We start from the raw sequence: 56,473 nt of genomic DNA, 5'->3' as shown, positions 1-56,473 counted from the left end.
CAGCGCAGGCATCACCGCGCAGGCATCGTCGAGCAGGTCCCTGATCCCGGTGACCGCGGGAGCGGAGTCCCTGCCGTGCTCGTACTGGGTGGCGCCCACCACCACTCCGTCGGCCCGCGGCACCAGGTACACCGGCCGACCGTGTACCCGGGCCCGAACGACCCGCTGCGGCACCGGCATGCAACCTTGCCGCCAGCGCAGCCGGAGTACCTCACCCTTGACGGGGCGCACCGGCAGCCCGGGCCATAAAGTTGGTGCGTCAATTCCGTTGGCCAACACCGTGATATCCGCGTCGCGGGTCTGGTCCAGCGAGTCCACCGGATCAGCCCATTGCACACCCAACCGCTCGCAATGCGCACTCAGTGCCTCAACCAGCAGCCGGTTGTCCACGGCCAGTTCGGTTTCCGCGCGGAAACCGTGCCTGATGCCCTGCGCCAGCAGAGGTTCGATGTCACGGGCAGCGGTCGTCAGTGTCACCGGTTGCCCCTGCGCGGCCAGCCAGTCGGCAACAGTCCGCAGGTCGGCAACGTCAGCCCGGTCGACCGCGACCACAAGTGACTCGCGGGAGGTCACCACCTCATCGGGTAAGCCGTCCAGGAATCCGCTGTGCCATAGAGCCAGCGACTCCAACCCCAGGGCAAGCAGTTCTTCTTCGCCGGGCCAGCCTTCCGAATGTGGTGCCAGCATGCCGCCGGCCACCCAGGAAGCCCCGCGTACGTCGGTCCGGTGGACCCGCACCTGGTGCCCGTCGAGCGCCGCGCGCCGAGCCACCGCCAAACCGATGACACCGCCGCCAATGACAGCAAGGTCCACGGCCACGATCTTTCTCTCTCCCTTCGCCGGCATGACCCGGATCAGGTGTGACGGTAAAGGGTGGTCGACCCCACTCTCAGCCCCCGATCCCGGGACTCCCGTGTCGCGTCGTCCACGGTAGTCGCTACCGTCGCGCTTGTGCATACACCCCTCCAGCGCCTGCAGTCCGCGTCCCTGTATTTGTGCACCGACGCCCGCCGCGAGCGCGGTGACCTGGCCGAATTCGCTGACGCGGCGCTGGCCGGCGGAGTAGACATCATCCAGCTGCGCGACAAGGGCTCGGCCGGTGAAGCCCGGTTCGGGCCTCTGGAGGCCAAACAGGAACTCGATGCGCTGGCTGTGTTGGCCGACGCGGCCCGCCGCCACGGCGCACTGTTCGCCGTCAACGACCGGGCCGATATCGCCCGCGGCGCCGGCGCCGACGTGCTGCACCTGGGGCAGGATGACCTGCCGCTGCCGCTGGCCCGCGACATCATCGGACCGAATCCACTGATCGGCCGGTCGACCCACGACGAGCAGCAGGTGGCGGCCGCGCTCACCGAAGCCGTCGACTACTTCTGCGTCGGCCCGTGCTGGCCGACGCCGACCAAGCCCGGACGCACCGCACCGGGCCTGGACCTGGTGCGGACGGCGGCCGTTTCGGGAACGGACAAACCCTGGTTCGGTATCGGCGGAATCGACGCACTTCGGGTACCCGAGGTGCTTGCCGCCGGGGCCCGGCGCATCGTGGTGGTGCGCGCCATCACCGGCGCCGAAGATCCGGCTGCAGCGGCACGGGAGTTGAAAGCGGCCCTGCGTTCCCGTTGACTTGCGTCCACGGCGCTCGTCACTCGAACTTTTGCGCCGTGGGGGCAGCATCAACGCCTAGCTGTCTACCACTTGAACGGCAGTTTGGCGGTCACGCTGCGCAGCCGCTCCCAGCTGGCCGCGAAACCGGGATGCAATGGCAGCGACGCGACGTCGTCCTCGGCCACCCAGCGCAGCTCGGCACTCTCCAGGTTGGCCACCGTCTCCAGCTGCTCGGCTGCGTCGGCGATCACCGTGGTGTAGGTCCAGACGTCGCCTACCGCAGTGGCCGTGACGACGCTGATACGCACGGTCAGTTGATGGGGCTCGAGTCCCGTCTCCTCGAAGGCCTCGCGGACCGCGGCCTCCTCGACGGTCTCATGGCTGTCGCGGGCACCGCCGGGCAACGCCCACGTCCCGCCCTGATGGCTCCACGGCGCCCGGTATTGCAACAGCACCACCGCGCCGCCACTCGGATGGGGTGCCCGCACCAGCAGGCCCGCCGCGCCGTGCCGGCCCCAGAAATGGGCGCCGTCGGCGCCGAGCACCCATCCGTCACCGTCGCCTCGCACGGGTTCAGAATAGGCAACCGCGTCATCTTGTGGGTGCCTGCCTCAGTTTCTGCCAAGTTCCATGACCGGGCCGACCGGGAATCCACCCCCATCGCTCAAGTTGCTCTTAGACTTCCTTTATAAGGTTCGGACGGGTCGGCAGGGCAGGAGAAAGTTGAGGTCGGCGCACACGTGACGGTGGAGTTGGCGCACCCTTCGACCGAGCCCCTGGCGAGCCGGTCATCCAGAGCTCCCGCGCACTCTCGTTGGTGGTTCATGTGGACCACACCGGGCCGCATCCTGATCATCGGGCTGGTGTTGTCGACGCTGGTGATGGCCTGCGCATTCGCGACGTCCACCACCATCAACAACCGCCAGCAGGCCCTGACCACGGTCCTGGACCACACCGAACCGCTGGCCTTTTCCGCCGGCCAGCTGTACACCACGCTGTCGGTGGCCGACGCCGCCGCAGCCACCGCGTTCATCGCGGGGGCCGAACCACAGGACGTCCGGCAGCGTTACCAGCAGGCGATCAGCGACGCGGCCCAATCGGTGACCCGCGCCTCCAGCGGGCTCACCGACGAACCGATGATTCAGTTGCTCGGCCACATCAATTCCGAGCTCGCCGTGTACACCGGCCTGGTCGAGACCGCTCGGACCAACAACCGGGCCGGCAACCCGGTCGGCTCTGCGTATCTGTCCGAGGCGTCCTCATTGATGCAGACGCAGATCCTGCCCGACGCCCAACGCCTCTACGAGACGACCTCGGCGCAGGTGAACTCCGAGACCAGCGCGTCATCGCAGATCCCCGCCTCGGTGATCCTGGTGATCCTGGCGACCCTGATGTTCGGTGCGTTCTCCAACCGGTGGCTGGCGCGGCACACCCGACGTCGGGTCAACCTGGGCTTCGTGGCCGGTGGTCTGGCAGTGCTCATCATGATCGTGTGGATCGGCACCACCCTGTTCATCTCCACCGCCGACACCCGCAGTGCGCGCAATACCGCAGCGGCATCGCTCAAGACGGTGACCACCATGGCCATCACCGCACAGCAGGCCCGCGCCGACGAGACCCTGGCCTTGGTCCGGCGCGGCGACGAGGGCATACGCAAGCAGTCGTACTACGACCGAATCAGTACCATGGAAAAGCTGTTGACCGAGTACATGAAACGTGATGACGCAGTCGGCAAGGACTACCTTGCCGACGCCGACAAGCTGCTGCAGCGGTGGCGCTCGGCCGACGACCGGATCAACGCATTCATCGCGACGGGCAACTACCAGGCCGCGACCCAGGTTGCGCTGGGCACCAGTGAGGACGACTCCACACCCGCATTCGACAAACTCGACGCAGCCCTGAGCAAGAGCATCGAGGAAAGCCGTAAGCAGCTGCGCAACGACATCCTGACCGCGCGTCGGGCGCTGTCCGGAGCGACGGTCGGCGCGGCGACACTCAGCATCGCGGCAGCGATGATGGTGGCGCTGGGACTGTGGCCAAGGTTGAGTGAATACCGATGAGCGGCACACGGTACACCCGATTGGCCCCGGCACTGATGGCACTGTTGCTTCTGGCCGGCTGCGGTGAGCCACCGCCGGCCGCGACACCGTCCGCCATCACCATCGTGCCACCGACACCGGCCGGCCTGGACATTCAGACTTCGATCCCACCGATGGCGGCGAAAGACGAAACTGATTGCACCGCAAGTCTTCGCCCGTTCCCGAATCCGGCCGATGCGGCGGCCGCGGTGACCAACATCAAGGACCGGGGACGGCTCATCGTCGGCCTCGACATCGGCAGCAATCTATTCTCGTTCCGCGATCCGATAACCGGACAGATCACCGGATTCGACGTCGACATCGCCGGCGAGGTGGCCCGCGACATCTTCGGTACCCCGTCCCAGGTCGAATACCGCATCCTGTCGTCGGCCGACCGGATCTCGGCGCTTCAGCACAATCAGGTCGACATCGTGGTCAAGACCATGAGCATCAACTGCGAACGCCGCAAGCTGGTCAACTTTTCCACCGCATACTTTGTCGCCCACCAACGTATCCTCGCGCCGCGGGACTCTGGGATCACCAAACCGGCGGATCTATCCGGCAAGAGGGTATGCGCGGTCAAGGGCACCACATCGTTGCAGCGACTGACCAGCATCACCCCTCCCCCGATTTTCGTGGAGGCAGTGACCTGGGCCGACTGCCTGGTGGCATTGCAACAGCGCCAAGCCGATGCGGTATCCACCGATGACGCGATCCTGGCCGGTCTGGTCTCCCAGGACCCGTATCTGCACATCACCGGCCCCACCATGGACGAGGAGCCCTACGGCATCGGGATAAATCTGGAGAACACCGGGCTGGTCCGGTTCGTCAATGGGACGCTGGAACGCATTCGCCGGGATGGAACGTGGAACACGTTGTACCGCAAGTGGTTGACGGTGCTGGGTCCGGCGCCGTCACCACCGACGCCGAGGTACTCGGACTGATGGCTGAGCACGAGACCGAGACCGACCCGAGGATCGACGTCGGGGATGAAACCGAGGACATGCCCGTCACCGACGGCGAGGACATGCCCGTCACCGACGGCGAGGACGAGGCCGTCACCGACGGCAGCGCCCGCCCGGGAACCCAACGCGCCGAGCCGGCCTGGGATTCAGTAGCGACAATGCGCCCGATGGGCACCCAGGCGGTGTTCCGGCCCACGCCCGACAGTTCGACCAGCACCCCGATCTCGGGTGAACGGGCCGCCCAGCGCGATAGCGGACGCACCGCCATCAGCACTGCCACGACCCGGGTTTCGCCCGTCCGGCGACTCGGCGGCGGCCTGGTCGAGGTACCTCGGGTGATTGAAAAGGACCCGCTCGCTGCGTTGATGACCAACCCGGTGGTTGCCGAGTCCAAGCGGTTCTGCTGGTGCTGTGGCAAGCCGGTTGGTCGATCCAGCCCTGAGGGGCCGGGCCATTCCGAAGGCTGGTGCCCGCAGTGCGATAGCCCGTATTCTTTTCTGCCGCAACTGAGTCCGGGCGACATGGTGGCCGATCAGTACGAGGTCAAAGGCTGTATCGCCCACGGCGGGCTGGGCTGGATCTACCTGGCACTGGATACCAATGTGAACAACCGCCCGGTGGTGCTCAAGGGTCTGGTGCATTCCGGTGACGCCGAGGCCCAGGCCATCGCCATGGCGGAACGGCAGTTCCTGGCCGAGGTCACCCACCCCGCGATCGTCAAGATCTTCAACTTCGTCGAACATGCGGACAAGCATGGCGATCCGGTCGGCTACATCGTCATGGAGTACGTCGGTGGAACCTCGCTGAAACAGGCCAAAGGCACCAAATTGCCAGTGGCCCAGGCAATTGCGTACATGCTTGAGATCCTGCCTGCGCTCGGCTACCTGCATTCGATCGAGCTGGTGTACAACGACCTCAAACCCGAGAACATCATGCTCACCGAAGAGCAGCTCAAGCTGATCGACCTCGGCGCGGTTTCCCGGGTCAATTCATTCGGATTCCTTTACGGCACACCGGGTTACCAGGCGCCGGAGATCGTCCGTACCGGGCCGACAGTGGCCACCGACATCTACACCGTCGGCCGCACCCTGGCGGCGCTGACGCTACGGCTGCGCACCCGCGGCGGCCGCTACGTCGACGGCCTGCCCGAGGACGACCCGGTGCTTACGAAGTACGACTCGTTCGCGCGCCTGCTACGCCGGGCTATCGACCCCGACCCGCAGCGACGGTTCAGCAGTGCAGAGGAGATGTCCGGCCAGTTGCTCGGCGTGCTGCGCGAGGTCGTTGCCCTCGACACCGGCTCACCCCGACCGGGCCTGTCCACAGTGTTCAGCCCGTCGCGTTCCACATTCGGGGTGAACATGCTGGTGGCGCACACCGATGTGTACATCGACGGGCAGCCGCACACCGAAAGTCTCACGGCCCCAGAGATTGTCACCGCACTGCAGGTGCCATTGGTCGACCCGGCGGACGTCGGCGCCGCGATGTTGTCGGCGACGGTGCTGAGCCAGCCGGTACAGACGCTGGACTCGCTACGGGCAGCCCGAGAGGGCTCGCTGGACGCCGAAGGCGTGGATCTGTCGGACTCAATCGAACTACCGCTGATGGAAGTGCGCGCGCTGCTGGACCTCGGTGACGTCGCGAAGGCCAACCGCAAGCTGGAGAACCTGGCCGAGCGGGTCGGCTGGCGATGGCGCCTGATCTGGTTCCGCGCCGTCGGCGAACTCTTGTCGGGCAACTACAGTGCAGCCACCGTGCATTTCACCGAAGTGCTGAATACCCTCCCCGGTGAACTGGCACCCAAAGTGGCGCTGGCCGCCACCGCCGAACTGTGCGGGGTACCCGCCGAGCGGGCGTTTTATCGGACCGTCTGGAAAACCGACAACGGCGTCATCGCAGCAGGATTCGGGCTGGCGCGCGCCCAGTCCGGCGCCGGTGACCGGGAAGCCGCGGTGCGCACGCTGGACCAGGTTCCTTCTACCTCACGGCATTTCACCACTGCGCGGCTGACCAGTGCGGTGACTTTGCTGTCCGCACCGAACACCGCAGACCTGACCGAACAACAGATTCGCGACGCTGCCCGACGGGTCGAGGCGCTGCCCAACACCGAACCTCGGGTGCTGCAGATACGCGCGCTGGTGCTCGGCACGGCGTTGGACTGGCTGGCCGACAATACCGCCAGCACCAACCACATCCTGGGCTTCCCGTTCACCGAGCACGGCCTGCGTCTTGGCGTCGAGGCCTCTCTGCGGGGCCTGGCCCGGGTGGCGCCGACCAAGGTGCACCGCTACGCACTGGTCGATCTGGCCAACAACGTACGGCCGATGAGCACTTTTTAACGGTGGGTGGCGTGGGCACCCGCGCCGAGATCGACATTTTGGCCACTTCTTCTCGCAACTTGCGGCCCGCTTGTCCGTTTGGGCGGGGTCAGCGATAGCGGTCGCGGAGCTGCGGGTCGTTCTGCCACCACAGGCCGCTCGTCGGTGCCTCCGGCTCGGGCTCTGACTCGGTCTCTGCAGCGGTTTCCCGCGGCGCCAGCGCCTGTGCTGCATCGGCTGCGTCGAGTTCGGCGTCCACCTCGGCGGCTTTGCGTCGCTCGTCGGAACCGAGCGCGCGCATCAACAGCATGATGAACGGCACCCCGAGCACGTCGCCGAGAATCCACAGCACCCCGGCGCCCCAGGTCTGGTCCTCGCGGATGCTGGGGCCGAAGTCCCGGTGCAGCCCGGCGTAGTAGTCATAGGCGATCACGGGACCCAGCCACAGCACCAGGCCGAGGATGCCGTCGCCGAGTCCCTCCGCCACACTGATGCCGATGGACAACAGCGGCGGATACCGGCGCGGCACCGGATCGGTTTGCAGGCGCGCATAGAAATAGCCAAAACCGATGACCAGCAACACAATCTGAGTCACGGTGGCGAGCGCACCAGTCATCGACGCGACGTACCACGGCGTCAGATACAGCAACCACGGGGTCGCAAGCATCAGCACCGACGTCACCGGTGGCGACAACAGCACCCGGGCTGCCGTCGAGCCCAGTATCGCGTCCACCCGCTGCTGCCCGGCCGGGCCTAGCCCTGCGCGCAGAGTCCCTACCGGTCGGCTCATCGCCAGGAAGAAGGGCACCACGTACAACATCAACAGCACCTGCAGGGCGCGTACCCAGAACAGCAATGGCGCGTACACCGCAATGGCGCTGAAGGCTGCCAGCGCCCACACCCCGATCGCGATGCCGAAGCACCACCACTGCGCGCGCGACACGGGGGTGCGACGACGGGCCCAGAGGAACCCGCCGATGCTGAGCGCGATCAGCATCGCGGCAACGGGATCGAACGTCCACGATCCGGCGATCATCGGAGGCACGGCCGCAAACTACGCCACAAACCTGGCAGGATCCTTTCAGACAGTCACACAGGCTCGTGCGATGGCCAGTTCCTCATTGGTCGGAATTACCAGCACTGCGGTCCGTGAGGCGTTCGTCGAGATGCGGCGCGGACCACGGCCCGCCGCGAAATTACGCTCGTCGTCGACCTCGATCCCCAGTGCGGACAATCCGCACAGCGCATCCCGGCGGACCCGGGCATCGTTCTCGCCCACCCCGGCGGTGAAGGTGATGACGTCGGCCCCACCGAGCAGTGCCAGGTACGCGCCGACATATTTGCGTAACCGGTGGATATACACGTCGTACGCCAATTGCGCTGCACTGTCGCCTGATTCGATGCGCTTGTGCAGCTCCCGGAAATCGATGGCGCCGCCCAGGCCGTACACGCCCGAGCTCCGATTCAGCAGAGTCTCGATGTCCTCCACCGACATTCCGGCCGACCGCCAGAGGTACATGATGATGCCGGGGTCCACGTCACCGGAGCGCGTGCCCATCACCAACCCCTCCATCGGGGTCAGGCCCATGGACGTGTCGATGGGGCGTCCGCCGACAATGGCCGAGGCCGATGCGCCATTGCCCAGGTGCAGCACGATCTGATTCAGCGACTCCAGTGGCGCATCCAAGAAGACTGCGGCCTGCTCACTGACGTACTGGTGTGAGGTGCCGTGGAAGCCGTACCGCCGAATGTGCCACTGCTCGGCCACATCCCGGTCGATCGCATACTCCGCTGCGGCCGGCGGCAGGTTGTGGAAAAACGCAGTGTCGAAGACCGCGACATGCGGCACACCCGGCAGCAGCTTGCGAGCCTCTGCGATGCCGAGTACCGCCGGTGGATTGTGCAGCGGTGCCAGCGGCGCCAACTCGTTGAGCTTGGCAATCAGGTCGTCATCGATCACCGTCGGCCGGTAGAACCGTCGCCCGCCGTGCACCACCCGGTGTCCGACGGCCACCACGTCCCCGGTCGGCACGCCCGCGGCGTCCACGGCGTCGAACACCGCCTTCAACGCCTCGCAGTAATCGACCACCCGCTCGATCACCCCGTCAGCCAGAGATTCACCCGAATCAGGTTGCACCACTCGGTATTTCACCGACGATGAGCCACAATTCAAAACCAGAACCGGTCCGCTCATTTGGCCCCCTGCGCCTGAATCGCGGTAATGGCAACGGTATTGACGATGTCTTCGACGAGCGCGCCGCGGGACAGGTCGTTCACCGGCTTGTTCAGCCCCTGCAACACCGGACCGATCGCGATGGCGCCGGCGCTGCGCTGCACCGCCTTGTAGGTGTTGTTGCCGGTGTTCAGGTCCGGGAAGATCAACACCGTGGCCCGGCCGGCGACCGCAGAGTCCGGCATCTTGGTGGCGGCCACCGTCGGCTCCACCGCGGCGTCGTACTGGATGGGCCCCTCGACCAACAGGGCAGGATCGCGCTTACGAACCAATTCCGTTGCTTCCCTTACCTTGTCGACGTCAGCACCGGTGCCCGAAGTGCCGGTCGAGTAAGACAGCATGGCCACCCGCGGTTCGATCCCGAACTGTGCCGCGGTCCCCGCCGAGCTGATCGCGATGTCGGCCAGCTGCTCGGACGTCGGGTCCGGCACGATGGCGCAGTCGCCGTAAGCCAGCACCTGATCGGCAAGACACATCAGGAAGATGCTCGAAACCGTCGAGATGCCTGGGGCGGTCCGAATGATCTCGAATGCCGGCCGCACAGTGTGCGCGGTGGTGTGCGCTGCACCGGACACCATTCCGTCGACCATCTGGTTGTGCACCAGCATGGTGCCGAAATACGAGACGTCATGGATGATTTCCCGCGCCTGCTCGACGGTGACGCCCCTGTGTTTGCGCATCTCGGCGTACTGCTGAGCGAACTGGTCGCTCAGCTCGCTGGTCTTGGGATCGAGCACGGTGGCCGCGGCGATGTCCACACCCAACTCGGCGGCCCTGGCCCGCACGGCTGACTCGTCACCCAGAATGGTCAGGTCGGCCACTGCACGGGTCAGCAACCGGCCGGCTGCGCGCAGGATTCGATCATCATCGCCCTCGGGCAGCACGATGCGCTTGCGGTCGGCGCGGGCCCGGTCCTGCAGCTGACGGGTAAACATCTGCGGTGTGGTGACCGTAGGAATCGGAACCGCCAGCTGGGCAAGCAGATCCGCGATGTCGACGTGGGTTTCCATCAGCGCCAGAGCGGTGTCCACCTTGCGCTGCGAGGCAGTGGTGACGCGGCCGCGGGTGGTCGATACCACCCGCGCGGCGTCGTAGGTGCCAAGATCGGTGGCGACGATCGGTAGCCGCAAACCCAGGCCGGCCACGAGCTTGGCTATCGCCGGGTGCATCGGCAGACCACCGTTGAGAAGGATGCAAGCCAGCGACGGAAAGCCTTCGGCCGCATGGGCGCTGGCAATGGCCAACACCACGTCCGAGCGATCGCCCGGGGTGATCACGGCCATCGATTCTTCGAGCCGCTCCAGGCAGTGCTCGGCGGTCATACCGGCGACCATCACGCCCATGGCCTCACGGGTCAGCAACTCTTTGTCGCCGCTGACCATCGTTCCGTTCACCGCATCGCGCAACTCGGCGACCGACGGCGCCACCAACAGCGGTTCTTCCGGCAGCACATAGCTTTTCGGTGCGAATCGGCGCAACACCTCGGCCACCTCGGCCATCTCAGCCGGATAGCAGCGGTTGGCCACCACGGCCGCAGTGTGTGCGTGCTGGACCGCCAATTCGGCCAGGCACATCTCCACCACCTGCGCCACCTCGGCCGGGGTGCGATCCCGAGCCCGAACCGAGAGCAGCACCGGCGCACCAAGATTCACCGCAATCCGGGCATTGACCGACAACTCGGTGGGCGAGGTTACATCGGTGTAGTCGCTGCCGACGATCACCACCGCATCGCATTTGTCGGCCACCCGGTGGTAGCGGTCGACGATGTCGGCGATCGCAGCGTCCTGGTCCTTGTGCAGCCGGGTGTAGGTGACGCCCACGCAGTCGTCATAGTCCAGGCCCGCGGTGGTGTGCGTCAGCAGCATTTCCAGGATGTAGTCGCCGACCTCGGAGCCGTTTCCTGGATCGCTGCGGGTGATCGGCCTGAACACCCCGACTCGCGCCACCGTGGCCGCCAGGCGGTGCAGCAATCCCAGCGCAATGGTCGATTTGCCGGTGTCACCCTCCGGTGAGGCGATGTAGATCGCGGTTGCGTCAGGCACGGCCGTCAGCCTACCGGCGTCGACCCTGCGGTATCGGCGTAAAACTGGGAGTGAATGGCGCCGACGCCGCAGGTTCAACGGCGGGAATCCCGCCGGCAATCCTCGATCGCATGTGGCGATGCCCCAGCCGCCCTACGATCGAACCCGATCCAGTAACCCTCGGAGGTAGAGATACACATGGCGCGACAAGCCATCCGCAAGGCAGTCATCCCGGCGGCGGGCATCGGTTCACGCCTATTGCCGCTGACCAAGGCTATCCCCAAGGAGATGCTGCCGGTCGGCGACAAGCCTGTCATCGAGCACACCGTGCGCGAGCTGATCAACTCCGGCATCACCGACATCACCATCGTTGTTTCCGGCGGAAAGACGTTGATAGAGGAACACTTTCGCCCCAACACAGCGCTCGTGGATCAGCTGCGCGCCGACGGCAAATATGCGTACGCGGATGCGGTCGAGGAAGTCGGCGAGTTGTCTGCGCGTGGGCACATCACCTATCTCCATCAGCACGGCCCGTACGGCAACGGCACCCCGGTGCTCAATGCCTCACGCTCATTCGGCGACGAGCCGGTCCTGGTGCTTTGGCCCGATGACGTCTTCGTATCCGAGGTGCCCCGGGCCCAGCAGCTGATCAGGGCCTACGAGCAGACTGCGTCCCCGGTGCTGGCACTGATGCCGATGGCTCCCGAGAACTCACGCCGGTACGGGGTGCCGGTCATCAAGGAAGACCTGGACGGCGGGCTACTGCGGATCACCGGAATCGTCGAGAAGCCTCAGCCCGACGAGGCGCCGTCAGCATACGCGGCGATCGGTGGCTACGTCATCACGCCTGGCGTCATCGACGAGCTGCGCGAACAGACAAAGCACTGGTACGAAGGGGCCCAAAGCGGCGAGATCTACCTGACCGACGCAATCAACGCCTATGCGCGTACCCACGCTGTGTACGGCCAGGTAATCCAGGGGCATTGGTACGACACCGGCAACCCGTCCGACTACCTGGTGGCACAGTTCGCTTTTGCCTTGGCTCATCCCGAATACGGCCCGGTGCTGCGGAACCTGGCGACTCAGCTGGAGGGCCCACTGCTGCACACGCTGATACACGAGATGGACGGAGCGCCGCGCGAGACTCTCCGCTAACCGGGGTTGATCCTGCGGTGGCGGCCCAAATTGCGATTGGCTTGCGCCGCGGCCGCAGGATCAACGGTGAGCAATCAGCCCTTGGTGTGACTGGCGGCCTCAGCCGGGCGCCGCCTTCTCCGCCAGAGAACCGCCGCAGCGGCCCCGATTAACGCGACAACAGCCAGCCCGGCGCCAATACCGATCGATCGGCTCAGCGAGTGCTCGGATACAGCGGTGTTGGCGGCGTTATCCGTGGCGCGGATCGCCATGTTCACCGGGTCACCGCCTACACCGGCGGCGATCACATCTCCGGTGAGCTAAGAACGGCATGTGGTGCTGACGGCCCGCCGCCTCGCGCATCCTCTCATGGCGTCCCGACGTCTGGTGCACCATCGCAGCGGTCTTGCTGACATCGACGACTAGTCCGACATCATCCGCCGAATCTGCCAGCGAGAGTAGAACTCTCACGTACCGCAATTGGGTTCAGTGGGCTCGCCGGCGAAACGCTTCACCACCCAGTTCAGAATTTCTCCGTCGGGAAAGCCCTGGTCATGGTCGGCCTGAGCCAACTCCACATGCTGAATGTCCCCACCGAGTCTGCAGCTGAGCTGCACCGCATACTCCACCCACGCCGGGAACACCACCTGGTCTTTTGTCCCGTTGACCACCGCCAGCGGTGCCGCCAGCGGGCGTTGCGGCATCGCGATCAGTTGCAGCGCGCGTTGTAGCTGGTCGGTGGACTCGACGGTCTGTGGCCGCATGTCATCGATGTTGAGGCCGGACCGCAGCCAGGTGTCGTGCTCCTCGCAACCGAGGAATCCCGGCGCAGTTGGATCAGCGGCGCCGCGCAAGTACGGCGACGTGCTGGGCAGCACCCCAGCTCGTTGCAAGCCGACGATCACCATCGGCCAGACACCCCGCTGATCCATGGTCAGCTGACCGAGGTACGCGCGCTGGGCCAAGTCCGCGACATTGACTGGCGGCGCCACCGCCATGGTGCCTACCAGCTTGAGGCCATCACCGTATGCGGCATCCATTTCATTTGCGGCCCAAGCGGCTTGGCCTCCCTGCGATCCGCCAAGCGCCGCCCAGTTCGACGACACATCGGGAAACAAGTGAGCAGCCGCCCGGGTCGCGTCAATGAGGTTGTAGGCAGCCGAATAAGGCTCTAGATAAGCGTGCGTGCCCTCATCATCGAGTCCCTCATAGTCGCTCATCGCGACCGCCAAACCCTTCTGGAGCAGACCGGTGACCGTGGAGGTGTAACCCATCAGATCAGGCCGCAGCGAAGGCCCGCATCCGTGGTCCAATCCCGTGGTGGCGTGGCCGACCGATACCACGGGCCAACCGCCGTTGGGCGGCGTACCCTTCGGCACCGCAAAAACCCCACCCACGTTTACCGGTTGACCGGTCACACCGGACGTTGAGCGGTAAATGGCTCGCTTTACTTCGCCGGCAGCTTTGATGAGTTCGGGTGTGTACCGTGCCGCCGTGTCGATCGACACGATCTCGCCGCGATGCGCCAAGGCCTCAGGGGTGGGAGCTACCGGGGTCCGTGCGATGGGCGGGTGCAGCCCCGAGAGCTCTTTGTTCTCATGCGAATTCGAGTTTGACCCGCACGAAACAAGACTGACCGCCAGCAACGCCGCGCCAACACACGAAGCCACTCGCTCAGCGCCGCGCCACATCGACATATCCTATCCGCTGGTAACCAAAGCCGTTGACGTGCAAGAGCGGCACCGAGCCGCATAGCCCGGCCACTTCGACTGACGGCGCACTCGACAAAGCATGCAAAATGGGCGACACCATTACCATCCAGCAACAGTCGGCTCGACGGCACTGTCGGCCCCAACGCAGACTCTTCGGAACAGACGGTGGTAAGGCTTTTGGTGGCGACGAAAACGCCTGGGCGGCATTCGATCCCAAGACGGTCATCACTAAACACGCTCCTTACGAACACATGTCGGCCTGGCTGGCCGTCGCTGCTCAGACCCCAACCGTTCAGCACGCGGCCAGTCGCATTCCACCCTCGAACGCTGTCGGAAAACAGTAGTTTCGGTGACATGGCCGTCATCAATGTGAAGAGGCATGGTGCTACCGGGGATGGGATCACTGATGACTACGCGGCGGTGATGGCCGCGATTCACCAGGCGGTCGACGGCGGCGGCACGGTGTTCTTTCCGGCGGGTGTATACGCGCTGTCGGGTTCGATCGGCAATGGGGCGGAAGGATTTGCGCACGTCTGGCTGCTCGGTGACGGCGAACGTGCAGCCCGGCTGAAAGTGACGGCGAATGTCGCACCTATCAGCGGGCGCTGGGTCGAATGCCGCATCGAAAACCTCAAGATCGACGCCAACTTTCAAGGTTCGCCTGCGCTCGATGTCGACCTGGACAAGAGCTACATCAAGCACTGCTGGCTCTACGGCTGGACCGGCTACGGCATGCGGATCAACCCCAACACCGACGGCTTACTGAACTGGATCGACGACAACTTCATCGAGCAGTGCAACGGCTACGGCATCTACACCACCTACCACTTCTACGACTCGTGGATCGTCAACAACAACATCGGTTCCAGCGGACCGAATCTGTCCATTGAGGCGGGGCCGGTGCGCATCATCGCCAACCATCTCGACGGGGAGCCCGTCAACAACATCGAGCTGCGCGGCTGCAAGTCACTCAACATAATTGGCAACATCTGCGAGAACGCCCGGCAGGAGGCCATCGTTTTCACGATGCCGTCCTGGATGGATTCCGACAACGAGCAGGTGGCGATCGTCGGGAACAACATCACCAACGGCGGCAAGCTCGCGCCGAACACCTATCCAGCCATCGGCATCTACTCGGTGGACGCCGATCACCGGACCAAGGGCTTCAACATCAGCGGCAACTTCATCGCCAACGTGGACGAGGGTGCCGGCTGGAGTTACGCGGTCGACGCCCAGTACGTCGACGGCCTCGCGATTTCCGGAAATCAGTGGGATAACAACGGATACAGCGTCGCGCCGGTTCGCGCCGAAGGGCGCAACGTGGGTATCGCGGGCAACACCTCGGGAAATCTCTCGATGCCACCGCGGTCGGTGATCACGTTGACCACCAACCGCACGCTGGATGCGGTCGCCGGGACCGAGTACATCTACCTGGTGGCCGCCGGCGCCACTGCGATCCAGTTGCCCACAGCAGCCGGCAACACCTGCCGCTACATCGTCAGGAACACCTCCGGCGCTGACGCGAAACTGAGCGCGCACCCCGGGGAGACAATCAACGGCAGGTCGGGCCTGACACTTGTGGACGGCGATGCGGTCGATGTGGTGTCCGACAGCACGAATTGGTGGACGCTATAACGCGTACTGACGGACCCACCGCCGATTCGATCTACCCCAGCTTCCGCAGCCGCGGTTCCAGATCCGTCTTGAACAGGTCGAGGAACCGGCGCTGGTCATGCCCCGGCGCGTGGAACACCAGGTGGTTCAGGCCCCAGTCCACGTAGTCCTTGACCTTGGCCACCGCTTCATCCGGATCGGAGGCAACAATCCAGCGCTTGGCCACCTGCTCGATGGGCAGCGCATCGGCCGCAGCTTCCATCTCCATCGGATCCTCGATGGAGTGCTTCTGCTCGGCGGTCAGCGACAGCGGCGCCCAGAACCGGGTGTTCTCCAGTGCCAGTTCAGGATTCGGGTCGTAGGAGATCTTTATCTCGATCATCCGGTCGATGTCGTCGGGATTCTTGCCCGCCGCCTCGGCACCTTCGCGCATGGCCGGGATCAGCTTGTCCTTGTACAGCTCCTCGCCCTTGCCCGAGGTGCAGATGAAGCCATCGCCGGCACGGCCGGCGTACTTGGCCACCTGAGGTCCGCCCGCGGCGATGTAGATCGGGATGCCGCCCTCGGGCACGTCGTAGATGGAGGCGCCCTTGGTCTTGTAGTACTCGCCGTCAAAGTCGACGCGGTCACCGAGCCACAGCTCGCGCATCAACCGCACCGACTCGCGCAGCCGGGCATAGCGCTCCTTGAACTCCGGCCACTCGCCCTGATAGCCAGTGGCGATCTCGTTGAGCGCCTCACCGGTACCGACGCCGAGGAAAATCCGGTTCGGGTAAAGGCAGCCCATGGTCGCGAAGGCCTGCGCGATTACCGCCGGGTTGTAGCGGAACGTCGGCGTCAGCACCGAGGTGCCCAGGAACAAGCGCTTGGTGCGCTCGCCGACCGCGGTCATCCAGGCAAGGGAGAACGGTGCATGACCACCGTTGTGCCGCCACGGCTGGAAATGATCGCTGACCGTGGCGCTGTCCATGCCCGCAGCCTCTGCCGCCACAGCCAGTTCCACCAGCTCCCGCGGCGCGAACTGCTCCGCCGACGCCTTGTATCCCAACTTGAGTTCAGCCATGAGCTCTCTTCCTGTTCGTCAGGTCCGCGGGTACCTAATCGCTCCTTGCGTGCGCAGGTACCTAATCGCTCCTCGCGTGCGTAGGTACCTAATCGCTCCTCGCGTGCGCAATTCCTTTTCTACTCTGCCTACACTCGCCACATGGCGGCAGCCCTGAGCGCGATCACCGACACCATCCACTTCGCCCAGACCGACCTGGTCAACTGGACGCTGGTTACCGGCGACAGCGGCGTGATCCTGGTCGACACCGGGTTTCCCGGCCAGCGCGACGAGGTGCTCGGTTCCCTGCGCACCCTGGGTTTCGAGCCCGCCGACGTGCGGGCCATTCTGCTGACACACGCCCACGTCGACCACTTCGGCACTGCCATCTGGTTCGCGAAAACCTATGGCACGCCGGTATATTGCCATTCCGCAGAGGTCGGGCACGCCAAGCGCGAATACCTGGAGCAGGTATCACCACTGGACCTGGCCACCAAGGCCTGGAACCCGCGGTACCTGACCTGGTCGATGCGCATCGTCCGCAAGGGCGCCCTGGTGCACGACGGCATCCCGTCGACCGAGGCCCTCACCGACGACATCGCCGCGACGCTGCCGGGAACGCCCACGGTGATCCCCAGTCCCGGCCACACCGGCGGGCACTGCTCCTACCTGTTCGGCGACGTGCTGGTGGCGGGCGATGCGGTCATCACCGGGCACCCGGTGACCGCACGGCGCGGCCCACAGCTACTGCCCGCGATATTCAACCACGATCAAGATGGCTGCAAGCGCAGCCTGGCCGCGCTCGGGCTGCTGGACACCCACGTCCTGCTGCCCGGCCACGGCCCGGTCTGGCGCGGCCCGATCCAAGAGGCCACCAGCCAGGCGCTCCGCTCTCAGTGATTGATCAGCTGGTAGAACAGCAGAAACACCCCGGTCAGGAACAGCCCACACGCCACAATCAGGGTCGGCATGACGATCATTTGGTCTAGTTCTTCGTCGTCAAAGATGTTGTTGCCCTCCGCATCACGGGCGACAGGCCCGTAGAAGACCCGGCCGAATCCGGACCAACGTACTTTCCGGGCCAACCGGCGTACCGGATGACCGCTGGGGCTGCGGCCCACATATGACCGAACGACAAAGCCCGCGACGAACACCGCCACGGCGGCCACCAACAGCAGCCAGCCGACGGCCCATCCGGAGAGCATGATCAAGCCTATCGACCGGACCGCCCGGCACTCCCGGATTACGCGATCTCCTCGGCGAGATCCTTGTCGAAAGCTATGGGATAAACGTCGCCTTCACTCGGCAGCGGCTCATCCAAACGCCGGTATCCGGCGGCCAGATACAACGCCTCGGCCTCCGGCTGGCGATGACCGGTGGTCAGATAGATGCGGCGATAGCCCGCATCGGCGATCCGCGATTCCAACTCGGCAAGCAGCGCCCGCCCAAGACCCTGACGCCGATGTCCGGCATCAGTCCAAATCCGTTTCAGCTCAGCAGTTTTCGCATCGAATCTACGGAACGCGCCGCCCGTGACCGGGGTGTCGCCGAGCATGCCTATCAGCATGACACCGTCAGGAGGAACGAACTCGGAGGCCGGGTAGTCCCGCAGCCATGCAGCGACACCGTCCACCGTCCCCTCGTAGCGGGTGGCGTACTCGACGGCAAGCTCGGCCAATAGCGGTTCGGCCAGTGGATCGTCCTGCGCCACCGGGACGAATCGGAGGTCGGAGTTGATCACCGCACTGTTCGTCCGGCGTGCACATCGGGAGTCCGCACGTGCTCGGGACGCAGACCGCGGCCGACGATCAGTGGCGGGATGTACTGCAGCGGACCCTTACCCACGATGGCCGGCAGCGTGATCGGCGACAGGTCGCCGGCAAGGTTCGGTTCGATCGCACGATTCTGGATGAACACCTGGCCGGCCTGAATCACGCGCGTCGGCAACTCACGGCGACGTTGCACCTTGGCCAGGTCGGCATCGGACAACAGACCGTTGCGCAACGGGCCGCACAGGATGTTGGCTGCAGCCACCGCGTCAGCGACCGCCAGATTGATACCGACACCGCCGGCCGGCGACATGGCATGGGCGGCGTCTCCGATGCACAAAAGGCCTGGGCGCCACCAGGTTTTCAGCCGGTCCACCCGAACGTCGAGATAGCTGGTGTCGTCCCAGGAATGCAGATCTTGCACGTGCTCGCGCAGTTGCGGACGCACCGACACCAGTCGGGCCTTGAACTCGTCGAGTGAACCGCCCTGCGGGTTGGAGCCCTTCGGCATCAGATACGCGACCTGCCAGTACTCGCCGCGGTAGATCATCACCATCATCAAGCCCTTGCGGGCCACTCCGAACAGTTCCTCGGGATCGCCCGGCCGCCAGTTCAGCCGGAACCACAGCACGTCCATCGGACTGTGCGCGCTGGCCACCTGCAGGCCGGCCGCGGCCCGCACCGCGGATTTGCGGCCGTCGGCGGCGACCACCAGTTCTGCCCGAACCTCCAGCTCAGGAGTGCGAACCCCGACGACGCGGCCGTTCTCGATGATCAGGTCGGTTACCTCGGCGTTGCGAATCAAGGTGAATTCCGGGTAGGCAGAGGCCTTTTCGGCCAGGAAGTCAAGGAAATCCCACTGCGGCATCAGCGCGATATACGGCTCGGGGAAACCGAGCAACCGTAATGCACCGAAATCACCGAAGGTGCGGAGCGTGCCGTCAGTGTCAAAGCTGATGCGGTCGATCTTGGTATGCCTCAGCTTCAGGAACTCGTCGATAAACCCCAACTCATGCATGATCCGCAGAGTCGTGGGGTGCACGGTGTCACCGCGAAAATCGCGCAGAAAGTCATTGTGCTTTTCCAGCACAACCACATTGATTCCGGCACGCGCCAGCAGCAGCGCATGGACCAGACCAGCCGGGCCTCCACCTGCGACACATACCTGGGTCTCGATGACGCGCGTCATGCCTCGACATTAGCCGGTAGCAGCAGGAAAACTGTCCCTTCAAATGCAAACTTGACATGTGTAAAGTTTGGCGCCATGGACAACATCCGCGGCAAGACCATCGCAATCACCGGGGCGGCCCGTGGCATCGGCTATGCCACCGCCAAGGCACTACTGGCCCGTGGCGCCCGAGTGGTGATCGGTGACCGCGACGTTTCCGTCCTTGAAACCGCCGTCGGCACCCTGGGCAAGCTCGGCCAGGTCACCGGCTATCCGCTGGACGTCACCGACCGCGAGTCGTTCGAGGTGTTCCTGGACAAGGCCCGCAGTGACGGCGCCGGTCACCTGGACGTGCTGATCAACAACGCCGGCGTCATGCCCATCGGCGCATTTCTGGACGAGTCGCAAAAGTCCGTCCGCTCCGCACTCGAGGTGAACCTTTACGGGGTGATCACCGGATGCCAGTTGGCGCTGCCGGAAATGATCGCCCGACGCGGCGGCCACATCATCAACATCGCGTCGATGTCCGGACTCATCCCGGTGCCCGGGCAGGTCGTGTACAACGCCACCAAGTTCGGTGTAGTCGGGATGTCGGCGGCGTTGGCCGACGAGATGGCGCCGCACGGAGTCCAGGTCTCGGTGGTGATGCCGCCGTTTACCAGAACCGAATTGATTTCCGGCACAACGGAAACCACCGTCACCAAACCGGTCGAGCCGGAGGAAATCGCGGCCGCGATCGTCAAGACGCTGGACAAGCCCAAGACGCACGTGTCGGTGCCGCCGGCGATGCGCTTCGTGGCGCAGGGCGCTCAGGTGCTCGGACCGCGGGGCCGGCGCTGGCTTAACAAACGGCTGGGACTCGACACTGTCTTCCTGGACTTCGACACTGCCAAGCGCAAGAGCTACACCGACCGCGCGCAGGCCGCGCAGGGTGTGCTGGAAAAAGACAGCTAAAGCGATTTGGGCGCGCTGCGTATCGGTCACCGACACGGAGCGCGCCCAAATCGCAAGTTACTGGGAGAATTTGCCTGCGTTCTCGGGGCAGGAGTACTGCAGCGCAGTCTTGACGATGACTTCCGCCTGCTCCGGGCTGAGCTTGCCGCCCCCAGCCATCTGATTGGCCAATTCCTGCGTCGATTTGTACGTGTTTCCACCGGAAAAGACGCAGGCGATCGAGATGAGATCGTTCAGGCTGCCGTCGTTTCCCTCTACCCCGGCGCCGCGAACCGCGTCGAGAGCGGCCTTCGGAGCAGGCGAGTTGCCGGCCGACCCGGATGTGCTGCCGGCTGCCGTGGTGGACTTGTCGTTCGACGGTGCCTTACTGGGTTCACTTTGTGTCGAACAACCGACAAGTACTGCACCAATCGACACCAGGCCCACCATCGCGATCTTGTTCACCATGCGGGTGATGTTATCCCGACGGCGACCGCGGCCCGGCGGCGGCGTCAATACAGAACCCGCTCGGCGTGTAGCCCTCGGCGTGTCGTCCTCTGTTGTGGCACTTACGATTTGGGCCGATCACGTTTACGCTGTTCGCGCAAGGTCGACTGGACTAGAACTCCGGCGGCGTGTCGCCAACCCGGTAGGCCTCGATGGCGTCGAGGTTCGCAAACAACTGATCCACGGTCAGCCCGTGGACGAAACCGTCCTCGCCCGTGCCGACCAGCACCAACTGTGCCTGCTCGGGGTCTGACACCCAGATCCTGGTTACCGGCTCGCGAACGTCGTCCTCGGCGAGTTCGACGCCGGACGGCGGAAAGTACCATGTGATGAATTCATCGCCCGAGAACTCGTCGTCGTATTCCCAACCGCGCGGGGCGATTTCCTCCGTAATGCGGGCGATCCCCACGACCTCGGCTTGCAACTCGTCGGGCAGCCAACGGACATTGCGCGCCGACTGCCGCTTCTTGCGTCGTGCCTTCTTGGCCGCGGTCTGTTTGGACATGCCAGGCCCGCTAGCTCAGTGCCTGATCCAGATCGGCGATCAGGTCCTCGGTGCCCTCCAAGCCAACCGAGATGCGCACCACGCCGTCGCCAAGCCCGATAGCCGCCCGACCTTCAGGCCCCATTGCGCGATGCGTGGTGGTGGCTGGATGGGTGATCAGTGTCTTGGCATCGCCCAGATTGTTGGAGATGTCGATGACGCGCAGTTTGTCCAGCACCTCGAAGGCGCGGGCCTTCGCAGACCCTGCTTTCCCAGCGGAGAGTTCGAACGTGACCACAGTGCCGCCGCCGCGCATCTGCTTGCGCGCCAGCTCGTATTGCGGATGCGACTGTAGGAACGGGTATTTCACCCAGTCAATCCCGGAAACACCCTCGAGGAACTCCGCCACCTGCTGCGCGGAGCGATTCGAGTAATCGACCCGAAGCGACAGCGTCTCAAGGCCTTTCAGCAACGTCCAGGCGTTGAACGCACTCATCGCCGGGCCGGTGTGCCGCATCAACTGCTGCACCGGACCGGCGATGTATTCCTTGTCGCCCAGGATGGCGCCGCCGAGTACCCGGCCCTGGCCGTCGATGTGCTTGGTGCCCGAGTACACCACCACATCGGCGCCCAGCTCCATACCCTGCTGCAGCAGTGGGGTGGCAAAGACGTTGTCCAGCACCACTTTTGCACCGACGGCATGTGCCAGCTCGGACACTGCGGCGATGTCCACCAGCGACTGCATGGGGTTGGACGGCGTCTCGAAGAAGACTGCGGTGGTCGGCACCGACAGCGCTTCCTCCCACTGAGACAGGTCATCACCGTCGACGAACACTGTCTCCACGCCCCAGCGCGGAAGGATCTCGTTGCACACCACGAAGCACGAACCGAACAGGCTGCGCGCCGCGACCAGCCGGTCCCCCGACGCGAGCAACGCACCCAGGGCGGTGAACACCGCCGACATGCCGGTCGCGGTCGCGAAACAGGCCGGTGCACCCTCGATCAGGCGCAGCCGTTCCTCAAACATCTGGATGGTCGGGTTGCCGTAGCGCGAATAGACGTACCGCTCGATCTCGCCGGTGAAGGCCTGCTCGGCCGCGGCTGCGGACTCGTAGACGTAACCCGAGGTCAGGTACATGGCCTCGGCGGTTTCTTCGAACTCCGAGCGCAGCAGGCCGCCGCGCACTCCGATGGTGGCCTGGCCTACCCCGTCCGGCAGCTGCTTGGGCACCCGGACAGAGGGGATCCCATCGCTATTGAGTTGTGTCACGACTGCACCCACGGAAGTCCGATAGCCCGCCAGCCGTTGCCACCCCGATGCCGGTGCTGGTCGAGGTCGCCCTCGAACCCTTCCAGCACGTTGTAGGAGGGTGCGATGCCGGCTGCCGTCGCAGCTTCGGCCGCCCCGATGGATCGGTTGCCCGAGCGACACAGGAACACCACCGGCCGCCCGCCGGGCGTCACGCCGGCCGCCAACAAATCATCGACGAAACCATCGTTGTGCCTACCGTCGCTGCTGTTCCACTCGATGTACACAACGTCACGTCCGAGGCTGGAAATGTCCGGCACGCCCACCCAGCGCCACTCGGCGTCGGTCCGGCAGTCGACCAGCACAGCCTCGGGGTTGTCGCTGAGCAGATCCCATGCCTGCTGCGGCGTGATGTCTCCCGCATAGCTCACGAATGCGAGTCTGTCACAAACTAACTTGCGACCGGCGAGCACACCTTCCACGCCCCGTCCTCGCGAACCAATGCCACCGGTGCAGTGGGCTTGGTATCCGGCGTCTTGTCGAAGTGGTAGGTCAGGGTGGCAGTCGCCTTGTCGCCGTCGAAGCGGATGTCGGACACCGAGTCGACGTAGCGCTGGCCGTTCTTGGCCACCGAATCATGTTGTTTGGCAAGCACATCTGCCTCGGTGCCGTACTGGGCTTTACAGGTGTAGGTCTGGAACCGTGAGTAGTCGCCGCGCTGCAGGCCGTCGTTCTGGCCCACCACCGCGCGGCGGACGTCCTGCTCCGGCGTCGGTCCGTCTTTGCCGAAGACCCCAATGGTGTTCAGCACCACGATGAAGATCACCACGATCACGATGAAGCCCAGCGCCGCGAGGAACGGCACCATGGTCGGGCGGTCCGCTGGATCGGGTTCGGGTTCTGCCGCGCTCACACCCGGTTCCTTCGCATCGCGGCCGACACCTGGCGCGCCCGGTCGCGGGCTCGCAACACATCCGGTGCCGTCGCCAACGCCACACATACGTCGCTGGACAACCGGACGTCGCTCTCGGCGATGACCAACGCGTCTGCAACAGCATCGGCAGCGCCCTGTTCCGGGCTGCTCACCTCGCCTGCTGCCGGCGAGATCATGATGGTGTCCACCGGCAGGCCCAGGATGGCACGTGCATGCAGTTCGAACTGCGATAAGCGCTGAGAACGCGTGGTGACGAACCCGGCGCCCGTCAGCAACGGATGCACGGCCGCGAAGTACACCTCATCGCCACCATTGGTCTGGTTGCCGTCACTGCCCACCATGAGATCCACGGCGAACAGTCCATATCCACCCACGCCGTTGACAATGCGGGCGGCGATCGAGCGTGCCGCATCCAAAGCCGACGCCGACAACTCGTGCGGCTGCCACAGCTCCAACGGCCCGCCATTGATCCGGCGACGCCCGATCGGCTCGCAGAACTGCACCACCGCACCACCGGCGGGTCCGCGGCCACGAACGACCAGCAACGTGAATTCAGTGTCGACCTTTACTTCGGTCTCGGCCATCACCCGGTCAGAGTCGGCGGCGGCAACCACGCGCTCCCAGATCTCGTCGACGTCGTCGAGCGTGGTCAACACAGATCGGCCGTTGGTGCCCATATCGGATGCGGGTGAGACCGTCAGCGGCAACCCAGCATGCTCGGCCACCGCGGTGAGTTCGTCCACCGATCCGGCGAACCAGAACGGTGCCGTCGGCAGACCGAGTTCATCGGCTGCCAGCTTGCGCAGCCGCTCCCGGTCAGAGGTGACCCGCAGCGCATCCGGCGCCGGGAACACCTCGACGTCCGATTCGCTCAGTGCGTCCAGCACGTCCGCGGAGACCTCGGCAGACTGCACCACGACGACCTGCGGCTCATGCCGGTCGATCAACCCACGCAAGGCGGTCTCCCGGTCCGGTAGCGCCTCGGCGATCACCGTGGCACCCAACCGCTGGAACGCCAGCACCAACTCGCTGCTCAACTCCCCGGTGCCGAGCACCAGAACCGTCGTCCGGTTCACCAACTCATCAACCCATCTCCCCGTCGCTTCGCTCGCCCAGGCCCAATCTGATGTCGACATAGCACCACCGCCAACTCTCCCCCGGCTCCAACGACCGCATCACCGGATGACCAGTGAGCCGGAAATGCTCGCTGGCATGCCGGTGCGGACTGGAATCGCAACAGCCAACCTGTCCGCAGGTCAGGCACATTCGCAAATGCGCCCACGTATTCTCCCCGAGTGCCGCGCAAGCCCCGCACCGACCGGGTGTCTGCGGCTCGGGCTCGGGTCTCTGGGCGGCCTCGGCCAGGTGGTCGCAGGTGGAGGGCGCGTCGTCATGCGGGCGTGTTCGCCGCGATAGCCTCCGTTTCCCAAGCATGCTGAACAAGGATAGGGCGGGCTGAGCGAGGAGGTTTGACGACATGGGTGCCCCACTGCTGGCGGTGCTGGTTGCCTCGGTGCTGCTGGCCGCTCTGGCCCGCCGATACGACATCTCAGCTCCACTGGGTCTGGTGGTCGTGGGCCTGGCCGGAGGGATGATCCCCGGCGTACACGGCATCGAGATGCAGCCCGACCTGGTCATGTTCGTGGTGCTGCCGCCGCTGCTGTGGTCAGCCGGGCTGGGCAGCAGTTATGTGGCGTTGCGCAAGAACGTCCGAACGGTCGGCCTGTTGGCCGTCGGTCTGCCGCTGGCCACCACGTTCGTGGTCGGCATCGTGGCGTTCCACACCGTCCCGGAGCTGACCTTGGCCGCGGCGCTGACGTTGGGCGCCATCGTCGCGCCGCCCGACGCGGTGTCGGCGACGGCAATCGGCCGCAGGCTGGGGCTGCCACGGCAGATCATGACCCTGCTGGGCGGCGAGAGCCTGTTCAACGACGCCACCGCGCTGACCGCCTACAAGGTCTCACTGGCCGCCGCTGTCGGTGCTGCCACAACATGGACCGGAGCACTGGGCACCTTCGCGCTGGCCGCCGTCGGCGGCATCCTGGTCGGGCTGCTGACCGGCCTGCTGATCGAGTACATCCGGACCTGGCTGGACGACCCGCTGGTGGAAAGCGCCATCGGTCTGGTCGCCCCGTTCTTCGTCTACTGGCTAGCCGAGGAGGCGCACGGCTCGGGGGTTATCGCTGTGGTGGTGGCGGCCGTCCTGCTGGGCCAGCGCTCCACCCATGCCACCTACGCCACCCGCCTGCAGGACGACGCGGTGTGGAAGGCCGTGACGCTGATCCTGGAATCGTTCGCCTTCCTGATGATCGGCCTGCAGCTGCCCCAGGTCATCGACGAACTGACCGGAATCCGCGCCGCGACGCTGGCGATCGCCTCGGCCGCGGTACTGGCGACCGTCATCGCGGTGCGGATCGCCTGGGTGTACTTCATGGCGTACGTGCCCCGGGCGCTGTGGCCCCGGATCAATGAGCGCGAAGCGCGGCCCACACCTTCGCAGGTGTTCATCGTCGCGTGGGCCGGCATGCGCGGCGTGGTGTCGCTGGCGGCCGCCTTCGGTGTGCCGATGTCCACGCTGTCTGGTGCGCCCTTCCCGGGCCGGCCCCAGTTGGTGTTCCTGACCTTCGTCGTGGTGATCGGCACGCTTCTGCTGCACGGCCTGACGCTGCCCTGGTTGATCAGGATGCTCGACGTGAGCAGCGAGGCTCAGGTGCACCAGGACGCCCTGAAAGAGGCGGCCGCGTCGACCCGCGCTGCCCAGGCCGCTGCCGATCGACTGGATGAATTGCTGGCCCGCGGTGACGACTCCAACGTCCAGCAGCAGGTCGGCACCGTGTTGCACCACTGGAACGACCAGCGCCGCAACGCCGTATGGGAGCGCCTGGGCCGCAGCGACGATGACATCGGCGAAAGCCCGGCGTCGGCACTGCGGCGGATGCGGGCGGAGATGCTGGCCGCCGAACGCGCCACATTCATCGCCGAACGCGACGCCGGACGCATCGATGACGAGGTGCTGCGGGCGGTGCTGCACGGGCTGGACCTGGAAGAAGCGGCGCTCAAGCGCGACTAGGGCCGGGTTTGGCTGGGCTACTGCCCGGCTCGCACGGCGCGGACTGGTAGCCCCAGCGGTCAACGTCCGTATGACGAATGTGTCGGAAGCCGTCGACATTTTCGACGGAGCTCGACAGGAGCCGTCACATTCGGCATAGCACCTCGACGGCAGCACCACCCAAATCCGCCGGCCATTTCTGCGCAATACCACCACTTTTGACGCACGCGAGACCATGATTGGTCTATGCATATCGAGGCCGATCGGGACGCCTGCATCGCTTCCGGCAATTGCGTGATGGTTGCCGGGGCGCTGTTCGATCAGGACGACGACGGCGTCGTCGTGGTGCTGGCCGACGAGGTTCCGGCCGCCGAGGCCGATCACGCCCGCGAGGCCGTCAAACTCTGCCCGGCGTCGGCGCTGCGCGTGAATTGATCGCAGCCGCCCTTGACCGACCCACTGCCGCGGCCTAATCTACAACCAAATGGTTGTAGATTCGTTCACCGATGAGGAGATCGACCGGATCTTCCACGCGCTGGCCGATGCCACCCGCCGCGACATCGTCACCCGCACGATGCACAGCGACCAGTCGGTCAGCGCACTGGCGCGCGGCTACGACATGAGTTTCGCCGCGGTGCAGAAGCACGTCGCGGTACTGACGGCGGCGGCCCTGGTTCGCAAGGAACGCCGAGGTCGCGAGCAGCTTGTCCGGGCGGTCCCGGAAACCCTGCGACGCGCCGAACAGCTGTTGCAGCGCTATGAAGCACTGTGGCGCGACCGCGCCACAGCTATCGAGGCCATCCTCGCCGAGGACGGATACGGCCCGAATCAACCGAGAGGACACCGATGACCGTCGTCAGCAGCGACATCGACGCACAGGCACTCACCCTGACCTTCGTCACGGAGTTCAGTGCGCCGCCTGAGCGGGTGTGGCAGGTATGGGAGGACCCCCGTCAGCTGGAACGGTGGTGGGGTCCGCCAACCTGGCCGGCCACTTTCACCCGGCACGAGCTGACACCCGGCGGTGAGTCTCGCTATCACATGACCGGCCCCGAGGGGGAGAAAGCACCGGGCTGGTGGCGCACCGTCGAAACGCAGCCACCGCACCGACTGGTCGTCGAAGACGGATTCTCCCGCCCCGACGGCGAACCCGATCTCGACATGCCCACCATGCGCCTGGAGGTGTCCTTCGAAGGGGTCGACGGCGGCACCCGGATGACCATCCTCACCCGGTTCACCGACGCCGAACAGCTGGAGAAGGTGACCGCGATGGGCATGGTCGAGGGCATGACCGGCGCCCTCAGCCAGATCGATGCGCTGTTGGTCTGACCTGACGAAAACCACTGCGAGACAGGAGAACCCGACTCTTGCCCGAAACCATCCAGCCGTGCCTCTGGTTCAACGACCAGGCCCGCGAAGCCATGCAGTACTACGTCGAGGTGTTTCCGAATTCACGGATCATCTCGGTGGAGGAATACCCCGACGCGGCCCTCGACGAACACTTCGCCGGCATGTCCGGCAAGGTCCTCAATGGGCGATTCACCCTCAACGGAATCGAATTCGTCTGCCTGGACGGCGGGCCGATGTTCACGTTCAACGAGGCCATCTCGTTCGTGATCCGGTGCGCCGACCAGGACGAGATCGACGCGTACTGGTCCAAGCTCTCGCACGTGCCCGAGTCCGAGCAATGCGGGTGGTGCAAGGACAAGTTCGGCATCAGCTGGCAGATCATCCCCTCGAACATGGACCAACTGCTGGGCAGGCCAGAACAGGTGCAGGCGATGATGCGGCAGAAGAAGATCGTGATCGCCGAACTCGAAAACGCCTAGCGCAGATCAAGCCGGCCTCAGTCGTCACCCATGATCACCCCGGCCCGCACCAACAGCAGCACGCTGACCACCAACACCCACACCGGGAAGGTCAGCACAATCCACAAACTGACGTCCCCGGCGATCAGATTGCCCACGGCCACAACATAAGTCAGGACCACCAGCCACTTGGGCATCAGTCCGGTCTTGAGCCAGATGGTGGCCGACGAGATCATGAAGACCGCAGCCATCCGCAGCGCAAAGGTGCTGGCCAGGGCGATCAACAGAGCGCGGCCGAATTCCATGACCTCGTCGTGCACACCGGACACGAGGCCCGAATGGCTCACCGCCATCAGGCCGGCCCCCACCGCGGTCGAGGCAAAAATCATCGACAGAAACACCAGGCCACTACCGAGGAAAACCGATGCGAAGAATTTGTCCTCCAGTGCCCCGAACCCGTCGCGCAACACACCGATGAACCAGAGAAAAGCGATGCCGGCGAACGGCATCAGCACGCCCGCCACCCGCAGCCGAATACTCGAATCGTCGAAGAACTGTGCACCCCGCTCGGCCCCTTCCGGCAACGCGGTCCTGATGCAGATCAGTGCCACACCGAACAGCAGCGCGAACAGCACGCCGGCAATGGCGGCCGCATGTGGCGTGGTCAGTCGGCTACGCGGGCCAGCGGTGGCTTTCACGCCGTCATCGTCGCACCTCGAGAGGGCTTTCGGGGGGCAATAACACGGTGCGACACCGCAGTTCACGCTTCGCGGCGCGCGTCGGGTAAACGGACTACGGTGGAATTGTGACCCTGGGCAACCGAATCCGAGTCATGTACAGGCGAGACAGATGACGCTCTACGGTCCGGACACCTCGAACAACAACTTCAATTCGGTGGGCGCAGCCACCGCGTTCGTATCGCAGCTGCCCGGCCAGGGCTTCTCCTGGATCACGCAGAAGGTCTCCGAGGGCGACTACTACGTGGACCCATACTGGCCGGTGATCTCGCAATGGTGCGTGCAGAACAAATTTCCCTGCATCGGCTACCACTACGTCACCACCAACGACCCGGCATCGCAGGCTCGCACCTGGCTGCACAACAACGGCGGCCGCTACGCCATGCTCGACTTCGAGGCCAATTCCGGTGACATCACCAACTTTTGGGCGGTGGTCGACGCCTTCAACAACGCCGGCGTCTTCATCTCGCTGTCCTACATCCCGCACTGGTACTGGCAACAGATCGGATCACCGGACCTGTCCAAGGTGCCGGGCCTGGTTGCGTCGAATTACGTTGGCGGCAGCGGCTTTGCGTCCACGCTGTACCCGGGCGATGCGTCACGTTACTGGGCGCCCTACGGCGGCGCCACCCCGCAGATCCTGCAATTCACCTCGTCTGCCCTGGTCGGCAATTTGCTGGTGGACTGCAACGCATTTCGGGGGAACGTCGACCAATTGATCGCGCTCTTCCAGGGCCGCACCGCCAACGCAGTCAAGCCCAGCCCGTCACGGCTGGCCGGGTAGCAACCTGATCATCAAACCGTTGGCCTCGGCCAGCAGATTCCCTTCGGGGTCATACAGTTCCGACGCGACGAATGCCTTGCGCCCCTCAGCCTCGGTGACCCGGCCCTTGGCAGTCAGCGGGACATCGATCGGGGTGACCTTGCGGTAATCGACGTGCAGGTAGGCGGTTCGGCTGATCGGCCGACCCGCGGCGTGGATAACCATGCCGAACACCGAGTCGAACAGCAGCGGCAGTACGCCGCCGTGCACCGCGTAGTTGCCGCCGACGTGATAGCGGCTGAACGTCACGCGCAGCTGGACCTCGTCGGGCTCGAACTTGTCGACGAACCAAGGCGGCATCAGCAGACTGCCTGCCCCCGGGAGCGACGGCACCCGGTTGGCCGGGCCGACGCCTTCGCCCGCCTGGAAGGGGCCGAGCAGCTTGACCAGTTCTTCTACCCGGTCGGCGGCGTCGTCCCAGGTGTCACTGTCCGGGTTGGCCGATACCGCCAGGTCCTGCAGCCGCCGCATGCCCTCGACAAATCGACCAAAACCGGGACCGGGATCGGCGGCCTCAAAGACCGGGAAGCCGCCGTGCTGGTCCATGAAGCCTTCGGTCACCCCAGCACATCCCGGCGGACGATCGTCTGGTCACGGCCGGGACCGACGCCGATGCATGAAACATGTGCTCCGGCAAGCTCTTCCAGCCGCAGCACGTAGTCCCGGGCCTTGGCCGGCAGCTCGTCGAAGGTGCGGCACTCGCTGATGTCTTCCCACCAGCCAGGCAGTTCCTCGTAGATGGGCTCGGCTTTGTGGATGTCGACCTGCGTCATCGGCATCTCGTTGGTGCGCTTGCCGTCCACGGTGTAGCCCACGCACACCGGCACCGTCTCCAGGCTGGACAACACGTCCAGCTTGGTCAGGAAGTAGTCGGTGATGCCGTTGACCCGAGTGGCGTACCGGGCGACGACGGCGTCGAACCAGCCGCAGCGCCGAGCGCGGCCGGTGGTAACACCCACTTCGCCGCCGGTCTTGGCCAGGTACGCGCCGTGGTCGTCGAACAGCTCCGTCGGGAACGGACCCGAGCCCACGCGCGTGGTGTACGCCTTCAGGATGCCCAGCACGGTGGTGATGCGGGTCGGCCCAATGCCTGAGCCGACGGCTGCGCCGCCCGCGGTCGGGTTCGACGACGTCACGAACGGGTAGGTGCCGTGGTCGACGTCCAGCAGGGTGCCCTGCGAGCCCTCAAGCAGCACGATCTCGTCGCGCTCGAGCGCCTCGTTGAGCAGCAGCCGAGCGTCCGCGATGCGGTGCTTGAAGCCCTCCGCCTGCGCCAGCAGGTTCTGCACCACGTCGTCCGGGTCGAGTGCCTTGCGGTTGTAAATCTTGACCAGCACCTGGTTCTTGAACTCCAGGGCAGCCTCGACCTTGGCGGCGAGCTGCTCTTCGTCAAGCACGTCGGCGACTCGGATGCCGATGCGGGCGATCTTGTCCTGGTAGCAGGGGCCGATGCCGCGGCCGGTGGTGCCGATTTTCTTGCTGCCCGCGTACCGCTCGGTGACCTTGTCGATAGCCACGTGGTACGGCATCAACAGGTGTGCATCGGCCGAGATCAGCAGCTTCGAGGTGTCTACGCCACGGTCTTCGAGCCCGGACAGCTCGGTGAGCAGCACGCCCGGATCGACCACGACACCGTTGCCGATGACGTTGGTGACCCCGGGCGTCAAGATGCCCGAAGGTATGAGATGAAGGGCGAAGTTCTCGCCGGTGGGTAGTACCACCGTGTGCCCGGCGTTGTTACCGCCCTGGTAGCGCACTACCCACTGCACCCGTCCACCGAGCAGGTCGGTGGCTTTTCCTTTGCCCTCGTCGCCCCACTGGGCCCCGATGAGCACGATTGCCGGCATCGATTTGTCTCCCGCTTTACCTGCCTAAATACTGTGGCAGCCGGTGAGCAACCTTATCCCAGCGAGCCGTGAGGAGAGGCCTTGACCGCCAGAGACGTCCCCGGAGATGTCGTGGTGCTGCTGTTCGACGGCCGCCGGTTGCCCCGTTCGTTGACCGGTCTGACGTGCGTCGAGGTGTCTGCGCCGGACGACCTGACAGTCCCCGAACAAGTGGCCCGGGTGATCGTCGTCGGCGGGCATGTCGCTTTGGCCGCCACCCTGAGCCGGCTGCTGCGCGACGACCTGCTCGATGTCGAAGTCGGCTTCGTCCCGCCCTGGCGACCAACCCGGTGGGGTGTCGCACATCGTGCCAGAACTGGTGCGGCGCAACGGGTTCCCTTGATCCGCGACGAGACCGGCGCGGTGATCGTGCGGTCGGCCCGGTGGCTACCGTCGCGTGATGCGGCCATCACCGGCGAGGCCGTGGTCGATGACACCGTGCTGTTCGACGGGCAATCCACAGGCGTCGAAATCGAGCCGCTGCCCCAGGTGCCCGGACTACGGGCGCGGACGCTGGGCACCGGTGCCCGTGGGTGGGTGAGCGGTCGAGCCGTCCAAATTGGCAGCACGGGCTTGCTCATCGAGCGAGACGGAGTGACTGCGCCGCGCCCGGCCCGACGGTCTGCGTTTTACCGTCACATCCAAGGCTGGCTCCGAGTCGGCTAGGTTTCTCCTGGTGAGCATGCCAACGAAGCATGGAGTTCGGCCCAGCCCGCTGTTCTGGGGAATCGTCGCGCTGACCGGACTAGGCGGTGGCATCGCGTGGGCCGCCGGTTCCGAAGTCCGGCCCCTGGCCTACGCCGGTGTTTTCGTGTTCGTCATCGCAGGCTGGACCGTCTCGTTGTGTCTGCACGAGTTCGGTCACGCCTACACCGCGTGGCGCTTCGGCGACCGCGACGTCGAGCTGCGCGGCTACCTCACACTCAACCCGCTCAAATACGCGAACCCGCTGCTGTCACTGGGGCTGCCGGCTCTGTTCATCGCGCTCGGCGGTATCGGTCTGCCGGGCGGGGCCGTGTATCTACGCACGTCATACATGACCAAGCGGCAACGGACCTTGGTGAGCCTGGCGGGCCCTTTCGCGAACCTGGTGCTGGCGGTGGTGATCCTGGCCGTGACCGCCTCGATGTACGACGTCCAAGCCCACGCCGTGTTCTGGGCCGGCGTGGCCTACCTGGGCTTCCTGCAGGTCACCGCGCTGCTGCTGAATATGCTGCCCATTCCCGGGCTGGACGGCTACAACGCGTTGGAACCGCATCTGAGTTACGACACCCAGCGGGCGCTGCAGCCGGCCAAGCAGTGGGGCTTCATGGTGCTGATGCTGCTGCTGATCGCACCGCAGTTGAATCGGGCGTTCTTCACGCTGGTGTACCACCTGGTGGCGCTGTCCGGCGTGCCTGTGCGCCTGGCGATGATTGGCGGCGCCCTCACCCGCTTCTGGTCCTGATCCCCCTGTGATTTGTGCACATCCTAGGGCGCTGAGCGCCCTTTTTCGTGCACAAATCACGGTGCGGCTTGCGACATATGCGTAGTTACGCATACATTGAGCCCATGGGCGCCGGACATGACCACAACCACGGCGCGAATGCCCGCGTCAGCCGCATGCTCATTGCCGCGGCAGTGCTCACCGTCTTCTTTGTCATCGAGCTGACCACTGCGCTGCTGATCAATTCGATCGCGCTGCTGGCCGACGCCGGCCACATGCTGACCGACCTGGTAGCCATGTTCATGGGGCTGACGGCCGTCACGCTGGCCCGCCGCGGGTCGACGTCCGCAGCCCGCACCTACGGCTGGCATCGCGCCGAGGTGTTCACCGCCGTTGCCAATGCGGTGCTGCTGCTGGGGGTCGCGGCATTCATCCTCTACGAAGCCGTCGAACGACTCGGTGATGCGCCGAAAATCCCCGGCGTGCCGATGATCGTCGTCGCTCTGGCCGGGTTGCTGGCCAACGCCATCGTCGTCCTGCTGCTGCGCTCGGATGCCGCGAACAGCCTGGCCGTCAAGGGCGCCTACATGGAGGTCGTCGCCGACACCGTCGGCAGCCTCGGCGTCCTGATCGCCGGCATCATCACCGTCACCACGGGCTGGCCCTACGCCGACGTCGTGGTCGCCGTGCTGGTGGCGCTGTGGGTCCTGCCGCGAGCCATCTCACTAGCTCGCGCGGCCCTGCGCATCCTGTCCGAATCCTCACCCAGCCACATCGACGTCGACGAGTTGCGCGCGGCACTGGCCGCCGTCGACGGCGTCACCGATGTGCACGACCTACACGTGTGGACCCTGGTGCCCGGCAAGGACATGGCCACCGCGCACCTGACCTCCAACGGCGACTCAGCACAGGTACTGCAGTCCGCCCGCGCTGTGATGGCCGCCCGGGGACTGGCGCACGCCACCGTCCAGGTGGAGCCACCAGAGTCCGACGGCTGCCACTGCGACGCGGACTGAGTTAGAGACCCAACTCGGCGCGCGCTGCGGGGTCGCAGTCCTCGAGCAGTTCGAGGCAGCGCAGGTACTCGTCGTGCTCGCCGATGGACTCGGCGGCCCGAGCCAGTGCGGCTACGCAGCGCAGGAATCCACGGTTCGGTTCGTGCGAAAACGGCACGGGCCCAAAGCCCTTCCAGCCGTTACGGCGCAGCTGATCCAGGCCCCGGTGGTACCCGGTACGGGCGTACGCATATGCGGTGACCGGCTGGTCGGCAGCAAGCGCAGCCTCCGCCAACGCCGCCCACGCCACCGATGCCGACGGATGCGCCGCAGCGACTGCAGTCGCGTCCTTGCCGGCGTCCAGATCGTCCTCGGCCTCGATGTCACCAGGCAGCAGCACCGGCTCAGGTCCCAGCAGATCACCCATTCGTGTCATGACCGCTATTGTGCCGTGCAGTCGATCGACGTATTACCGGAGTCGGGCGATTATGCTCCTGCGCAGAAGTCGAGCGCGATGCTGGAGACGTTCAAGACCGGGAGGACGATCACCCTCATGTCTAACCCAGCCGCGACCTCGAACCCTTCCGGGCCGAACCGCGATCGCGGTAAGACGGGGCGTGGCCGGGATGCGGAATTCGCAGCTGCCGAAGCCGAAATAACCGAAGTCTTCGAACCCGCCGCCGACCCGGATACTGATCCGGCCATCCTGGTGCGTCGCTACACCGCGCCGTCCAGCTTCGACGGCAACACCCAGATCATCAATCCGGTGCCCGATCCGGAGACCGAGCTGATGCCACCGGCGGGGTCTCAGGTGATCCCGGGGACCATCAAGACGCCGCGCAACCGACGCAGCTGGGGCTGGGTGATCGCGCTCGTCCTGGTGATCGCAGCGATCACGGCGGTGGCCATCCTGGCCACCGTGATGCTGACGCACAAGAACTCGGCCCTAAACGCCGAATGGCCACCTACGACACAGAATTTCGCAATTCACGTGTCATAAGTGGCCACTGCCCAACTGGTCTAGCCGGCAGACACGCTCCGGCTGGTGCTGTGCAGGTCATTGCAAGCCTCGATGACACGCGCGGTCATCGACGCCTCAGCCTTCTTCAGGTAGCTGCGCGGATCGTAGACCTTCTTGTCGCCGACCTCGCCGTCGACCTTCAACACACCGTCGTAGTTGGTGAACATGTGTGCGGCCAGCGGGCGGGTGAAGGCGTACTGGGTATCGGTGTCGACGTTCATCTTCACCACGCCGTAACGCAGCGAATCCTCGATCTCCGACTTCAGCGAACCCGAGCCACCGTGGAAGACGAAGTCGAAAGGCTTTGCGTCAGAAGGCAATCCGAGCTTGGCGGCGGCCACCTTCTGGCCCTCGGCCAGCACCTCGGGCTTGAGCTTGACGTTGCCCGGCTTGTAGACGCCGTGCACGTTGCCGAAGGTCGCGGCCAGCAGGTACTGGCCATGCTCACCGGCCCCCAGCGCGTCGATGGTCTTCTCAAAGTCCTCGGGCGTGGTGTACAACTTCTCGTCGATCGCGCCGACGACACCGTCCTCCTCGCCACCGACGACGCCGATCTCAACCTCGAGGATGATCTTTGCGGCCGACGTCAGCTTCAGCAGCTCCTGGGCGATCTGCAGGTTCTCATCGATCGGAACGGCGGAGCCGTCCCACATGTGCGACTGGAACAGCGGGTTCTGGCCCTTGGCGACGCGCTCGGCGGAAATGGCCAGCAGCGGGCGCACATAGGTGTCGAGCTTGTCCTTGGGACAGTGGTCGGTGTGCAGCGCGACGGTGATGTCGTACTTGGCGGCGACGATGTGTGCGAACTCGGCCAGCGCGACCGCACCGGTGACCATGTCCTTGACGCCCAGGCCCGAACCGAATTCGGCTCCGCCAGTGGAGAATTGGATGATGCCGTCACTGCCGGCATCCGCGAAGCCCTTGATGGCGGCATTGATGGTTTCCGACGATGTGCAGTTGATCGCCGGGAACGCGAACGAGTGCTCCTTGGCGCGGGCCAGCATCTCTGCGTAGACCTCTGGCGTGGCGATGGGCATGGACATTCCTCTCAGCGAAACCGTGCAGTCCAGGCCAGTATTGCAATCGCGGGTGGCACGGCTCACCCGGGGCCACTTAGGACCGCTCAGACGGTCAGCACCACTCGGTAGCGCGCGTGTCCGCTGTTCATGCGCTCGAAGGCCTCGGCGGCCTGCGCGAGCGGTCGTTCCTCGATGACGGCGCGCACGCCCGTCAGCGCGGCGAAATGCAAAGTCTCCTCGACATCGCGTGAAGTGCCCGACGGATGCCCGGTGACCGACAGGCCACCATTGATGAGGTCGAGCGGGCTGGTCGGCAAGAGCTCGGGCGTCACGCCGACGGTGACGAGTTCGCCCTCCGGTCCGAGCCCTCCGACGGTGGCACCCATCGCCTTCGAGCTCGCCGCGGTCGCGAGCACCACCGCCGCCCCGCCGAGCCGCTGGAGTTCGGCGGCGACATCGGACGTGTTCGAGTCGATGTAGTGGTGGGCACCGAGTTCCTTGGCGGCGGCCTCCCGCTCCGGACCGCGGGCGATCGCGACCGTCTCGAACCCCATCGCCCGGGAGAACTGCACCCCTAGGTGGCCGAGTCCGCCGATGCCGATCACCGCGACCAGGTCGCCGGCCTTGGCGCGGGTCTTGCGCAACCCGTTGAACGTCGTCACCCCCGCGCACCCCATCGGGGCGGCCTCGGCGAACGAGAACCCGTCCGGAATCCGAGCCAGCGCCGTTACCGGCGCGGTGACCGACTCGGCGTAGCCGCCCGGGTACTGCCAGCTGGGCACCTGCATGCGCTCGCATTGCATGAAATAGCCCCGGCGACAGGGCACGCAGCGATTGCAATTGCCGCCGAACCAGCCGACCGCCACGCGGTCGCCAACAGCGAAGTCCTCGACCCCGTCGCCGACCTCGGCCACCGTGCCCGCGATCTCGTGGCCGAGGGTTATCGGCCAGGACAATCCGGGAAAGTGCCCCGCATAAAACTCGCGGTCGGTGCCGCACACGCCGCACGCGGCGACGGCAATGCGGACGTGATCGCGCGGCGGCGACACGGTCTCCACGTCCGCCAGGGTGAGCGGGGCGTTGGCTTGTGCGACGTGAACTGCCTTGTGAGTGGCCATGGGCTGACGATAGGCCCGTATCCGACTGTTGGCTGGGTAGTAAGTAAACCCCGGTATCTTGGGGCCTCATGACGACCACCATCGCCGCCATGCCGGGCATTCTCGACCCGATGACCTTGCTCGGCTACTTCGGCCCCTGGGCACTGGTCGGGCTGCTGGTGGTCATCTTCATCGAATCAGGAATCCTGTTCCCGGTCCTGCCCGGCGACACTCTGCTGTTCGTCGCGGGCATGCTGGCCGCCGGCACCGCCACGCACGCGAACACCGAGTTGCACGACCAATTCAACATCTGGTTGCTGCTGGTCACCGTCCCGATCGCGGCAATCCTCGGCGGCCAGATCGGCTACTTCATCGGTCGCTTCATCGGCGTCGAGATGTTCAAGCCCGATGCCCGCTTCCTCAAGCAGAAGTACCTGGAGGAGGCGCATGCCTTCTTCGAGCAGCGTGGCCCGTTCGCCATCCTGCTGGCTCGGTTCGTGCCGATCGTCCGGACGCTGGCACCCATCACCGCCGGCGCGGCCAAGATGGGCCATACCTCGTTCACCCTGTACAACGTCATCGGTGCCGTGGTGTGGGGCTGCGGTATGACGCTGCTGGGCTACGGGCTGGGCCAGTTCGAGATCGTGCAGAAGCTGCTCGACCCGATCTTCATCCTGATCGCCGTGGCGTCCGTGTCCCCGATGATCTGGGAGTGGTACAAGCGGCGTAAGGCTGCGCAGACGAGCTGACCTGCTCAGCCCCGGCGCTTGGCCCTCTCAAAAACTTTGGTCACTTTGTTTGCGCTGGTCACGGTAGCTAACTAGCGTCACATCCAGCGCCGATTCTTGTCGGTGGTTCGAACTAGTGTTCCAGTATGACCATCGACCGGGCCGCGATCGAGGAAGCCTACCGTGGATACCGCGGTAGTCCGCTTGACGAATCATGCGGGCTGCCCACCTGCAACCGCAGACGGTTCAGGGCCCCTGAGCTTTGACGAATCAATGCGGTGTCCGCCCGCGGACGCCCATAATTTTTATGGACGCCCATAAAAAGTGACAAAGCACCGCTAAGCCGTGACCAGCCACCTTCGTGACGCCACGAAGCTGGTCGGGCGCAGCCATCCACGTGTCGTGCAGCTCAAAGCACCTCGGATTACTGCACCGCTTCTCAATGTCGGACTGCACCACCTGGCCGTCCGGCCCGATCAGCTGGGACGTCCGCTCCCATGCCGGAAACCGGCGACAGTACATACAGACCGCGCCGTCACTCTCACGCCACAGGGACACCCGCTCGTTATCCATCGCAACCCCCACACGTCGCCCGAACCACCTCACCGGCAACGCTAAGCCGAATTCGTGACAGGTGTGACAGCTTCGCGGAAGAACATGCCACTTCACGGAAGAACATGCCGACAACCAGCGGAAGAACATGCCGACAACACGGTAGACGGTTCCGGGCCCCTGAGCTTTGACGAATCAATGGAGGGTTTGTCCACCCCGGGTGGACACCGTTTGGTGGGTGCAGGCCGCGGCCATGAGATGACGCCGCTGACACGGCGCAAGCCGGGTATTACCGTGGCTTCCTCGAGCTAGAGAAATCCGAGCTGGAGGCGCGTCTTGCTGCGCTGACGTATCGGTTCACGACGTGCATGGTGAGAGTCGTGCGATCCGTGCAACTGAGGCTGACCTGCGTGCGGTTGGTCGAATGCTCAAGGCTATTGAGCGACAGTTTCCGCAAGAAGATGATCGGCGGAGCAACGCTTAGACAGCTCTGCCTTGGCATGACGTTCCACGAACAACGGGATGTCGTCGCGGACTGGCCGGCCCTCGAATCGGGCGTATTGCTCTACCACGATGCGTTTGACTTCGGCTGGTTCGACCTCTTTGTACTTCGCGACAAGTCTGCTGAAGACTTCGTCGATGATCTGCTGTTCGGTCAATGCGATCATGCCAATCAGTATGCGACTGATGCCAGGCGCTGGCGTCCGCAGCTCCAAGTTGATTGCGTTCGTCGAGTAGCCGGTCCATCGCCGCGCTGCCTACGGGGTGACCGTCGTGGCGCAGCGCAACCCGCAGCACGGACAGCAGTCGTAGGTCTCTGTCGATGGTGTCGATGGCGCGCATAGGTGTTAGACGCATTCGGTAGGCAATCGGTTCCATTCACCTTTGCGGTCGTCATAAGCTGCAATGCCCGCACCCCAAGCACTCGTAGAACACCGCGGCAACGGCGTTGACGGGTGGGGGCGATCCCCAACCGCGTCGGACGTTGGTGTGGATCGGCAGGGCGATGCCGTTGGTGTTCCATTCCAGACCGCAGGCGGGGCAGTGCATAGGCATGGTGCTGTGGCACCCGTCGGCCAGCCGCACGCTATAGGCGGTAAACCACGACCACCCGGACATGTACCGGACGGTACGCGCGGGGCGTGACCATCCGCGTGTCTGAATGAGTGCTGGGAGAGGCGCTAGAGCGGGGTCTTGGCGGTTTGGTTGGACCACCCCCGCACAGCCCACCCCGCGTCCGCATCGCCGGGCACCAAACCCGCCCGCATCGCCCCCACGCCGCAGCACGCCGCACCCACCACCCCACCACGCGCCGGCCGGGTGGGGTACCCCCTCCCCCGGCACGCACGGCCTGACGCGCGGGAATCGCGGGACGCCCCGCCGCACTGGGACGGCTGCGGTGGTCTGCGGAACTATATGGAAGTTATTTCCACATAATTCTTACTAAATTTCCTACGTTTCCTACTATCTCTAGCGCGTCGCCCTTGACCAGCAGAAACGTACTGGTTGAAGGTCTGATGTCAGCAGACCGACGGCAGCGCGGTGAGCGGTGAGGTGCGCAGGATCCGGCGGGTACCGAGGTCGGCCCCGAGCGGGTCGGGCGTGGGTGCTGGAGGCGGCGGTGTCCCCGAGCCCGAGCCCTCGACCGGGACGACGACCTCCTCCAGGAAAACGTCGAAGGGCAGCAGTTCGACGGCCAAGACGCTCAGCGGGCTCGTCTCGGGCAGGCCGAGTTCGATCAGGCGTCTGTTGATCGTGTCCTCCGGGAACGGGTGTGCGGCTCGCGGAGTCTCCTCAATGACCGGTGTCAACGTCGGCATGGTTCCATGGGCGTGGGTGAGCAGGATGTTTCGGTAGGAGGTGCCGTCGGCCTGCATCGCCTGCGCGTAGAGCATGAACCAGATTTCGGTGCGCGGATCGCCCGCCGCTGCGCTGAACACCCGGCGCCCGTTGAGCACCGTGGTCGCGTACGGGGCGCTCACATCGATCCCCGTTTCCCTGCGGTTGGCCGAGCAGATGAGCTCGGGCGGCGGATGCTGTATCCCGCTGACCCGCAGAGCGCGGCCGAAGCGCCCCTGGGCGGTCGACCACTGCGCGGGAGGCGTTTGACTCTCGTGCAGTGGTCGGTGGCCCACGCGGAACTCGTAGGTCCAAAAGCCGAAGAGCTGCAAATCGTCCGGCGGTACGCCGGGTGGGAGCGGCAGCAGGAAGACGGTGCCGGCCGGGCCGGCGGCCGGGATCAGCTCGGTCATCGCGTCGGAGCCTGAGTTGTCGGGGGTTTGGCCGGGGAAAATCGTTCGGACCGGCTCGGGATCGATCGGCAGCGGAGGTTCGCGCGTCTCGGCCAGCATCTTCTGCCCGGCCGTGCCCGTGGGTCCCAGTTCGCCGGCCAGAAGCGCGTCGGGTCCGTAGGCGAGCACCCGGCCGAAGTAAGTGTCGTCCGGGTCGGGGATCGCCTGCTCAAACTCGATCCACAGCATCCGGGTGCGCGATCCTGTCGAGGAGTAGTCGGCCGCGCGCGTGTAGGACGACTCGGCCACGCCGGTGGCGACGATCCTCGGTGTCAACACCGGGGCGGTCGTGATCGGCAGTGTGACCGGCAGCGACAGCACTTCCGCGATCGCCTCGCAGTTTGCTGTCACCGTGTAAACGGGGTTTAGCTCGGCAGGGAAGCTGCCGGGTGCCGGCTTGGGGTCGATCGCGTCGAAGAACACCAGCTGGGTGAACGAGCGCTCCACGGTGGCGGTGGGATCCTGCAGCGTTGAGGTCGGGATCGCCCGGGGCACGGTGATCGTACCGATCGGCTGGCCATCGCGGGTGAAGCTGACCGACGGCAGGGCGGCCTTGAGGGACCCGCCGGGATTGAGGGCGCTGGGCTGGGCGAAGCCGTCCCAGGTCCAGTCTCGTTTCAGTTGCAGCGTGATGGCCACGATCCAGTGGCCGAGTAACTCGGTTTGGTTGGCGAAGGTGATCGCGCCGTCGTCGGCGCTGATGGCGTGCCGCAGCGCACCGGAGGCCCCGAACACCGTGCGCTGCCCGGGAGTCCCCGACAGGGTCAGCGCGTTCTGGCTGAGGTTGAGCTGCTGCGCGAGCAGCTGCGCGATGTTGGCGCCGGGCTGGAAGTACAGTGCGCTGAACTGAGTGGCGGCCGACCCGGCGAACAGCACATCCTCGGTGGCCGCCTGTTGCCGGACGCCGTAGTCGCGGTACGGTCCGGTCATCGGCGCGCCGGTGGCGTAATAGTTGGTCTTTCCGTCGAACTGGGGCTGCAGGCGGATCCGGACGTCGCGCGCGGTCGGGATCGGCAGCGTCGTGACGCCCGCGGCTGGTGGACCCATGGAGCCGATGTCGTCAACGTTGGTGTAATCGAGGGTCAGCGTGATTTCGGAGTCCGGGTCAACGCCGAAATCGAACGTCACCGCGTAGATCACCCGGTAGGTGCCGTCGACTTCGTTCGCAGCGGTGCCCGCGACCCCGCCGTCATGGACCGGCATCTTGGCCTCGACGATGACGGTGAACGACCCGACGTCGGGGTCGGCGATGTCGAGCACGTCGCCGTTGGCCCGCGCCTGGGCGATCAGCGTGGCCAGGTTCGCGAGCGCGAACGTGGCGGGGTCCACCCCGGCGAACAGCGCCTCCGGGTAGCCGATGCGGGGCCGCCGGACGCTGAGTGTGTGGATCGGGCGCTGCGCGGGCGGCACCGCCGGGTAGGGCTGCGGGTTGTCGTCGGTGGCCACGACCAGCGCCTTGGGGGGCACCCAGCGGCGGAACTCGACGGTCGTCATCGGCACCGCGCCGGCGTGGACCGGCTGGGCGCCCGGGCCGGGTCCCCCGCCGGTGAGATCAACCAGCCGGACCCGGAAGTCGTAGTCGGCGCCGTAGCGCAGGGGCGGGACGGCGCTGAGGTCGGCCCGCGGGTTCGGCGGCGTCGGCGGTGGGCTCACGGGATTCGACGTCGGCGTTGCGCTGAAGGCCGTCGCCAGCATATGGACCACCGGGTCAGCGAGCACCAGGCTGCCCCCGGTCCACAGCGCGAAGTACAGCGGCAGCCAGGAGGGGTTCGCATTGCCATCGTTGTTCGGATGACCGGGCGTGCCGGCGGTTGGACGCACCGGTGCCGGCGCCAGCCATAGCTCGCCGTCGATCGGGGTCGCCGCATTCCCGCCGTAGGCCTGCTGAGTGAAGCCAACCGTGCCGATCACCTCGCACAGCGAAGACCAGCTCTGCTGGCCGCCGGCGGGGCGGACGTCGACGCGGTAGCCCTGGACACCGAGGGGAGCCTCGGCGACGTTGGCGGCAGGGTGGGTCGACGGGTCGGCCCGGACGTTGAGCAGGTCCAGCTGGCCATTCAGCCATGCGGTGATCTGCTCGTCGTCCCAGCCGAGCTGGATCCCGGCGTCGCTGGCCGGCGGGGTCCCGTCGGCCCCGAGGGTGGCCGCGTCGATCGTGGTGGGCTGGTTGCTGTGGACCACCTGGGCGAAGCCGTCATCATAGGTGGCGGCCTCGCGCTGCGCGTGATCCAGGTCGGCCGACGGTGTCGCCGGCGGTATCACGACCGGGAGCAGCGTCGCGGCGAACAACGGGCGGGCGGTGGATGTCAGGGCTGGCAGTTGTGCTGCGTAGCTGTGCATGAAGTCGGAGTCGGCGCTGAGCTGGGCGACCCAGGGGTTGGCGGGGTTGCGAGTGTCCAGCGTGACGTAGACGAAGCCGCCGGTGGCGAGGGTGCCCGCGGGGACGGGGATCGTGAGCGGGTAGACCAGGCCCAGCGCCTGGGCCAGGACCGGCTGGCGCAGTGTCAGCGACAGGATCTGGCCCCAGGCGATGCTGATGTCCGGGCCGATCGCTGGCGTGTTCGGCGGGGGGGCCTGGGCGCGCAGCGCGCAGCCGTAGCCGTCGCCGACCTCGGTGTTGGGCCCTGGTTGCTCAACCGCGACGGCGTTGGTGTAGCTGGCCGGCAGCGATTTCTTGATCCGCGCCGTGGTCGCGCTGGGCGGGTCGGTGGTCGGGGTCATGCCCTTGGCCACCGACTGTTTAAACAGCTGGTCGAACAGGGTTGTGGCCACCGGCGGGGGCGTCAACACCAGCGGGCGGCCGACCAGGGGGGTGCTGACTGTGGTCGGCAGCCCTGCGCTCTTGTCGCAGATGTTGACGACGACGTGGATCGCGGTGCCGGCGAACGCGGCCCCGCCCCCGAGGGGCGCCCGCGGATCGCCGACTGGCAGGACCAGCACGTTGACCGCCAGGGTGGCGTCGCCCGTGGGTGTGGCCGCCGGCGTCCAGGATTGCGGGAAAGCCATCAGGCTCAGCTGGAGTCTCTCGATTCCCATTTCGCCTACTCAGATCGTGACGGTGAGCGTCGGTGTCTGGAAGCTCTCCTTGAATTGCCAGGCGCCCTCCCAGTTGACGTTGACCACCCAGCAGATCGAGATGTGGATCCCGACCGAACACGACGCCAGCAGGTCGAGCGTCCCCCCGGGGATCGTCAGAGGCGGCGGATTGTTTGTCGGTAGAGGCGGCGGGCTGATGCTAAAGCCCAAGGACGCCGACAGTGTGATCGACGCGCTGGCGACGCCGTCGAGCAAAGTGACCGATGCCTGCCCGGTTAGGATCGCCACCAGCGTGATGCTGTCAGTGGTGACATCCAGGTCCAAGGCGATGGTGATCGAGGCCGAGCCGTCGGCGATGGCCAGAGCGATCGCGCACCCGAGCCCGATCCCGGCCTGGATGGCAAACGCGGGCAGGTTGTCCTGCACGCCGAAGTTCATGAACCCGTTGCCAGCAAGCGGGGTGGCGATCCAGTTGAACGGGTTCCCGGGCGAGCCCAGACCGACCAGGAAGTTGACCGACTGGGGGCTGAGCGTGACGTCCAGGCCCAGGTCCAAACTGACATCGGTGAGGTCGCCCAGCCCGAGTGGCAGGTCGGCGACGGTGAAGGTGTCGCTGACGCTCAGCTGCCCGCCGGAGACGGACACATCGAGGTTGGCGCCGGCGCCGCCGGGCAGGTAGGCGGCCAGCACTTGCAGGTCACTGAACACGTTCTCGACGAGGGCCAACGCGCCGCCGAAGGTGACGTTGAGGTTGGTCAGGCCCGCTTTGGTGTGTTCGTCGGCGTAGAAGCTGCCGGTGATGGTCAGCACCGTGCCGAATGCCGGCACCGCCACCTGCGCGGAGAGCGGCCCCAGCGACAACGTCCAGCTCGGCGACGGCAGGGGGGACGGCGACGGCGACGAGTTGACCGTGTACTCCAGAGTGGCATTAGCCGGTTGGGTCCTACCGGTCGTGTCGCCGTAGACCAAGGTGATTTTAATGATGTTGGAGAGGGTGATGATCGGTGTCGTCGTCGTCGGATTCCCCTTGCTATCGACCGGGAAGTCGTAGCTCTTCGAGTACTGGATCCCGCCCGGGGTCGTCTGGATCTGCGGCAGATCGCCGGTTTTGAACAGCGACAACGCGGAGTCCAATGCGGGGAACAGGCCGCTGGACCCCAGGATTGACGCCAGGTCGCCCAGGTTGGGCGAGCCCGGGTTGGCGACGGCACCCGACTGTGGGCTGGTGATGGGCGGGAACTGCAGCCCCGGCACCGCCGAGCTGCCCGCGGCGCTAGCCGTGGCCGGGATCTGCGGCGCCTCGAACAGCACCTTGTTGGTGCCGGTGGCGTGGATCAGGCTGTACAGGTTGGCGGGCTGCTGCAGCGAGCCGATGTCGGCGACGTCGGCGATGTTCCACATGTCGGGGGTGGAGTTGTTCTGTACCAGCGGGACGGGGAAGTCATCGGGCAGCGACGACGGGGCTTGGTTCTGGTAGTTCCGCACGCCCATGCTCCAGCCGCCGCCGCGCGGCATCTGCGGGGCCCCCCGCAGCGCCACACCGAGCGGCGGGTTGGTCGATGTGGATGACACGTTGGTGGTCAGCACTCCCACCTCGAACGCCGAGCAGCGCAGCACCGTGCCCGCCGTGCCGGGCCCGAAGCTTCCCACCTCCGCGGTGAACGACACGGCCGGAGTGAACGGGCCGTGACCGGACACGAGCTGGCCCAGCTGCAGCGGGCTCGGGGGTTCGCCGACCGGCAGCAGCTGCACGTAGCCGAGGATCTGCTGCGAGGGCACCAGCTGCATCCGGTTGCTCGGGTCGATCAAGCCTCCGGTGCTGACGTTTAGACCGGTCGGACCGCCGGCGACTCCGAGGTCGGCATCGAACGACACGCCCTGATAGGTGAGCGCGCCGACGGCGAATAGGCCGCCCTGCTCGGCGATGTTGCGGACGTTGAAGACGCCGAGCAGCGCGCCCTGGTGCACGGTGCCGGGGTACTTGCTGCCGTCGGCGGTGGGGAATTGGAACAGCCCGTCGGAGACGGGCTGCCAGCCGCTGTCGGTGCGCAGCACCCAGCCGGCGTTGCGGCGCTGCAGCATGATCGTCCGCACAACGCTGATGGCGTACGGGTAGATCACGCTTTGTACCTGGATCACCTCGTAGGCGGTGCGGCCCCGGGTGGTCTCGAACTGCACCTTGACGATCTTGGGCGGCGGCCCCACGCCGTTGAGCCATTCGCTGAAGATGCTCGTGCCGTAGCCGGAGAAGTCGATACGCTCCAGCGGGACGCCCGGTTGGGCGCTCTTGGGCCCGAACTCGCCGAACAGGATCGTCTCCACCGAGCCGGGGCCGGATGGTACGGGCGGGGGGCCGAGGATATTGGACAGATAGGTGCCAGCGCCTTCGCCGCCGGCCGGCAGCAGGAATCCGGAGAATATCGGGTCGGCGCCGTTGACGGCGCTGGTGCCAGTCGGAGCGACGGTCAGCGAGACCGCGGCGGAAAGCTGGGTGGAGGCGTTCAGCGGGAAGGTCGACGTGGGGCTGGAAAACGTTCCGCCCCGGGCGAGGAACTGCGACCGGGGCTGCCGACGCCGGCCGAGGTGTCGCGGTGGCGGCGCGTTCGGCTCGGCGATCACTCCCGCCAACCCGAACGGCAGGCTGAAGATCGCCGCGAACGGTGCTCCGGCTGCGACGTTGCTGATGCTGCCGGTCAACACCGGCTGGGGCGCAAGGGCAACGAGCTGCTGGTTGTCCGGAGCCGCGAGCAGCAGGGGCGGCCCGTCGGAGCCGGGCCCAAAGATCGGGCCGACCGGATCCGGCGACGGCGCCTGGGTTTCGACCGCCTCCCAGCTGACCTGCGGCAGCGCGAAGGTAGCCACGTCGGCGCCGTTGAAAACGAGGGTCATGTCAGAAACCCCGAAAGTGGCCGGCGTGGCCTGGGTGGAGGCGGCCATGCCCTCGGCCAGCCGGTTGTATGCCAGCTGCGGCTGGTCGATGCTTCCAACGCCGGTCAGCGCCAACTGGCCGAGCAGCGGGGCGATCGCCACGCCGAAAAGGTCGACATTGGTGGACAGATCAAGCAGGGCCAGCGGGTACAGCCCGGTGGGGGTCGCCGCGGGCATGTTCCTATCCTGGTTGGCCGCCGCGGCGCGCGCGGGTATGGCCAGGCTCGGTGAGGTGGCGGCGGTTTGCAGCGAGCAGCTCATCTGCGGTGGGTGCGAGCCGTCCCAGCGGGTCGTCGCGATCAGCGTGCCGAGCTGACTTGCGGTGTTCGTATCGACGGTCAGGGGCGTCTCGAAGGTGGCGGCGTACGGGTCTGGCAGTGTGGGCAGGATCCAGGCGATGTTGAACGCTTCGGACAGCACGCCGGTGCTCAGCTGGGTGCCGCTGAGGATGCCCGAGGCCGTCAGCAGGGAGGGTGAGACCACCCGAAGTAGGGCGTTCTCCAGGGTCAGCGAAAGCTCCGGCAACGCGGTCATCGGCTGGGTGGCGGCGACGACGGCAAACGAGGACGCCTGGCTGCGCAGCACAGCCAGCCCGGCGGTGCCGCCGCCACGGGAGTTGAACGGGATCCGGCTGCCTGAACTGTCCAGCGGGCGGTCGAGGTGGGCGATCAGCGATCCGGTGGTGTGCGTGACTTCGGCGTTGGTGTAGGCGACCAGCATGAAAACGGAGTCCGTGACCGTGTCGAACTCGAGGGTGGCCAAACGCCCGGCCGGAGCGGCTTCAGGCCACAGTGACAATGTGGTCGAGGCCGGCGTTCCGGCGCTTGCGGCGGCAACCAACAGCGTGCCAGTGGCGATCTCCAGCACCCAGCCGGAGATCGCGATCGTGTCCGACAGAATGCCGCAGCTCAGTGTCGCACCTTTGCCGAGGCTCAGGCGGGCCGCGCCGGGGCCGGCGGCCTCGGGCAGAGCCGTGATCGTGGTCGCGGACAGCGGGAAAGTCCAGGCCGCGTGGGAGATCGGCGCCGACCCCGCAGGGGCGAACGCGTCGGAGAGCGCCTGGGCGAAGGCGAAGTCGGAACGCGAAGCGGTGCAGGGAATCTGGATCTCGGGGATCTCGAGGATGTCGGCGTTCAACGTTGGGGTATCGCCCGTCCACTGCAGAGTGACGCTCGTGCCGTACGCGGTCATACTGGATGCGCCGACCGTCTGCAGCACTGCGGTCGAGGCGGTGAACTCGATGACAACGTCGGCCGGTGGCTGCGCGGTGGCGGCGGCCGCATCGGGAGAGCCACCGGTGCCACTCGCCGCGGACGAACTGAGCATGGCGGTAAGGGTCAGCGTGGAACCCGCCGGGGCCTCGTAGACGCCGTTCTGGAAAGTCAGCGGCTGGGTGCAGACCAGCGTGCCGCCGGTGATCGCGAACCCGGTGAACGCACCGGCCGGGAAACCCGACCCCAACAGGGACGCTAGGAACCACACGCTGCCCGCGCCCAGCTTAAGCTGGTTGTTCGGCAAGGGGAGAAGTGAGATCCTGACCGGGACCACGCCGAAAGGCGCTGCGGCACCGCCGAACCCGATCTGCTCCGAGGTCGTGATCGACAGCACGTCCACCCAGTGCAGCCCGCCGGCCGCATCCAGGAACGGTCCGTAGCTGTCCAGGACCTTGCCGCCGCTGGCCCAGCCGGGAACCCCGGTGGGATTGGCCAGCCCGGCCAAAGCGGGGCTGCGAACCACCGCGACCGTTGTCGGACCCGCGGCGGCGTGGACCTCCTCGGCGAGTTGGCGCAGCTCACTGGATAGTGCCGGCGTGGCCAGGGACGTTTCCGTGGTGCCCGGGGAGACGCGCAGCGCGACATCGGGCCCAGCCGCGATCGACGACCGTGCGAGCGCCAGGCGCGCCGCGGTGAGGGTACCCGGATCGACGCCAGGCGCCGCTGTCCAGTCGGCGGTGATGTCCGACAGTGACTGCGCGAGCGCGTCTGCGCCACTCTTCTGCATCTGGCCCTCCGTCCGCGGCCCTTTCCGGACGACCGATTAGCTGGGCGACGGGCTAATTCTCGGCAGATCGATTTAGCGTCGGGTCGGTGTGGTTAGGCAAGATCGCGGTCCGCTCAGCGGACCGGGAATCTGGGCACACGCCGCGCCGCCGGACCGCCGTGGCGGGCGGGCGGCCCGCTGTCGTCTGGGCTTGCTGGGCGTCGTCGGCTCTTCGACGCTGACTGTAGGCCTTACGAGGCTGGACAGTCTGGGTGTGCTCCACTGCGGCCCGCACGCGCCGTCGGTGTCGGTGCGGTGGATTGGTGGCGGTGATGTGCAGCGCGCCGGTAGCGGGGCTGGTGAGTGGCTGCGCATAGAGGTCGCCGCCGGGGTCGGTGACGTAGCTGCGGTGGTCGCTGATGTTCTCTGCGGTGTAGGTGGCGCGAATGGTGACGTTGTGATCGGGGAGGAACCCGCGCCGGTGATGATGTAGCCAGCCGTGGCGGTGATGGTAGCTGAGATTCGGGACCATGGGTTACTTTGCGGGAGCAGGAGTTCTCGCCGCTGATCCCAACCGTCACAGGTCGTCCTGCGCCCAACGCCCGACGCCGTCACGCACGTCCATTGCGGCCCGATGACGCAACTCGCAAAAGCTGGCCTGGGCGAGAACGCAGGTCCGCTGAGCGGACCGAGCCCTTTCCTCATCCCGCCCCGCAGGCGTGCGATGTCATGGACAACGGAACATTCCGTTAACGCACAACACAGATTGGAAGAAACAATGGCAATACAACAGATACCTGGATTCCCAGTTATCATCAGCGACGATGGGGAGATGTTCATTTTTGGCCTCGTTGATGCCAACAAGAGTCCTCTCGCCAATGGAGATTTTTTTGGCTTTCTGCACCGGCCCGTCTCGGCTTCGGCCCCGTTCGGTAGTCCTCCGGTGACATGGTCTTCCACTTCCGACCTGGCTACATGGGTTGAGACCGTGAAATACGCCTTCCGTAACAATCTGCAGATATTCGTTGGTTACGACGATGCGGTCACCGACCAATACACGGCAAACGATGGCACTATGTACACGCTTACCGCGCTGTACACTGTGACACCGCATTTGTGAGAGAGAGTCGGTGCGCGCTGCAGAATGGTGCAAGGGGTCGGTCCGGCCATCGGACGGGGGTTCACTCCGGCCACGCTGCACAATCGCTGAGAGTCCTCTCCCCTGAGGGTTACGGCCGACTTGGATGTTCCAGAACCATTTACCCGGAATCGGCCACCAATGGTTGTCCCGGGTCAAGATACTCGCGGTGTGCAGGGCACCGCCGGCCGCCAATTGGGTGACCTCGAATGCCGCTTTGCGCCCGTCGGGATAAATCAGCTTCGCGTCGGGCACTCCCTGCTCCCCGTTGCCATCCCGCGGTATTGCTTGCACACCCAACGCCTGCTCAGCGATCAGGAAAGCCATTATCTCTTCCGGTTTGAGTCTTTTGAGCCGGTCCGGAACGGCATGCACTGAGGCCACCAAGGGAGCGCAGGACAACCACCCATCGACGATTGCGGAACCGATGCACCGCTGGCTGCGTCTAACTCCACATGCGCACCATCGAAACCCATCCACACGTAGACGGAATTACCTCACCCTCGGGAGATGCGCCGGGAGAATGGCATCAGCCCTTAAATCATCGAGAGACGCTGCCGATGAGCCCTTCATACCTCTAGACAAGGAGATGGCGGATGTCAGCACCAGAAGCACAATCTGTCGACCCACACTCAGCTCTTGAGACTTACAAGGGTTGTCCGAGCGCAAATCGTTGACGAGTCCACGCTGATTGGTGTCCGACTGGGGTGGCTCATCGGTGCGGAGGCGTTTCTCCTCGCCGCCTACGCCACCGTCCTAACTGTCACCGGTCAGACGGCGGGAAGCCCGCTCAAAACATTCGCGACGGAATCGCTGTGGCTCTATTCGAAGCTCCCTATCGCAGGATTTGTGTTGTCTCTTCTCATGGGAATGTCCATTTGGTCTGGAGTCTGGTCGATGGGAAAGTTGCGACGCGACTACAAAGACACGGGGGAGTTGAAGAAGGTTCAGAAGAAGTTTGCCGTTCCGGACATCACAGTCGGCTCGCTGCTCTATCTCGGCGGCGTAAGTGCTCCCATCTTCTTGCCGCCTGTTTCCATGGCCGGATGGGCTTGGGTCTTCTTTGCAGGACGCTGACGCACAGGGCGTTTGCTTGCCAGCCACGAGTATTCAATGAACCTGATCCCGGCGAAAGGAGCGCCCATGACCCTTCGCGATAAACCGGTGGCTCGTAGTCAGACCTCGGTCGTACGATCTGGGCCTCGTTCCCGCTGGGCCTCGGCAGCTTGAATCCCCCCGGCGTTTCCGGAGGCTCCACTTCTTGTGAAGGATGGAGTCATGTCAGAAGGATCGTCGTCGCGTAGGTACCCGGCTGAGTTGCGTGTGCGTGCGGTGCGCACGGTGGCCGAGGTCCGGCACGAGTACCCGTCGGAGTGGGCCGCGATCGAGTCGGTCGCGACCAAGCTGGGGATCGGGACGGCGCAGACCCTGCTGAGCTGGGTCCGCAAGGACCAGGTCGATACCGGCAAGCGCCCCGGCGTGAGCACCGAGATGGCCGAGGAACTACGCCGGCTGCGGGCAGAGAACCGGGAACTCAAGCGGGCCAACGAAATTCTGAAATCGGCGTCGACTTTTTTCGCGGCGGAGCTCGACCGCCGGCCCCGCTGATCTACACCTATATCGACCAGAATAAGGACCGCTTCGGCGTCGAGCCGATCTGCCGGGTGCTGACCGCCCACGGCATCAAGATCGCGCCGAGTTCCCATTTGTGAGTTAAAGCGTTGTTCGACCAACTGCAGCCGAACCCGCACGAATCAGTACCACCACCCGAGCCTGTACCCACCCGAGAACGAAGACGACGAAACAGACAGTCCCACAGACTGATTCGCGCGTTACCGCGCGCTACAACCCCAGCGCCGACGCCAATTCGCGCAAGCCTGCCCGCGGGTCGGATGTCGGGGTCTCGCCCAGCACCTGCACCACGACGTGGTCGGCGCCGGCATCCAGATGCGCCTGCACCTTCGCTGCGGCCTCCTCGACGCTGCCCATCCCGACAAGGGCGCGGGCCAGCCGATCCGATCCGCCACGCACCAGATCACTCTCGTCGAACCCCTGCCGGAGCCACGAATTCCGGTAGTTGGGCAGGCCGCTGTAGACCTCCAGGTGACTGTGCGCGCGACGCAGTTGTTCGTCGTCGTCACCGCCGACCACCACCGCCTGCTCGGAGACGATCCACTTGTCCGGTCCCAGGATCTCACGCGTGGCGCGAGTGGCCTCCGGCAAGATCAGGTACGGGTGCGCGCCGTCGGCATGACTGCCGGAAAGCTCAATCATCTTCGGGCCCAACGCCGCAAGCAGTTTCGGAGCCCGGGACCCCGGTTCAATGGCATCCGGCACTGCGGCCATCTTCTCTAGATAACCACGCATGGTGGCCAGCGGCTTCTGATACGTGCCGCCCATGCCGTACTCCACCAACGGGGCGTGGCTGACGCCCAGGCCCAAGACGAATCGTCCCGGGTACAACGCGGCCAACGTGCGGGCACCGGTTTCCGCGGCCGAGGGGATCCGCACGTGGATATTCGCGATGCCGGTGCCGACCACCAGTCGTTCGGTCGCCGCCAGGAATGCCGCCGACTCAGTCAGGCATTCCTTGCCGACCACCTCCGGCAGGAACAACGAGCCATAACCCATGGCTTCGATATCGCGGGCTACCGCCTGCGCGTCGGGCATGGCCCAGGTGTCACTGGCCCACCAGACACCGATGCGGGACGGGAAGTCGATACGGGTGCGTTCATTGCTCACTGATCCGGTCACAGGTCCACAATCGTCTACCGCGCTGCCGGCCCAATCACGGGGTCAGCCCTGCAGTTGACCAGACAGCTCATGCGCATGTTCCAGCAGCAGCCGGCCCAGTTCGCGACGCCGGTCGGCGCGGAACCGGGTCTCGACCCCGGTCAGGCTCAGCGCCCAGCCCGGCTGGCCGCGCCTGTCGAATACCGCCGCCGCCATGCCCCAGCTGCCCTCGACCAGCAATGCCGGGTTCACCGCATACCCGGTGCGCCTGGTCAGCTCAATGCGTTTACGAATCGCCGCCTCGGAATGACTTGGACCCCAGTCTGTTTCAGGGGTTGATCGAGAGAAGTACTCGTCCACTTCGGCGACAGGCAAGTGACCGAGAATGGCCAGCCCGGCACTGGCCACGCCAAGCGGAAATCGGATGCCGACGTGCAGCACGTGGGACCGCAACGGAAAGCTGCCCTCTTCGGCCAACACGCAGACCGTCTCATCACCACGACGCACCGAGAAAAAGGCGCTTTCCCCGGTTTCCCGGGCCAATCGCCTCACCGCCGCACGCGCCTGATCGGTGACGTCGTAACGGTAGGCCGCGCCGACGCCGAGCAGGTAGAGCTCAGGCCCCAACGACCAGCGCCCACTCTTCGACTCTCGGCTGACCAATCCTTCGTTGGATAAGGACACCAGCAGGCGGTGCGCAGTAGGCCGCGCCAGCCCCGCCAGCTTGCCCAGTTCCGTCGTGGAAGCTCCGTCAGGTTCAGCCGAGGCCACCGCACGCAGCATCGCACTGACTCGCGCGACAACGTTCGAACCCGGCATCCCCGCATGTTAGACGTTCACTGAGTGAACGCATATATCCGCAACGGTCATCAGGCGAACAGTTCTACCGCCGTCAGCTTGGATACTTGCCATGTCAATCGCCTCTGTTGGAGAGTGTTAGCCGCGTTTACTGAATGAACGAATCGCAGGAGAACCATGACCTCGAAGGTGTACGCCTCGGCCGCTGAAGCGGTCGCCGACATCGCCGACGGCGCCACTCTGGCTGTCGGCGGGTTCGGCCTCTGCGGCATCCCGGACCAGCTGATCGACGCGCTCGCCGCGTCGTCCGCCACCAATCTGGAGGTGTTCTCGAACAACTGCGGTGTCGACGGCGTCGGGCTCGGCGTGCTGCTCGGGCTGGGCCGCGTCCGCCGGGTCACCGCGTCGTATGTCGGCGAGAACAAGGAATTCGCGCGGCAGTACTTGGCCGGCGAGCTCGAGGTGGAACTGACCCCACAGGGCACGTTGGCCGAGCGGATGCGGGCCGGCGGCGCGGGCATCCCGGCCTTCTACACCCCGGCCGGCGTCGGCACCCCGGTATCCGACGGCGGTCTGCCGTGGCGCTATGCGGCCGACGGTTCGGTGGCAATTGCCTCGCCGCCCAAGGAAATTCGCGAGTTCGGCGGCAAGCGCTACGTGCTCGAAGAGTCCATCAACGCCGACTTCGCCCTGGTGCATGCCCTGTGCGCCGACACCGCGGGCAACCTGGTCTTCAACAAGACCGCACGGAACTTCAACCCGCTGGCCGCAATGGCCGGACGGATCACCATCGTCCAGGTCGAGGAGCTGGTGCAGCCCGGCGAGATCGACCCCGACGACGTCCACCTGGCCGGGGTCTTCGTGCAGCGCATCGTGCACACCGGGCCGCAGGACAAGCAGATCGAAAAGCGCACCGTGCGAGAGGATTCCAAGTGAGCACCGGATGGACCCGCGAGCAGATGGCGGCTCGCGCCGCCGACGAGATGGTCGACGGTGAGTACGTCAACCTCGGCATCGGCTTGCCCACCCTGATTCCCGGCTACCTCAAGGGTGACGTGCATGTCACGCTGCACTCGGAGAACGGCATCCTGGGCACTGGCCCCTATCCCCGCGAAGACGAGGTCGATGCTGACTTGATAAACGCGGGCAAAGAGACCGTGACGGTCAATCCTGGTGCGGCGTACTTCGATTCGGCGCTGTCGTTCGGGATGATCCGCGGCGGACACATCGACACCGCGGTACTGGGCGGCATGGAAGTGTCGCGTACCGGTGACCTGGCCAACTGGATGGTGCCGGGCAAGATGGTCAAGGGCATGGGCGGCGCCATGGACCTGGTGCACGGCGCGTCCCGGGTGATCGTGCTGATGGAGCACACCGACAAAGCCGGCAACGCCAAGATCGTCGAAGCCTGCACACTGCCGCTGACCGGACAAGCAGTGGTGGACCGGATCATCACCAACCTGGCGGTGATCGACGTCCCCGGCGACGGTCGGTTGATCCTCCATGAGACCGCCCCCGGAGTCAGTGTCGACGACGTGGTGGCGGCTACCGGCGCCGAGTTGACGGTGGAGTTGGGTTAAGCCCCAACCCCTGCGGTAGCGACAGCGGGCCGTCGAGCGGCGGGTTGACTGCGCCGCACCACCCGCGGACGACGACCGAATGCTCGGACCAGCAGCCCGCGCACCAAGGGTGCCGGCGACCACCAGAACCACGGTCCCAACAGTTGGGCGATGCTCGGCACCACGAAGGTCCGCACGATCAGGGTGTCGACCATCAAGCCGACACCGATGGTGGTACCAACCTGTTCGATGCTCAGGACGTCGCTGGACAGCAGGGCAAACATGGTGATACCGAAGACAATTCCCGCGATCGTCACCACTGAGCCGGTACCGCCGAATGTTCGGATCATGCCGGTCTTCAGGCCTGCCGACATTTCCTCGCGCATCCGCATGGTCAGCAACAGGTTGTAGTCCGCACCTACCGCCACCAGGGCGATCAATGCAATCGACGGCACCGCCCAATGCAGGTCTTTGCCCAGCAGGTCCTGCCAGATGAACGCGCTCAGTCCGACCGCAGATACGTACGACACCACCACCGTGCCGATCACCACTGCCGCGGCCACCGGACTGCGCAGCATCACCAACACGATCAAGAACACCAACGACAGCGCGACCGCGGCCAGCAACCGAAAATCATCGGCGACGTAGCCGCGCAACTCGGCGGTTCCGGTACCAAAACCCGTGACGTTCAACGTATTTGACACCAAGGTTCCCTCCTTGGTCGACTCCCGGACCGCCGCCGTGATCTCTGGCGAACGTTGCGCTCCGTCGGTCCCGAACACCTTGCCGTCCCCGTACACCAACAGCCGGGTCGAGTGGCCGTCCGGCCCGAAGTACAGCGCTGCCGCGCGCTGGAACCGCGGGTCCTGCCAAGCCCGCTGCGGTAGGTAGAACCCACCTTCGCCGCTGTTCTCGAAGTCCTCCCGCACCCCGCGCAGGTAGTTGGTCAGCCCCGAGAACATCGTCCGGGTATCCCCGACGGTATTGGTCAATTGTGTTGTGACCGCGCCCAGTTGGTTGACCGCAACCCTCATCGAACGCACTGCCGCCTCGGCCCCGGACAATGACCGGGCCATGTCAGCGGTTCCGTTGCCAAAGCCCACGGT

At 65.5% G+C, this 56,473-nt stretch carries 55 protein-coding genes, 1 riboswitch and 1 other annotated feature (2 of these 57 cut by a window edge); of the genes, 25 read left to right on the top strand and 30 right to left on the bottom strand.

Annotated features, from left to right (window positions below):
• A protein-coding gene (thiO, locus tag M2432_RS07450; RefSeq protein WP_280826110.1) for a glycine oxidase ThiO crosses the window boundary here: on the bottom strand, positions 1-846 show its 5' portion. The gene continues 192 nt to the left of window position 1, outside the view; the window shows 846 of its 1,038 coding nt (coding positions 1-846); it begins with the start codon at positions 844-846; its stop codon lies off the left edge, out of view.
• Positions 815-925, bottom strand: a riboswitch (TPP riboswitch). Its footprint overlaps the gene before it by 32 nt.
• 26 nt (positions 926-951) lie before the next feature.
• Here thiO and thiE point away from each other — a divergent pair.
• Entirely contained in the window at positions 952-1,620 is a 669-nt protein-coding gene (gene thiE / locus M2432_RS07445) for a thiamine phosphate synthase (protein ID WP_280826109.1), read from the top strand.
• Positions 1,621-1,685: 65 nt separating this feature from the next.
• On the opposite strand, the gene M2432_RS07440 is transcribed toward thiE, so the two are convergent.
• Positions 1,686-2,171: an NUDIX hydrolase gene (locus tag M2432_RS07440; protein ID WP_280826108.1), complete on the bottom strand. Its 486-nt coding sequence runs from the start codon at positions 2,169-2,171 to the stop codon at positions 1,686-1,688.
• Positions 2,172-2,342: 171 nt separating this feature from the next.
• Here M2432_RS07440 and glnX point away from each other — a divergent pair, with 171 nt between their 5' ends.
• From glnX to M2432_RS07425, 3 genes are all read left to right on the top strand, one after another.
• On the top strand, positions 2,343-3,662 hold the full coding sequence (gene glnX / locus M2432_RS07435) for a protein kinase G-activating protein GlnX (protein ID WP_280826107.1): 1,320 nt from the start codon (positions 2,343-2,345) through the stop codon (positions 3,660-3,662).
• Positions 3,659-4,624, top strand: a complete 966-nt coding sequence (locus M2432_RS07430) for a glutamate ABC transporter substrate-binding protein (RefSeq protein WP_280826106.1) — start codon at positions 3,659-3,661, stop codon at positions 4,622-4,624. The genes glnX and M2432_RS07430 overlap by 4 nt, the downstream gene beginning before the upstream one ends.
• Before the next feature lie 83 nt (positions 4,625-4,707).
• A complete protein-coding gene (locus tag M2432_RS07425) occupies positions 4,708-6,984 on the top strand; it encodes a serine/threonine-protein kinase PknG (protein ID WP_280826191.1) in 2,277 nt (758 codons plus the stop codon).
• A gap of 88 nt (positions 6,985-7,072) precedes the next feature.
• On the opposite strand, the gene M2432_RS07420 is transcribed toward M2432_RS07425, so the two are convergent.
• From M2432_RS07420 to pta, 3 genes are read right to left on the bottom strand one after another with little or no spacing between them, the layout of a single operon-like run.
• Positions 7,073-7,999, bottom strand: a complete 927-nt coding sequence (locus tag M2432_RS07420; RefSeq protein ID WP_280826190.1) for a cytochrome c oxidase assembly protein — start codon at positions 7,997-7,999, stop codon at positions 7,073-7,075.
• A 45-nt stretch (positions 8,000-8,044) separates the two neighbouring features.
• Positions 8,045-9,157, bottom strand: coding sequence for an acetate kinase (locus tag M2432_RS07415; RefSeq protein WP_280826105.1), 1,113 nt, complete (start codon positions 9,155-9,157; stop codon positions 8,045-8,047).
• Positions 9,154-11,238, bottom strand: a complete 2,085-nt coding sequence (gene pta, locus M2432_RS07410) for a phosphate acetyltransferase (RefSeq protein WP_280826104.1) — start codon at positions 11,236-11,238, stop codon at positions 9,154-9,156. Before pta ends, M2432_RS07415 begins: the two co-directional genes overlap by 4 nt.
• Positions 11,239-11,415: 177 nt before the next feature.
• On the opposite strand from pta, the gene M2432_RS07405 reads away from it, so the two are divergent.
• Entirely contained in the window at positions 11,416-12,372 is a 957-nt protein-coding gene (locus M2432_RS07405; protein WP_280826103.1) for a UTP--glucose-1-phosphate uridylyltransferase, read from the top strand.
• A gap of 446 nt (positions 12,373-12,818) precedes the next feature.
• Here M2432_RS07405 and M2432_RS07400 read toward each other — a convergent pair whose 3' ends face one another.
• Positions 12,819-14,042 carry a lipase family protein gene (locus tag M2432_RS07400; protein ID WP_280826102.1) on the bottom strand — a complete coding sequence of 408 codons (1,224 nt, stop codon included), beginning with the start codon at positions 14,040-14,042 and terminating at the stop codon, positions 12,819-12,821.
• Positions 14,043-14,417: 375 nt separating this feature from the next.
• Here M2432_RS07400 and M2432_RS07395 point away from each other — a divergent pair, with 375 nt between their 5' ends.
• Positions 14,418-15,698, top strand: coding sequence for a glycosyl hydrolase family 28-related protein (locus tag M2432_RS07395; protein ID WP_280826101.1), 1,281 nt, complete (start codon positions 14,418-14,420; stop codon positions 15,696-15,698).
• Between the two features lie 31 nt (positions 15,699-15,729).
• On the opposite strand, the gene fgd is transcribed toward M2432_RS07395, so the two are convergent.
• Positions 15,730-16,740 (bottom strand): glucose-6-phosphate dehydrogenase (coenzyme-F420), encoded by a 1,011-nt coding sequence (gene fgd, locus M2432_RS07390; protein WP_280826100.1) that lies wholly within the window; start codon positions 16,738-16,740, stop codon positions 15,730-15,732.
• 141 nt (positions 16,741-16,881) lie between these two features.
• On the opposite strand from fgd, the gene M2432_RS07385 reads away from it, so the two are divergent.
• Complete coding sequence (locus tag M2432_RS07385) at positions 16,882-17,619, top strand: MBL fold metallo-hydrolase (RefSeq protein WP_280826099.1); 738 nt, start codon at positions 16,882-16,884, stop codon at positions 17,617-17,619.
• On the opposite strand, the gene M2432_RS07380 is transcribed toward M2432_RS07385, so the two are convergent.
• Genes M2432_RS07380 through M2432_RS07370 form a run of 3 tightly spaced genes read right to left on the bottom strand, consistent with a single transcriptional unit; the run spans position 17,613 to position 19,677 of the window.
• Complete coding sequence (locus M2432_RS07380; protein WP_280826098.1) at positions 17,613-17,924, bottom strand: hypothetical protein; 312 nt, start codon at positions 17,922-17,924, stop codon at positions 17,613-17,615. The two genes, M2432_RS07385 and M2432_RS07380, sit on opposite strands and share 7 nt — an antisense overlap.
• 38 nt (positions 17,925-17,962) lie before the next feature.
• Positions 17,963-18,457 carry a GNAT family N-acetyltransferase gene (locus M2432_RS07375; protein ID WP_280826189.1) on the bottom strand — a complete coding sequence of 165 codons (495 nt, stop codon included), beginning with the start codon at positions 18,455-18,457 and terminating at the stop codon, positions 17,963-17,965.
• The gene (locus M2432_RS07370; protein ID WP_280826097.1) at positions 18,457-19,677 is read right to left on the bottom strand and encodes an FAD-dependent oxidoreductase; all 1,221 of its coding nucleotides are present in this window, start codon (positions 19,675-19,677) and stop codon (positions 18,457-18,459) included. The genes M2432_RS07375 and M2432_RS07370 overlap by 1 nt, the downstream gene beginning before the upstream one ends.
• Positions 19,678-19,752: 75 nt before the next feature.
• Here M2432_RS07370 and M2432_RS07365 point away from each other — a divergent pair, with 75 nt between their 5' ends.
• Positions 19,753-20,610 carry an SDR family oxidoreductase gene (locus M2432_RS07365; RefSeq protein ID WP_280826096.1) on the top strand — a complete coding sequence of 286 codons (858 nt, stop codon included), beginning with the start codon at positions 19,753-19,755 and terminating at the stop codon, positions 20,608-20,610.
• A gap of 57 nt (positions 20,611-20,667) precedes the next feature.
• Here M2432_RS07365 and M2432_RS07360 read toward each other — a convergent pair whose 3' ends face one another.
• From M2432_RS07360 to M2432_RS07330, 7 genes are all read right to left on the bottom strand, one after another.
• The gene (locus tag M2432_RS07360) at positions 20,668-21,057 is read right to left on the bottom strand and encodes a hypothetical protein (protein ID WP_280826095.1); all 390 of its coding nucleotides are present in this window, start codon (positions 21,055-21,057) and stop codon (positions 20,668-20,670) included.
• A 151-nt stretch (positions 21,058-21,208) separates the two neighbouring features.
• Positions 21,209-21,601 carry a hypothetical protein gene (locus M2432_RS07355; RefSeq protein ID WP_280826094.1) on the bottom strand — a complete coding sequence of 131 codons (393 nt, stop codon included), beginning with the start codon at positions 21,599-21,601 and terminating at the stop codon, positions 21,209-21,211.
• 10 nt (positions 21,602-21,611) lie between these two features.
• A complete protein-coding gene (locus M2432_RS07350) occupies positions 21,612-22,826 on the bottom strand; it encodes an O-succinylhomoserine sulfhydrylase (RefSeq protein WP_280826188.1) in 1,215 nt (404 codons plus the stop codon).
• A 20-nt stretch (positions 22,827-22,846) separates the two neighbouring features.
• Entirely contained in the window at positions 22,847-23,260 is a 414-nt protein-coding gene (locus M2432_RS07345) for a rhodanese-like domain-containing protein (protein ID WP_280826093.1), read from the bottom strand.
• Positions 23,261-23,280: 20 nt separating this feature from the next.
• Positions 23,281-23,697, bottom strand: a complete 417-nt coding sequence (locus M2432_RS07340; RefSeq protein ID WP_280826187.1) for a lumazine-binding protein — start codon at positions 23,695-23,697, stop codon at positions 23,281-23,283.
• A gap of 41 nt (positions 23,698-23,738) precedes the next feature.
• Positions 23,739-24,899, bottom strand: coding sequence for an ATP-grasp domain-containing protein (locus M2432_RS07335; protein WP_280826092.1), 1,161 nt, complete (start codon positions 24,897-24,899; stop codon positions 23,739-23,741).
• Entirely contained in the window at positions 24,847-25,197 is a 351-nt protein-coding gene (locus tag M2432_RS07330) for a UBP-type zinc finger domain-containing protein (RefSeq protein ID WP_280826091.1), read from the bottom strand. The genes M2432_RS07335 and M2432_RS07330 overlap by 53 nt, the downstream gene beginning before the upstream one ends.
• A 43-nt stretch (positions 25,198-25,240) precedes the next feature.
• Here M2432_RS07330 and M2432_RS07325 point away from each other — a divergent pair, with 43 nt between their 5' ends.
• The 5 genes from M2432_RS07325 (at position 25,241) to M2432_RS07305 (ending at position 28,641) form a co-directional block, all read left to right on the top strand.
• On the top strand, positions 25,241-26,833 hold the full coding sequence (locus M2432_RS07325; RefSeq protein WP_280826090.1) for a Na+/H+ antiporter: 1,593 nt from the start codon (positions 25,241-25,243) through the stop codon (positions 26,831-26,833).
• A gap of 225 nt (positions 26,834-27,058) precedes the next feature.
• Positions 27,059-27,247: a ferredoxin gene (locus M2432_RS07320; RefSeq protein ID WP_280826089.1), complete on the top strand. Its 189-nt coding sequence runs from the start codon at positions 27,059-27,061 to the stop codon at positions 27,245-27,247.
• Positions 27,248-27,296: 49 nt separating this feature from the next.
• Positions 27,297-27,662 carry a helix-turn-helix domain-containing protein gene (locus M2432_RS07315; protein WP_280826088.1) on the top strand — a complete coding sequence of 122 codons (366 nt, stop codon included), beginning with the start codon at positions 27,297-27,299 and terminating at the stop codon, positions 27,660-27,662.
• A complete protein-coding gene (locus tag M2432_RS07310; protein ID WP_280826087.1) occupies positions 27,659-28,141 on the top strand; it encodes an SRPBCC domain-containing protein in 483 nt (160 codons plus the stop codon). Before M2432_RS07315 ends, M2432_RS07310 begins: the two co-directional genes overlap by 4 nt.
• Before the next feature lie 38 nt (positions 28,142-28,179).
• The gene (locus M2432_RS07305) at positions 28,180-28,641 is read left to right on the top strand and encodes a VOC family protein (protein WP_280826086.1); all 462 of its coding nucleotides are present in this window, start codon (positions 28,180-28,182) and stop codon (positions 28,639-28,641) included.
• 17 nt (positions 28,642-28,658) lie between these two features.
• On the opposite strand, the gene M2432_RS07300 is transcribed toward M2432_RS07305, so the two are convergent.
• Positions 28,659-29,318 (bottom strand): hypothetical protein, encoded by a 660-nt coding sequence (locus tag M2432_RS07300; RefSeq protein ID WP_280826085.1) that lies wholly within the window; start codon positions 29,316-29,318, stop codon positions 28,659-28,661.
• Between the two features lie 151 nt (positions 29,319-29,469).
• Here M2432_RS07300 and M2432_RS07295 point away from each other — a divergent pair, with 151 nt between their 5' ends.
• Entirely contained in the window at positions 29,470-30,141 is a 672-nt protein-coding gene (locus tag M2432_RS07295) for a hypothetical protein (RefSeq protein WP_280826084.1), read from the top strand.
• On the opposite strand, the gene M2432_RS07290 is transcribed toward M2432_RS07295, so the two are convergent.
• Positions 30,124-30,726 carry a PaaI family thioesterase gene (locus M2432_RS07290; protein WP_280826186.1) on the bottom strand — a complete coding sequence of 201 codons (603 nt, stop codon included), beginning with the start codon at positions 30,724-30,726 and terminating at the stop codon, positions 30,124-30,126. The genes M2432_RS07295 and M2432_RS07290 overlap by 18 nt on opposite strands.
• A gap of 11 nt (positions 30,727-30,737) precedes the next feature.
• Entirely contained in the window at positions 30,738-32,027 is a 1,290-nt protein-coding gene (locus M2432_RS07285) for an adenylosuccinate synthase (RefSeq protein WP_280826083.1), read from the bottom strand.
• Positions 32,028-32,108: 81 nt separating this feature from the next.
• On the opposite strand from M2432_RS07285, the gene M2432_RS07280 reads away from it, so the two are divergent.
• The 3 genes from M2432_RS07280 to M2432_RS07270 all read left to right on the top strand — a co-directional run bounded on the left by M2432_RS07280 (position 32,109) and on the right by M2432_RS07270 (position 34,508).
• A complete protein-coding gene (locus tag M2432_RS07280) occupies positions 32,109-32,732 on the top strand; it encodes a peptidase M50 (protein WP_280826082.1) in 624 nt (207 codons plus the stop codon).
• A gap of 16 nt (positions 32,733-32,748) precedes the next feature.
• The gene (locus M2432_RS07275; RefSeq protein ID WP_280826185.1) at positions 32,749-33,513 is read left to right on the top strand and encodes a site-2 protease family protein; all 765 of its coding nucleotides are present in this window, start codon (positions 32,749-32,751) and stop codon (positions 33,511-33,513) included.
• 104 nt (positions 33,514-33,617) lie between these two features.
• Positions 33,618-34,508: a cation diffusion facilitator family transporter gene (locus tag M2432_RS07270; RefSeq protein ID WP_280826081.1), complete on the top strand. Its 891-nt coding sequence runs from the start codon at positions 33,618-33,620 to the stop codon at positions 34,506-34,508.
• Between the two features lies 1 nt (position 34,509).
• Here M2432_RS07270 and M2432_RS07265 read toward each other — a convergent pair whose 3' ends face one another.
• Positions 34,510-34,923, bottom strand: coding sequence for a DUF3151 domain-containing protein (locus tag M2432_RS07265; protein ID WP_280826080.1), 414 nt, complete (start codon positions 34,921-34,923; stop codon positions 34,510-34,512).
• Between the two features lie 117 nt (positions 34,924-35,040).
• On the opposite strand from M2432_RS07265, the gene M2432_RS07260 reads away from it, so the two are divergent.
• Positions 35,041-35,487: a hypothetical protein gene (locus M2432_RS07260; protein ID WP_280826079.1), complete on the top strand. Its 447-nt coding sequence runs from the start codon at positions 35,041-35,043 to the stop codon at positions 35,485-35,487.
• A gap of 20 nt (positions 35,488-35,507) precedes the next feature.
• Here the strand turns inward: M2432_RS07260 and fbaA are convergent, their stop codons facing one another.
• On the bottom strand, positions 35,508-36,545 hold the full coding sequence (fbaA, locus tag M2432_RS07255; RefSeq protein ID WP_280826078.1) for a class II fructose-bisphosphate aldolase: 1,038 nt from the start codon (positions 36,543-36,545) through the stop codon (positions 35,508-35,510).
• Positions 36,546-36,631: 86 nt separating this feature from the next.
• Positions 36,632-37,645: an alcohol dehydrogenase catalytic domain-containing protein gene (locus M2432_RS07250; RefSeq protein ID WP_280826077.1), complete on the bottom strand. Its 1,014-nt coding sequence runs from the start codon at positions 37,643-37,645 to the stop codon at positions 36,632-36,634.
• A gap of 68 nt (positions 37,646-37,713) precedes the next feature.
• On the opposite strand from M2432_RS07250, the gene M2432_RS07245 reads away from it, so the two are divergent.
• The gene (locus M2432_RS07245) at positions 37,714-38,373 is read left to right on the top strand and encodes a VTT domain-containing protein (RefSeq protein ID WP_280826076.1); all 660 of its coding nucleotides are present in this window, start codon (positions 37,714-37,716) and stop codon (positions 38,371-38,373) included.
• Positions 38,374-39,338: 965 nt separating this feature from the next.
• On the opposite strand, the gene M2432_RS07240 is transcribed toward M2432_RS07245, so the two are convergent.
• The 4 genes from M2432_RS07240 to M2432_RS07225 form a co-directional block, all read right to left on the bottom strand.
• Complete coding sequence (locus M2432_RS07240) at positions 39,339-39,572, bottom strand: hypothetical protein (protein WP_280826075.1); 234 nt, start codon at positions 39,570-39,572, stop codon at positions 39,339-39,341.
• Between the two features lie 226 nt (positions 39,573-39,798).
• The gene (locus M2432_RS07235) at positions 39,799-40,023 is read right to left on the bottom strand and encodes a hypothetical protein (RefSeq protein WP_280826074.1); all 225 of its coding nucleotides are present in this window, start codon (positions 40,021-40,023) and stop codon (positions 39,799-39,801) included.
• 401 nt (positions 40,024-40,424) lie between these two features.
• Positions 40,425-44,231, bottom strand: a complete 3,807-nt coding sequence (locus M2432_RS07230) for a hypothetical protein (protein ID WP_280826073.1) — start codon at positions 44,229-44,231, stop codon at positions 40,425-40,427.
• Between the two features lie 9 nt (positions 44,232-44,240).
• Positions 44,241-49,160 (bottom strand): hypothetical protein, encoded by a 4,920-nt coding sequence (locus M2432_RS07225; RefSeq protein ID WP_280826072.1) that lies wholly within the window; start codon positions 49,158-49,160, stop codon positions 44,241-44,243.
• A gap of 88 nt (positions 49,161-49,248) precedes the next feature.
• Here M2432_RS07225 and M2432_RS07220 point away from each other — a divergent pair, with 88 nt between their 5' ends.
• The 4 genes from M2432_RS07220 to M2432_RS07205 all read left to right on the top strand — a co-directional run bounded on the left by M2432_RS07220 (position 49,249) and on the right by M2432_RS07205 (position 51,885).
• Positions 49,249-49,632 carry a hypothetical protein gene (locus M2432_RS07220; protein WP_280826071.1) on the top strand — a complete coding sequence of 128 codons (384 nt, stop codon included), beginning with the start codon at positions 49,249-49,251 and terminating at the stop codon, positions 49,630-49,632.
• A 141-nt stretch (positions 49,633-49,773) separates the two neighbouring features.
• Entirely contained in the window at positions 49,774-50,259 is a 486-nt protein-coding gene (locus tag M2432_RS07215; protein ID WP_280826070.1) for a hypothetical protein, read from the top strand.
• 657 nt (positions 50,260-50,916) lie between these two features.
• Positions 50,917-51,354, top strand: a complete 438-nt coding sequence (locus tag M2432_RS07210) for a hypothetical protein (protein ID WP_280826069.1) — start codon at positions 50,917-50,919, stop codon at positions 51,352-51,354.
• Between the two features lie 201 nt (positions 51,355-51,555).
• Complete coding sequence (locus M2432_RS07205; RefSeq protein WP_280826068.1) at positions 51,556-51,885, top strand: transposase; 330 nt, start codon at positions 51,556-51,558, stop codon at positions 51,883-51,885.
• Positions 51,846-51,974, top strand: a sequence feature (AL1L pseudoknot). (Overlaps the previous gene by 40 nt.)
• A gap of 145 nt (positions 51,975-52,119) precedes the next feature.
• On the opposite strand, the gene M2432_RS07200 is transcribed toward M2432_RS07205, so the two are convergent.
• Positions 52,120-53,031: an LLM class F420-dependent oxidoreductase gene (locus M2432_RS07200; protein ID WP_280826067.1), complete on the bottom strand. Its 912-nt coding sequence runs from the start codon at positions 53,029-53,031 to the stop codon at positions 52,120-52,122.
• Positions 53,032-53,073: 42 nt separating this feature from the next.
• Positions 53,074-53,829: an IclR family transcriptional regulator gene (locus M2432_RS07195; protein ID WP_280826066.1), complete on the bottom strand. Its 756-nt coding sequence runs from the start codon at positions 53,827-53,829 to the stop codon at positions 53,074-53,076.
• Positions 53,830-53,985: 156 nt separating this feature from the next.
• Here M2432_RS07195 and M2432_RS07190 point away from each other — a divergent pair, with 156 nt between their 5' ends.
• Together M2432_RS07190 and M2432_RS07185 are read left to right on the top strand one after the other, a co-directional pair.
• Positions 53,986-54,744, top strand: a complete 759-nt coding sequence (locus M2432_RS07190) for a CoA transferase subunit A (protein ID WP_280826065.1) — start codon at positions 53,986-53,988, stop codon at positions 54,742-54,744.
• Complete coding sequence (locus tag M2432_RS07185; RefSeq protein WP_280826064.1) at positions 54,741-55,388, top strand: 3-oxoacid CoA-transferase subunit B; 648 nt, start codon at positions 54,741-54,743, stop codon at positions 55,386-55,388. The genes M2432_RS07190 and M2432_RS07185 overlap by 4 nt, the downstream gene beginning before the upstream one ends.
• Here the strand turns inward: M2432_RS07185 and M2432_RS07180 are convergent.
• Positions 55,385-56,473, bottom strand: partial view of an RND family transporter gene (locus tag M2432_RS07180; protein WP_348536295.1) — the end only. 1,806 nt of this gene lie beyond the right edge of the window; 1,089 of the gene's 2,895 nt are visible here — the last part of the coding sequence; the start codon falls outside the window, past its right edge; its stop codon occupies positions 55,385-55,387. The two genes, M2432_RS07185 and M2432_RS07180, sit on opposite strands and share 4 nt — an antisense overlap.

Source organism: Mycobacterium sp. OTB74, from assembly GCF_029892685.1.
Lineage (GTDB): Bacteria > Actinomycetota > Actinomycetes > Mycobacteriales > Mycobacteriaceae > Mycobacterium.
The sequence above is the reverse complement of the archived record's forward strand: the minus strand, read 5'-3'. Positions and strand labels throughout refer to the sequence as shown.

Excerpts from the sequence above, each read along its gene's own strand:
- M2432_RS07395 (WP_280826101.1), top strand. The coding sequence starts at position 14,418 with ATGGCCGTCATCAATGTGAAGAGGCATGGTGCTACCGGGGATGGGATC.
- M2432_RS07335 (WP_280826092.1), bottom strand. The coding sequence starts at position 24,899 with ATGTCGACATCAGATTGGGCCTGGGCGAGCGAAGCGACGGGGAGATGG.
- M2432_RS07385 (WP_280826099.1), top strand. The coding sequence starts at position 16,882 with ATGGCGGCAGCCCTGAGCGCGATCACCGACACCATCCACTTCGCCCAG.
- M2432_RS07225 (WP_280826072.1), bottom strand. The coding sequence starts at position 49,160 with ATGCAGAAGAGTGGCGCAGACGCGCTCGCGCAGTCACTGTCGGACATC.
- M2432_RS07320 (WP_280826089.1), top strand. The coding sequence starts at position 27,059 with ATGCATATCGAGGCCGATCGGGACGCCTGCATCGCTTCCGGCAATTGC.
- fbaA (WP_280826078.1), bottom strand. The coding sequence starts at position 36,545 with ATGCCCATCGCCACGCCAGAGGTCTACGCAGAGATGCTGGCCCGCGCC.
- M2432_RS07245 (WP_280826076.1), top strand. The coding sequence starts at position 37,714 with ATGACGACCACCATCGCCGCCATGCCGGGCATTCTCGACCCGATGACC.
- M2432_RS07355 (WP_280826094.1), bottom strand. The coding sequence starts at position 21,601 with ATGTCCAAACAGACCGCGGCCAAGAAGGCACGACGCAAGAAGCGGCAG.
- M2432_RS07230 (WP_280826073.1), bottom strand. The coding sequence starts at position 44,231 with ATGGGAATCGAGAGACTCCAGCTGAGCCTGATGGCTTTCCCGCAATCC.
- M2432_RS07415 (WP_280826105.1), bottom strand. The coding sequence starts at position 9,157 with ATGAGCGGACCGGTTCTGGTTTTGAATTGTGGCTCATCGTCGGTGAAA.
- M2432_RS07315 (WP_280826088.1), top strand. The coding sequence starts at position 27,297 with ATGGTTGTAGATTCGTTCACCGATGAGGAGATCGACCGGATCTTCCAC.
- M2432_RS07380 (WP_280826098.1), bottom strand. The coding sequence starts at position 17,924 with ATGCTCTCCGGATGGGCCGTCGGCTGGCTGCTGTTGGTGGCCGCCGTG.
- M2432_RS07235 (WP_280826074.1), bottom strand. The coding sequence starts at position 40,023 with ATGTCCGGGTGGTCGTGGTTTACCGCCTATAGCGTGCGGCTGGCCGAC.
- M2432_RS07285 (WP_280826083.1), bottom strand. The coding sequence starts at position 32,027 with ATGCCGGCAATCGTGCTCATCGGGGCCCAGTGGGGCGACGAGGGCAAA.
- M2432_RS07270 (WP_280826081.1), top strand. The coding sequence starts at position 33,618 with ATGGGCGCCGGACATGACCACAACCACGGCGCGAATGCCCGCGTCAGC.
- M2432_RS07340 (WP_280826187.1), bottom strand. The coding sequence starts at position 23,697 with ATGGTGCCGTTCCTCGCGGCGCTGGGCTTCATCGTGATCGTGGTGATC.
- M2432_RS07310 (WP_280826087.1), top strand. The coding sequence starts at position 27,659 with ATGACCGTCGTCAGCAGCGACATCGACGCACAGGCACTCACCCTGACC.
- M2432_RS07195 (WP_280826066.1), bottom strand. The coding sequence starts at position 53,829 with ATGCCGGGTTCGAACGTTGTCGCGCGAGTCAGTGCGATGCTGCGTGCG.
- M2432_RS07325 (WP_280826090.1), top strand. The coding sequence starts at position 25,241 with ATGGGTGCCCCACTGCTGGCGGTGCTGGTTGCCTCGGTGCTGCTGGCC.
- M2432_RS07425 (WP_280826191.1), top strand. The coding sequence starts at position 4,708 with ATGCCCGTCACCGACGGCGAGGACGAGGCCGTCACCGACGGCAGCGCC.
- M2432_RS07205 (WP_280826068.1), top strand. The coding sequence starts at position 51,556 with ATGTCAGAAGGATCGTCGTCGCGTAGGTACCCGGCTGAGTTGCGTGTG.
- fgd (WP_280826100.1), bottom strand. The coding sequence starts at position 16,740 with ATGGCTGAACTCAAGTTGGGATACAAGGCGTCGGCGGAGCAGTTCGCG.
- M2432_RS07430 (WP_280826106.1), top strand. The coding sequence starts at position 3,659 with ATGAGCGGCACACGGTACACCCGATTGGCCCCGGCACTGATGGCACTG.
- M2432_RS07365 (WP_280826096.1), top strand. The coding sequence starts at position 19,753 with ATGGACAACATCCGCGGCAAGACCATCGCAATCACCGGGGCGGCCCGT.
- M2432_RS07260 (WP_280826079.1), top strand. The coding sequence starts at position 35,041 with ATGTCTAACCCAGCCGCGACCTCGAACCCTTCCGGGCCGAACCGCGAT.
- M2432_RS07405 (WP_280826103.1), top strand. The coding sequence starts at position 11,416 with ATGGCGCGACAAGCCATCCGCAAGGCAGTCATCCCGGCGGCGGGCATC.
- M2432_RS07360 (WP_280826095.1), bottom strand. The coding sequence starts at position 21,057 with ATGGTGAACAAGATCGCGATGGTGGGCCTGGTGTCGATTGGTGCAGTA.
- M2432_RS07400 (WP_280826102.1), bottom strand. The coding sequence starts at position 14,042 with ATGTGGCGCGGCGCTGAGCGAGTGGCTTCGTGTGTTGGCGCGGCGTTG.
- M2432_RS07250 (WP_280826077.1), bottom strand. The coding sequence starts at position 37,645 with ATGGCCACTCACAAGGCAGTTCACGTCGCACAAGCCAACGCCCCGCTC.
- M2432_RS07370 (WP_280826097.1), bottom strand. The coding sequence starts at position 19,677 with ATGACGCGCGTCATCGAGACCCAGGTATGTGTCGCAGGTGGAGGCCCG.
- M2432_RS07330 (WP_280826091.1), bottom strand. The coding sequence starts at position 25,197 with ATGCTTGGGAAACGGAGGCTATCGCGGCGAACACGCCCGCATGACGAC.
- M2432_RS07190 (WP_280826065.1), top strand. The coding sequence starts at position 53,986 with ATGACCTCGAAGGTGTACGCCTCGGCCGCTGAAGCGGTCGCCGACATC.
- M2432_RS07420 (WP_280826190.1), bottom strand. The coding sequence starts at position 7,999 with ATGATCGCCGGATCGTGGACGTTCGATCCCGTTGCCGCGATGCTGATC.
- M2432_RS07215 (WP_280826070.1), top strand. The coding sequence starts at position 49,774 with ATGACGCAACTCGCAAAAGCTGGCCTGGGCGAGAACGCAGGTCCGCTG.
- M2432_RS07295 (WP_280826084.1), top strand. The coding sequence starts at position 29,470 with ATGACGCTCTACGGTCCGGACACCTCGAACAACAACTTCAATTCGGTG.
- M2432_RS07240 (WP_280826075.1), bottom strand. The coding sequence starts at position 39,572 with ATGATCGCATTGACCGAACAGCAGATCATCGACGAAGTCTTCAGCAGA.
- M2432_RS07275 (WP_280826185.1), top strand. The coding sequence starts at position 32,749 with ATGCCAACGAAGCATGGAGTTCGGCCCAGCCCGCTGTTCTGGGGAATC.
- M2432_RS07265 (WP_280826080.1), bottom strand. The coding sequence starts at position 34,923 with ATGACACGAATGGGTGATCTGCTGGGACCTGAGCCGGTGCTGCTGCCT.
- M2432_RS07290 (WP_280826186.1), bottom strand. The coding sequence starts at position 30,726 with ATGGACCAGCACGGCGGCTTCCCGGTCTTTGAGGCCGCCGATCCCGGT.